Source organism: Streptomyces sp. ISL-96 (assembly GCF_018614035.1).
Lineage (GTDB): Bacteria > Actinomycetota > Actinomycetes > Streptomycetales > Streptomycetaceae > Streptomyces.
Genome location: NZ_JAGGPA010000073.1, coordinates 1 through 47,340, shown reverse-complemented (window position 1 = coordinate 47,340; position 47,340 = coordinate 1). Strand labels below are relative to the sequence as shown.

Annotated in this window: 40 protein-coding genes and 4 pseudogenes; 23 read left to right on the top strand and 21 right to left on the bottom strand. The window is 70.4% G+C overall.

Annotated features, from left to right (window positions below; genetic code table 11):
• Positions 1-20 precede the first annotated feature (20 nt).
• Together J7E96_RS33200 and J7E96_RS33195 are read right to left on the bottom strand one after the other, a co-directional pair.
• Positions 21-347, bottom strand: a complete 327-nt coding sequence (locus J7E96_RS33200) for a putative quinol monooxygenase (protein ID WP_215136973.1) — start codon at positions 345-347, stop codon at positions 21-23.
• A gap of 98 nt (positions 348-445) precedes the next feature.
• On the bottom strand, positions 446-907 hold the full coding sequence (locus tag J7E96_RS33195; RefSeq protein ID WP_215136971.1) for an NUDIX domain-containing protein: 462 nt from the start codon (positions 905-907) through the stop codon (positions 446-448).
• 460 nt (positions 908-1,367) lie between these two features.
• Here J7E96_RS33195 and J7E96_RS33190 point away from each other — a divergent pair, with 460 nt between their 5' ends.
• The 6 genes from J7E96_RS33190 (at position 1,368) to J7E96_RS33165 (ending at position 7,517) form a co-directional block, all read left to right on the top strand.
• Positions 1,368-1,508 (top strand): hypothetical protein, encoded by a 141-nt coding sequence (locus J7E96_RS33190; RefSeq protein ID WP_215136969.1) that lies wholly within the window; start codon positions 1,368-1,370, stop codon positions 1,506-1,508.
• A 135-nt stretch (positions 1,509-1,643) separates the two neighbouring features.
• Positions 1,644-3,191: an MFS transporter gene (locus J7E96_RS33185; protein ID WP_215136967.1), complete on the top strand. Its 1,548-nt coding sequence runs from the start codon at positions 1,644-1,646 to the stop codon at positions 3,189-3,191.
• A 137-nt stretch (positions 3,192-3,328) separates the two neighbouring features.
• A complete protein-coding gene (locus J7E96_RS33180) occupies positions 3,329-4,324 on the top strand; it encodes an alpha/beta hydrolase (RefSeq protein WP_215136965.1) in 996 nt (331 codons plus the stop codon).
• On the top strand, positions 4,317-5,480 hold the full coding sequence (locus J7E96_RS33175) for an acyltransferase (protein WP_215136963.1): 1,164 nt from the start codon (positions 4,317-4,319) through the stop codon (positions 5,478-5,480). The genes J7E96_RS33180 and J7E96_RS33175 overlap by 8 nt, the downstream gene beginning before the upstream one ends.
• A complete protein-coding gene (locus J7E96_RS33170; protein WP_215136961.1) occupies positions 5,473-6,852 on the top strand; it encodes a sensor histidine kinase in 1,380 nt (459 codons plus the stop codon). Before J7E96_RS33175 ends, J7E96_RS33170 begins: the two co-directional genes overlap by 8 nt.
• Positions 6,849-7,517, top strand: a complete 669-nt coding sequence (locus J7E96_RS33165) for a response regulator transcription factor (RefSeq protein ID WP_215136959.1) — start codon at positions 6,849-6,851, stop codon at positions 7,515-7,517. Before J7E96_RS33170 ends, J7E96_RS33165 begins: the two co-directional genes overlap by 4 nt.
• A gap of 9 nt (positions 7,518-7,526) precedes the next feature.
• On the opposite strand, the gene J7E96_RS33160 is transcribed toward J7E96_RS33165, so the two are convergent.
• Positions 7,527-8,132, bottom strand: a complete 606-nt coding sequence (locus J7E96_RS33160; protein WP_215136957.1) for a TetR/AcrR family transcriptional regulator — start codon at positions 8,130-8,132, stop codon at positions 7,527-7,529.
• A gap of 145 nt (positions 8,133-8,277) precedes the next feature.
• Here J7E96_RS33160 and J7E96_RS33155 point away from each other — a divergent pair, with 145 nt between their 5' ends.
• Complete coding sequence (locus J7E96_RS33155; protein ID WP_215136955.1) at positions 8,278-9,669, top strand: cytosine permease; 1,392 nt, start codon at positions 8,278-8,280, stop codon at positions 9,667-9,669.
• Positions 9,670-9,851: 182 nt separating this feature from the next.
• Positions 9,852-11,531, top strand: a complete 1,680-nt coding sequence (locus J7E96_RS33150) for an amidohydrolase (RefSeq protein ID WP_215136953.1) — start codon at positions 9,852-9,854, stop codon at positions 11,529-11,531.
• Here the strand turns inward: J7E96_RS33150 and J7E96_RS33145 are convergent.
• Positions 11,491-12,579, bottom strand: a complete 1,089-nt coding sequence (locus tag J7E96_RS33145; RefSeq protein ID WP_215136951.1) for a magnesium and cobalt transport protein CorA — start codon at positions 12,577-12,579, stop codon at positions 11,491-11,493. The two genes, J7E96_RS33150 and J7E96_RS33145, sit on opposite strands and share 41 nt — an antisense overlap.
• Positions 12,580-12,955: 376 nt before the next feature.
• Between J7E96_RS33145 and J7E96_RS33140 the strand changes: the two genes are divergently transcribed.
• Complete coding sequence (locus J7E96_RS33140; RefSeq protein ID WP_215136949.1) at positions 12,956-14,431, top strand: UDP-N-acetylmuramoyl-L-alanyl-D-glutamate--2,6-diaminopimelate ligase; 1,476 nt, start codon at positions 12,956-12,958, stop codon at positions 14,429-14,431.
• Between the two features lie 378 nt (positions 14,432-14,809).
• Positions 14,810-15,766 (top strand): DUF4331 family protein, encoded by a 957-nt coding sequence (locus tag J7E96_RS33135; protein WP_251070788.1) that lies wholly within the window; start codon positions 14,810-14,812, stop codon positions 15,764-15,766.
• On the opposite strand, the gene J7E96_RS33130 is transcribed toward J7E96_RS33135, so the two are convergent.
• A complete protein-coding gene (locus J7E96_RS33130; protein WP_215136947.1) occupies positions 15,763-17,577 on the bottom strand; it encodes a bifunctional sugar phosphate isomerase/epimerase/4-hydroxyphenylpyruvate dioxygenase family protein in 1,815 nt (604 codons plus the stop codon). The genes J7E96_RS33135 and J7E96_RS33130 overlap by 4 nt on opposite strands.
• 587 nt (positions 17,578-18,164) lie before the next feature.
• On the opposite strand from J7E96_RS33130, the gene J7E96_RS33125 reads away from it, so the two are divergent.
• Positions 18,165-21,668, top strand: a complete 3,504-nt coding sequence (locus J7E96_RS33125; RefSeq protein ID WP_308296251.1) for a phosphodiester glycosidase family protein — start codon at positions 18,165-18,167, stop codon at positions 21,666-21,668.
• 80 nt (positions 21,669-21,748) lie between these two features.
• Here the strand turns inward: J7E96_RS33125 and dhaM are convergent, their stop codons facing one another.
• The 10 genes from dhaM to rhaI form a co-directional block, all read right to left on the bottom strand.
• A complete protein-coding gene (gene dhaM / locus J7E96_RS33120; protein WP_215136943.1) occupies positions 21,749-22,159 on the bottom strand; it encodes a dihydroxyacetone kinase phosphoryl donor subunit DhaM in 411 nt (136 codons plus the stop codon).
• Entirely contained in the window at positions 22,156-22,803 is a 648-nt protein-coding gene (gene dhaL / locus J7E96_RS33115) for a dihydroxyacetone kinase subunit DhaL (protein ID WP_215136941.1), read from the bottom strand. Before dhaL ends, dhaM begins: the two co-directional genes overlap by 4 nt.
• A gap of 36 nt (positions 22,804-22,839) precedes the next feature.
• The gene (gene dhaK / locus J7E96_RS33110) at positions 22,840-23,832 is read right to left on the bottom strand and encodes a dihydroxyacetone kinase subunit DhaK (protein WP_215136939.1); all 993 of its coding nucleotides are present in this window, start codon (positions 23,830-23,832) and stop codon (positions 22,840-22,842) included.
• A 104-nt stretch (positions 23,833-23,936) separates the two neighbouring features.
• Positions 23,937-24,482 carry a DUF488 family protein gene (locus J7E96_RS33105; RefSeq protein ID WP_215136937.1) on the bottom strand — a complete coding sequence of 182 codons (546 nt, stop codon included), beginning with the start codon at positions 24,480-24,482 and terminating at the stop codon, positions 23,937-23,939.
• Positions 24,483-24,529: 47 nt separating this feature from the next.
• Complete coding sequence (locus tag J7E96_RS33100; protein WP_215136935.1) at positions 24,530-25,195, bottom strand: lactate utilization protein C; 666 nt, start codon at positions 25,193-25,195, stop codon at positions 24,530-24,532.
• Positions 25,192-26,670: a LutB/LldF family L-lactate oxidation iron-sulfur protein gene (locus J7E96_RS33095; protein ID WP_215136933.1), complete on the bottom strand. Its 1,479-nt coding sequence runs from the start codon at positions 26,668-26,670 to the stop codon at positions 25,192-25,194. The genes J7E96_RS33100 and J7E96_RS33095 overlap by 4 nt, the downstream gene beginning before the upstream one ends.
• Positions 26,667-27,422 carry a (Fe-S)-binding protein gene (locus J7E96_RS33090; protein ID WP_215136931.1) on the bottom strand — a complete coding sequence of 252 codons (756 nt, stop codon included), beginning with the start codon at positions 27,420-27,422 and terminating at the stop codon, positions 26,667-26,669. Before J7E96_RS33090 ends, J7E96_RS33095 begins: the two co-directional genes overlap by 4 nt.
• A gap of 1 nt (position 27,423) precedes the next feature.
• Positions 27,424-28,944 (bottom strand): rhamnulokinase family protein, encoded by a 1,521-nt coding sequence (locus tag J7E96_RS33085; RefSeq protein ID WP_215136929.1) that lies wholly within the window; start codon positions 28,942-28,944, stop codon positions 27,424-27,426.
• Positions 28,945-29,027: 83 nt separating this feature from the next.
• Complete coding sequence (locus J7E96_RS33080; RefSeq protein WP_215136927.1) at positions 29,028-31,079, bottom strand: bifunctional aldolase/short-chain dehydrogenase; 2,052 nt, start codon at positions 31,077-31,079, stop codon at positions 29,028-29,030.
• A 5-nt stretch (positions 31,080-31,084) separates the two neighbouring features.
• A complete protein-coding gene (rhaI, locus tag J7E96_RS33075; protein WP_215136925.1) occupies positions 31,085-32,269 on the bottom strand; it encodes an L-rhamnose isomerase in 1,185 nt (394 codons plus the stop codon).
• A 244-nt stretch (positions 32,270-32,513) separates the two neighbouring features.
• Between rhaI and J7E96_RS33070 the strand changes: the two are divergent.
• The 5 genes and pseudogenes from J7E96_RS33070 to J7E96_RS33050 form a co-directional block, all read left to right on the top strand.
• A pseudogene (locus tag J7E96_RS33070) lies at positions 32,514-32,711 on the top strand (ATP-binding cassette domain-containing protein); the annotation flags it as partial.
• Positions 32,712-32,723: 12 nt separating this feature from the next.
• Positions 32,724-33,314: pseudogene (locus tag J7E96_RS33065) on the top strand (substrate-binding domain-containing protein); the annotation flags it as partial.
• A gap of 23 nt (positions 33,315-33,337) precedes the next feature.
• Positions 33,338-33,658: an L-rhamnose mutarotase gene (locus J7E96_RS33060; protein WP_215136923.1), complete on the top strand. Its 321-nt coding sequence runs from the start codon at positions 33,338-33,340 to the stop codon at positions 33,656-33,658.
• A 28-nt stretch (positions 33,659-33,686) separates the two neighbouring features.
• Positions 33,687-34,103 carry a hypothetical protein gene (locus J7E96_RS33055; RefSeq protein ID WP_374196743.1) on the top strand — a complete coding sequence of 139 codons (417 nt, stop codon included), beginning with the start codon at positions 33,687-33,689 and terminating at the stop codon, positions 34,101-34,103.
• Entirely contained in the window at positions 34,103-35,158 is a 1,056-nt protein-coding gene (locus tag J7E96_RS33050) for a LacI family DNA-binding transcriptional regulator (protein WP_215136921.1), read from the top strand. The genes J7E96_RS33055 and J7E96_RS33050 overlap by 1 nt, the downstream gene beginning before the upstream one ends.
• 40 nt (positions 35,159-35,198) lie before the next feature.
• Here J7E96_RS33050 and nhaA read toward each other — a convergent pair whose 3' ends face one another.
• Positions 35,199-36,503, bottom strand: a complete 1,305-nt coding sequence (gene nhaA / locus J7E96_RS33045) for a Na+/H+ antiporter NhaA (RefSeq protein ID WP_215136920.1) — start codon at positions 36,501-36,503, stop codon at positions 35,199-35,201.
• 495 nt (positions 36,504-36,998) lie between these two features.
• On the opposite strand from nhaA, the gene J7E96_RS33040 reads away from it, so the two are divergent.
• The 4 genes and pseudogenes from J7E96_RS33040 (at position 36,999) to trxA (ending at position 41,446) form a co-directional block, all read left to right on the top strand.
• Positions 36,999-38,537 (top strand): sodium:alanine symporter family protein, encoded by a 1,539-nt coding sequence (locus J7E96_RS33040; RefSeq protein ID WP_215136918.1) that lies wholly within the window; start codon positions 36,999-37,001, stop codon positions 38,535-38,537.
• Positions 38,538-38,798: 261 nt separating this feature from the next.
• A complete protein-coding gene (locus J7E96_RS33035) occupies positions 38,799-39,191 on the top strand; it encodes a DUF2267 domain-containing protein (protein ID WP_215136916.1) in 393 nt (130 codons plus the stop codon).
• Between the two features lie 192 nt (positions 39,192-39,383).
• A pseudogene (locus tag J7E96_RS33030) lies at positions 39,384-41,009 on the top strand (ATP-dependent Clp protease ATP-binding subunit); the annotation flags it as partial.
• Positions 41,006-41,446, top strand: a complete 441-nt coding sequence (gene trxA, locus J7E96_RS33025; protein ID WP_215136912.1) for a thioredoxin — start codon at positions 41,006-41,008, stop codon at positions 41,444-41,446. The pseudogene J7E96_RS33030 and the gene trxA, both read left to right, overlap by 4 nt.
• Before the next feature lie 12 nt (positions 41,447-41,458).
• Here the strand turns inward: trxA and J7E96_RS33020 are convergent, their stop codons facing one another.
• From J7E96_RS33020 to J7E96_RS33000, 5 genes are all read right to left on the bottom strand, one after another.
• Complete coding sequence (locus J7E96_RS33020) at positions 41,459-41,836, bottom strand: Hsp20/alpha crystallin family protein (protein ID WP_215136910.1); 378 nt, start codon at positions 41,834-41,836, stop codon at positions 41,459-41,461.
• Between the two features lie 150 nt (positions 41,837-41,986).
• On the bottom strand, positions 41,987-43,450 hold the full coding sequence (locus J7E96_RS33015; protein ID WP_215136908.1) for a lipase maturation factor family protein: 1,464 nt from the start codon (positions 43,448-43,450) through the stop codon (positions 41,987-41,989).
• 51 nt (positions 43,451-43,501) lie between these two features.
• Positions 43,502-44,287: an alpha/beta fold hydrolase gene (locus J7E96_RS33010; protein ID WP_308296249.1), complete on the bottom strand. Its 786-nt coding sequence runs from the start codon at positions 44,285-44,287 to the stop codon at positions 43,502-43,504.
• A 238-nt stretch (positions 44,288-44,525) separates the two neighbouring features.
• Positions 44,526-45,683 carry a cation:proton antiporter gene (locus tag J7E96_RS33005; protein WP_215136904.1) on the bottom strand — a complete coding sequence of 386 codons (1,158 nt, stop codon included), beginning with the start codon at positions 45,681-45,683 and terminating at the stop codon, positions 44,526-44,528.
• 2 nt (positions 45,684-45,685) lie between these two features.
• Positions 45,686-46,165 (bottom strand): cation:proton antiporter regulatory subunit, encoded by a 480-nt coding sequence (locus tag J7E96_RS33000; RefSeq protein ID WP_215136902.1) that lies wholly within the window; start codon positions 46,163-46,165, stop codon positions 45,686-45,688.
• Between the two features lie 252 nt (positions 46,166-46,417).
• Between J7E96_RS33000 and J7E96_RS32995 the strand changes: the two genes are divergently transcribed.
• The 3 genes and pseudogenes from J7E96_RS32995 to J7E96_RS32985 form a co-directional block, all read left to right on the top strand.
• Positions 46,418-46,624 (top strand): hypothetical protein, encoded by a 207-nt coding sequence (locus J7E96_RS32995; RefSeq protein ID WP_215136900.1) that lies wholly within the window; start codon positions 46,418-46,420, stop codon positions 46,622-46,624.
• Between the two features lie 132 nt (positions 46,625-46,756).
• Positions 46,757-47,152: a VOC family protein gene (locus J7E96_RS32990; RefSeq protein ID WP_215136899.1), complete on the top strand. Its 396-nt coding sequence runs from the start codon at positions 46,757-46,759 to the stop codon at positions 47,150-47,152.
• Positions 47,122-47,340: pseudogene (locus J7E96_RS32985) on the top strand (stage II sporulation protein E); the annotation flags it as partial. The gene J7E96_RS32990 and the pseudogene J7E96_RS32985, both read left to right, overlap by 31 nt.

Sequence of the window (47,340 nt, the reverse complement as noted above, 5' to 3'; positions counted from 1 at the left end):
GGTAAATCATCTGCAAGCCCTTAGTCGTCGATCTTGAGTTCACCCATCGCGCTCCACCCGTCGGCGCCCTCGACGGTCGTGCTGACGATTTCGGGCGTACGGCGAACCAGCGGGCGCATCGTGTCCAACGCGGCCTTGAAGTGGTCGGAGTTGACGTGCGCCGCGGCCGCGTCGTCCTGGAACGCCTCGACAAGCACGTAGGTATTCGGGTCCTCGACGCTGCGCGACCATTCGAACCACAGGTTGCCCGGCTCGCCCCTGGTGGCCTTGGTGAAGGCCGCGACGTGCTCCGGCCACTCCTCGGCGTACTCGGGCTTTACGGGGAACTTGACGACAATGAAGATCATCCGGTCATTCTATGCCGCACCCCTCCAAGCCGCTGCGCGGGACTGAACCGGGGCGCTGCCCCAGACCGCCCCCGCGTCGGTGCTGCTTCCCGTCCTGCTCAACGCGGCCTCCTCGGGTGGGCGATGTTGGCGTACAACGAGCCGCCGACGACGAACTGGCGGAGCACGGCGGTCGAGTACGCGTGGCAGTCGGGCGGCGGATTGCCGGGCTCCGCCCACACCAGGGCCGTGTGTTTGTGAGGCTCCCGGTTGTACGGTTCGCCGCGCCAGCGCTGGGCGGTGAAGGCGAAGCAGATACGTCGCTCGCCCTCGGGCCCCCAGTAGTGGGCCGCGCCGCAGAACTCCGTGTCCGCCGGGTCGATTTCGACGCCGACCTCCTCGTGGGCCTCACGCCGTGCCCCGTCGTCGGCGAACTCGCCGCGCTCCAAGTGGCCCCCGACGATGCTGAGCAGCCCGCCGGCGTACTCGGTCTCGGCGCGGCGCACGAGCAGAACGCGGCCGTCCGCACGCTGGAGCAGAATGAGGACATCGACGACGCTCGTGTAGCGCGTCGCGGTCATGCGAGGGCGTCCGTCGCGTCAACCAGGCGCACGAGGCGGGTGAGCACGGCGGGGCCGCACTCGAACGCGGAATGTCCGCCGACGTCACGAACGGGAGCGGGTACGGGATACATGGTTCCTCCTGGATCGCAGTGCACGCGGACTGGCGGTCGGACAACGCGCCTGATCAAAGGCGCGTAACGGGAGGCGCCGGGCGAACTCTCGGCCAGAGATTCGATTCCGGCGTGCCCGCCGGTGCGCACCGGGACGCCCGGCTGTTATCCGGCGTTCGATCACCCGGAAGAGGTCCGGCACCCGATCAGGCGATTGCTTTGCAATCGGGAGCACCCGGCTTCTGTACGTCGTGTCAGCGGGCCCGGGGGTTCCAGGGCTTCCCCGGGCCGCCCGGGACACCCGAGGCCTCCCGGACTTCGCAGATGCTTCCCCACAGCACCGCACGCACCGCACCGACCCTCATGACGTGTCCACCGCAGCCGGCTCTAGCCGGTGCTCGGTGGCGGGTTCCTCCTGCTCACGTGTCGGGCTGATGCCGCGGATGGGGCTGGGCAACCACCATCCCGAAGGCCTGCTCGACGCGCTCCGGGACGCGGCGGCGACGTAAGAGCGTAAAAGCGACATAAGGTCGCGCCGGGGGAATGGATGTGCGCATCGCCGTCTTGTTTGAGACACTGACGTCTCAAGCGAGACCGTGCGGTGTCAGCAGGCACCCTCCGGCACGACCCCGAACAGGAACCCAATGCACCCCGCCCCCGCCCGGCCAGACTCCCGGGCCCAGCTCGATCCCCGGCGCTGGGCCGTCCTCACGATCCTCTCCGGCAGCCTGCTGCTGATCGCGATGGACACCACGATCCTCAACGTCGCCTTCCCCTCCCTCGTCGCCGATCTGCAGCCCAGCTCCGTGCAGCAGTTGTGGATCATCGACGTGTACGCGCTCGCGCTGTCCGGTGTGCTGGTCACCGCCGGTGCGCTCGGCGACCGCTGGGGACGCAAGCGCATGCTGCTCATCGGCTTCAGCGTCTTCGCGCTCGCCTCGCTGATCGCCGTCTTCGCCACCGCGCCGTGGCAGGTCATCGCCTCCCGCGCGCTGCTCGGAGTCGGCGGCGCGGCCATCATGCCGACGACCCTGTCGATCCTGCGGCACGTCTTCATCGACGCCCGCGAGCGCGCCTTCGCGTACGCCGTCTGGGCCGCGGTCTTCGGCGGCGGCATGGCGCTCGGCCCGGTGGTGGGCGGTCTGCTCGTCGAGAAGAACGGCTGGCAGTCCGCGTTCCTGCTCAATATCCCGGTCGCGCTGGCCGTCATCGGGTTCGGCCTGTGGCTGCTGCCCGAATCGCGTCAGCCGAGGGAGGGACGCTGGGACTGGTGGGGCGTCGGGCAGTCGATCGTCGGCATGCTCGCCCTCGCGGGCGGCATCAAGCAGCTCGGCAAGGGCGGCCCGGCGGACCCGGTCGCCTGGACGCTGCTGGTCCTGGCCGCGGTCGCGCTGACCGTGTTCGTACGCCGCCAATTGACGCTGAGCCAGCCGCTGTTGCAGGTACGGCTGTTCGCGAGCCGGTCGTTCAGCATCGCCGCCGCCGCCATCTTCCTCGGGATGATCGCGCTCGGTTCGGCGCTGTTCCTGATCACCCAGTGGTTCCAGTACGGCGAGGGCTACACCCCGCTGGAGGCCGGCATCCGGCTGCTCCCCGCGCCCCTCGGACTGGTCGTCACCTCCCTGGTGACGCCCGCCCTGATGCACCGGCTCCCGATCCGCCACGTCCTGGGCAGCGGCCTGCTGCTGATGACCGCGGGCCTCGCACTGCCCTGGATCCTCCAGCGGACCGGCACCCTCGGCTACCCGTCGATAGCCTTCGCGCTGGCCGTACTCGGCTGCGGTGTGGGCATCGCGACCACGGTCGCCTCGGTGACCCTGATGGCCTCGGCCCCCGCACACGACGTCAGTGGCGCCGCCGCCATCGAGGAGACGTGTTACGAGCTCGGTGCGGCGATGGGCGTGGCCATCCTGGGCAGTATCGCGTCCGCCCTGTACCGGGCGCATCTGCCCGAGCTCGGCCTGGACGGCACGGCGACGGCGTCCGTACGCGACTCCGTGGGCGAAGCCGCGCACCTGGCCGGACAGGCCGGCGGTCCGGCGGGCGCCGCACTGCTCGAAAAGGTCTCCGCGGCCTTCACCGCCGGCATGACCCCGACCTTCCTGCTCGCCGCCGTACTGCCGCTCGCGGCGGCGGCGCTGACGTGGGCGAAGATCCCCAAGGACCTCCGCCCGACGGAGAACGCGCACTGAGGAACCTGCGGCCCCCTACCCGTAGTACTGGAGAGCTACGCGCAAGGTGCGCTCCCCGGCGGGACGCCGACCACGAGGTGTGATCCATAACTTCCTTACCGGAAGCACGAAAGACATCCGGTAAGGAAGGACCCCCCATGGCGTCCCGCCCACGCAGCAGCACCAGCGGCGGCGGCAGCCGTCCGCGCCGCGCCCTGCTCGCCGCCCTCGTCGCCGCCTCGGTGGCCGTGCCGGTGTCGGGTGCGGCCCGCCCCTCCGCTGTCCCGGCGCCCGCCCCGGCCGTCCTGGCCCCGCTGCGCGCCGCCACCCCCGGCGCCCTCGCCGAGCGGTACGCCGCCAACCGCGCCGGCATCCGCGCCGCCGAGCGAGCGGCCGCCGGCCACGGGGATCACCGGCGGGCCGCCGCGCTGCGCGCCATGGCGGAGCCGGCGCGCCACTTCCTGTCCTTTGACGGCCGCGACGGCGGCCGCGCCGCCGAAGTCTTCGGTGACCTGTCGCGCGCCGTGCGGATCGCCGTAGTGGTCCCGGGCTCGGACACCAGCCTCGACCGGTACGGACGACTGCGGGCCGGCGCCGAGGCGCTCCAGCAGGAGCTGGGCGGCAGGTCCGCCGTCGTCGCCTGGCTCGGGTACAAGACGCCGGGCACGGTGAGCCCCGAGGTGCTGACACCCGGCCGCGCGGACGAAGCCGCCCCCGCACTGCGGCGGTTCATGGCGGAATTGCGCGCGGCCGGACCGGCCGCCCGTACCTCTCTCCTCTGCCACTCCTACGGCTCCGTGGTCTGCGGCCGGGCCGCCTCCGGGACGGAAATGGCGAACGTCGAGAACATAGTCCTGTACGGCAGCCCCGGCACCGGCAGAGACAACACCGCCGCACTGCGCACCCGCGCCACCGTCTGGGCCGGCCTGGGCACCGACGACTGGATCGCCGCGTTACCGCACGGGCGCCTACAACTAACCTCCCTGCAAGTGGGATTGGGGGCCGACCCGATGTCGCCGGAGTTCGGCGCCAGGGTCTTCGCGGCAGGCGACGGCGGCCACAGCGACTACCTCAAGCCCGGTTCCGTGCCGCTGGAGAACATGGCCCGGATTGTCTCCGGACAGCTTCCTTCCCAGGAGGCCCGTCATGCGTGACCTCGTCCGGCGGATCGACTCCGCGACTGAGCCCGACCGTGACCGCGCTGTCGACGCGCTGCGCGCCCTTGCCATCCTGGGCGTGGTGCTGGGCCACTGGCTGGTCACCGCCCTGATCTCCGACAGTGGCACGGTGCGCGCCGCGAGCCCTCTGCGGTACATGCCCCAACTCACTGCCGTCTCATGGGTGTTTCAGACCCTGGCGGTCTTCTTCCTGGTGGGCGGGCTGGTGGGTGCGAAGAGTTACGCCGCCGCCCGCGCCCGGGGCGCGACGTACGGGCAATGGCTCGCCGCCCGGACGTCCCGGCTGAGCCGGCCGGTCGCCGCCGTGCTGGTGGTGTGGGCCGTGGCGGCGGGCGTGATGCTCGTGTCCGGGGCCGGCGTGGAGACCGTACGCACGTTGTGCAAGCTCGTGCTGTCGCCGCTCTGGTTCCTGCTGGTTTTCGCGGCGCTTACGGCGGTGACCCCGCTGGTGGCGAAGCTGCATCCGCTGTGGCCGATCGCGGTCGTGCTGCATGTCGACCTGGTGCGGTTCGGCCTGGGTGGCCCGTCGTGGCTCGGCTGGATCAATGTGGCCGCCGGATGGCTGGTCCCGTACTGCGTAGGCACGGCCTGGGCCCGGGGCGGCCTGAGTGGCCGCACGACCGGCTGGGTGCTGCTGGGCGGGGGCGCGATCGCGACCGCGCTGCTCGTGGCTTTCGCGGGCTACCCCGCTGCCATGGTCGGGGTGCCCGGCGCCGGAATCTCCAACCTCGACCCGCCCACCCTCGCCGCCGTGACCTTCGGCCTCGCCCAGTGCGGCGCGGCGATGCTGCTGCTCGGTCCGCTGCGGCGGATGCTCGTGCGGCCGGCCGCCTGGGCGGCGGTGGCGCTGGTCAATCTGTCCGCGATGACGGTGTTCCTCTGGCACCAGACCGCGATGATGGCGGTCACCGCGACCGGCCTCCTCGCGGGCGACGCCCTGCCCGGCCTGCACACCGTCCCCGACGGCCCCGGCTGGGTCCTCGCCCGGCTGCTCTGGCTGCCGGTGTTCGCGGGGGCGTTGGGGGTGTGCTGGGCCGCGTTTCACACGTACGAACAAGGGCGGCCGCGAAAGACCAGCCGGGTCGTGTACGAGGGGCGTCCCGCCCGAGAGACGGCGGTGCGGAATGCCTAGGGTGGATCTTGCGAGGGGGGAGAGCACGGTGGTGGAGCGGCTGGTGAAGGCTGTGCGGGCGGTGCCGCGCAACCTGCGCGATGACCTGTGGACCGGGGCAGCCGCCCCGCTGCCGCCCAGCGGACGGCCCGGCTGGTTGGTGTGGCAGCCGGTCATCGTGTTGCTGCTGCTGATCTGCGCGGCACTCCTCGGAGTGGTAAGCGTGAACGATCTCGCCTTCGACTGGGGCCACGGGCTGGGCACCAGGTACGCCCTGCTGCTGGGCGGGGCCCAGTCGGTGGCGCTCGTCATCGCGGCGTTCCGGCCGCTGCCGGCGTGGTGGACGGTGACGGTCGCCATGGTCGTCATCGCGGGGCTCTCGGGCTCCCGGTATCCCCGGGACGAGGTGTTCCCCTGGACCGCCCCCGGGATCGCCGCGGGCCTCCCGGGCTCACAGTTCCCCTGGGACCCGTTGTTCCCCTGGACCGGCCCCGGGATCGCCGCGCAGGCCGGCGTGCTCTTCATGCTGGCGTTGCGGGTCCGCCCCCGCATCGCGGTCGAGGCCCTGACGATCAGTCTGCTGGCGGGCCTGGTCTGCAGCACGCTCATTCTCCAGGGTCACCTCACCGGCGTCGCCCGCGCCGCCGGAATTCTCACCGCCGCGGTGGTGGTCGGCGGCTCGCTGCGCGGTCGCCAGGTGGCCCGCACGGAGCTGGTCGTGCAGGAAGAGATGACCGCCGAGGAGCGGGGCCGGCGCACCCTCCTGGAGGAGCGCAACCGGATCGCCCGCGAGCTGCACGACGTCGTCGCCCACCACATGTCGGTCATCTCCATCCAGGCGCAGGTTGCCCCCCACCTGGTCGAGAACCCGTCCGACGAGCTCAAGGAAAACCTCGTCGGCATACGGGAGAACGCCGTCGGGGCGCTCACCGAACTGCGCCGCGTACTCGGCGTACTGCGCTCCGAGGACGCCGTGTCGCAGGAGGTACGGCACGCCCCGCAGCCCACCCTCGACCAGCTGGACGAGATGGTCGGCAATGTGCGCGGCGCCGGGCTCACGGTCTTGGTCCGGACCACCGGAGAGCCGCAACCGCTCCCGCCGGGCGTCGAGCTCTCGGCGTTCCGTATCGTGCAGGAGGCGCTCAGCAACGTGATGCGGCACGCGCCGGGAGCCGACGCGCGGGTGGAGATCGGATACCACGCGACCGGTCTCACCGTACGGGTCACCAACACCGCGCCGGACGCGTCGGCCGAGCCCTCGCAGGGCGCCGGCCACGGCCTGCTCGGCATGCGGGAACGCACCGCCATGCTGGGCGGTGAGTTCGCCAACGGGCCGCTTCCCGGCGGCGGTTACGAAGTACTGGCGACGCTTCCCCTGGAGGGCAGTCCATGACCATCCGCGTGCTGATCGCCGACGACCAGATGATGGTCCGTCAGGGCTTCACGGTGCTGCTCAACGCCGAACCCGGCATCGAGGTCGTAGGCCAGGCCGTGGACGGCCTCGATGCCGTCGCCAAGGTCGCCGAACTCGCCCCCGACGTCGTCCTGATGGACATCCGCATGCCCCAGCTCGGCGGCATCGAGGCGACCCGCCGCATCACCGACCCGCCCGGCGCCACCGTCAAGGTCCTGGTCCTGACCACCTTCGACCTCGACGAGTACGTGTACGAGGCGCTGCGCGCCGGCGCGTCCGGGTTCCTCCTCAAGGACGCCTCCGCCGCCGAACTCGCCCAGGCCGTAAGGGTGGTGGCGGCCGGCGACGCCCTGCTCGCCCCCAGCATCACCAAGCGCGTGATAGCCGAGTTCTCCCGGCTGACCGACGCGCCCCGGGTCCCGCTCAAGGACCGCGTCGGCGGCCTGACGGAGCGCGAGACCGAGGTGCTGTCCCTGATCGCGCAGGGCATGTCGAACGCGGAGATCGCCGGTCGGCTGGTGCTGGCGGAACAGACCGTGAAGACCCACGTGAGCCGGATCCTGGTCAAGCTGGGCCTGCGCGACCGGACCCAGGCCGCGGTCTTCGCGTACGAGACGGGCCTGGTACGCCCGGCCGGCTACTGAGCTCCCCGGCTAACCAACCCGGGGGATGAGCCGGCCCGCCGCCGATCTCGCCGCCGTCAGAGCCCGGCGGCGGTCGCTGCCCGGCTGGCCCAGCACGACGCGCGTGCTCAGGCCGTCCAGCAGCGCCAGCAGCTCGGAGGCGTGCGCCGGTATGTCCATCGGCGCGAAGCGCGAGCGCGCCACGCCCTTGGCGAGCAGCGCCTCCAGGTCCTCCTGCCAGCCCCGGTCCATCTCCTCCTGGGCCTGGCGCAGGGTCTCGTTCGCGGGCGTACGGGCCCAGAGTTCGATCCACAGCATCCAGCGCGGGTCGCGCGGTCCGCGTGGCAGGTACAGCTCCAGGAACTGGTCGAGCTTGCGCTCCGCCGTCGTCCGCCGGGCCAGCAGGAGGCGGCGTTCCCCCGCCAGGTCGGTCTCACTCCAGCGCAGCGCCTCCAGCAGCAGCCGGTCCTTGCTGCCGAAGTAGTACAGGATGTGGCCGCCGCTGGTGTCCAGCCGCTCCGCCAGCGCCGACATGGTGAGCGCGGCCAGGCCGTGCTCGGCGATCAACGCCATGGCCTCTTCGAGCATCCGCTCCTGGGCGATGTGCCCGTCCCGCCGTCGCGCCGCTCCTGCCACCGGTTTCGCCTCCACCGTTCGTACCCGATGCCACGACCTTAGCGGCGGATTCGCGCCGAGGTCTTGACGGGTGGGGGACCGGCACCGCATCTTGAATGCCGTTCTAACTCTTAGAACGGCATTCAAGGTCTGGCTGGGGAGTGGCATGGCAACGCACACGGCGGAGCAGCAACCAAAGAGCGACGAGGTCTTCCACGTCGAGACCCATGGCATCGATCCCATCCCCGACGAGGAGCGGCACGGCAGCGCCAAGGACCTCTTCTGGCTCTGGTTCGGCTCGAACCTCACCTTCACCTACGTCATCAACGGCGCGCTCGCCGTCGCCTTCGGCCTGTCCTTCTGGCAGGCGACCACCGTCGTAGTAGTCGGCGGCCTGGCCTTTTTCGTCATCAGCGCCGCGGGCCTCAGCGGAATCCGTACCGGAACCGCCACCCTCGTGATCTCACGGGCCGCTTTCGGTACGCGCGGCAACTGGCCCGCCGGAGTGCTCAACTGGATCGTCAGCATCGGCTACACCATCGTCAACACGGTGGTCGGCACCCTCGCCCTGGAAGTCTTCTTCGCCGAAATCGGCTGGCAGGGAGGCGACACAGCCCGCGCCCTGGCGCTCGCGATCACCCTCACCCTGACCTTCGCGGTAGCCATGTGGGGTCATGCCACAGTCCAGTTCGCCGAACGCTGGATGGCGTACGCCCTGGCCGCCGGCTTCGCCGCGCTGCTCGTCTTCGTCCTGCCCGGCGCCGACACCACAGTCCCCGCCATCGGCCCCGGCGCAGCCGGCTGGAGCCTGGCCTTCGTCATCATGCTGTCCAGCCCCTTCTCGTACGTACCGATGCCCGCCGACTACACCCGCTACCTCCCCAAGACCACCACCCTGCGCTCCATCACCTGGAGCGGAGCCCTCGGCGGCTTCCTCTCCTCGGTCGCGCTCGGTGTCGCCGGTGTCGCCGCCGCGACCCAGACCGACATGACCGACGCCGTGGCGGGCACCGAGAAGCTCCTGCCCGGCTGGTTCCAGCCGGTCTTCCTGGCCCTGGTCCTCCTCGGCTCCGTCACCAACTCGATCATCACGCTCTACTCGTCCAGCCTGAACCTCCAGGTGCTGGGCATCCCGTGGAGCCGGTCGCGGGCCATCCTCATCAGCGCCGCCGTCACCGCCGCCGGCTCCCTCTGGGCCCTCTTCTTCGCCGACTTCACCGAGTCGCTGCTGTCCTTCCTCTCCCTCCTGATCATCGTCTTCGCCCCCTGGAGCGGCGTCTTCCTCACCGACATGGTGCTGCGCCGCTGCCGTTACGACGCCGAGGCCCTGCACGCCGGACCGGGCGGCGCGTACTGGTACCGGGCCGGCTACCACCCGGCGGGCATGGCCGCCCTCCTCACCGGCATCGTCTTCGCCGGTCTCACCGCCGACTCGGAGCTGTGGACCGGCCCCCTGGTCGCACCGCTGGGCGGCGCCGACCTCACCCTCCTCGGCTCCGTCGTCTCCGCGCTCACCTACTGGGCGCTGGCCGCCCGCAGGCCCGTGCGTACCGCCTGACCCCGCCTCACGAGTCACGGTGCCGGGAGGGGACGTGCCGGGGCGCTCCCCGCAGGGCGTTGAACGCAACGCGCCCGAATACAAAAACGAGTACCCGAACGTTCGACGCCCGAGGAGACGCCCCGGCGCGGCACCGACCCCACGCCCCCGCAAAACGCACCGCACCCCAGGAGTTCACCCTCATGACCCGCACCACCCCGGCCGATCTGGTCCTCCTCAACGCCCGCATCCACACCGTCGACCCCCTTCTGCCCGAAGCCGAGGCACTAGCCGTACGCGACGGGCGCATCGCCTGGCTCGGCGCGGACTCCGACGCCGCACAGTGGACCGGACCGGACACCGAGATCGTCGACGCGGGCGGCCGCCTCGTACTCCCCGGCTTCATCGACGCCCACAACCACGTCCGGCTCGGCTCCGACGACGCCTGCGTCCAGCTCGCCGGAGTCCGTACGCTCGCCGGCATCCACGAGCGCATCCGCGCCTGGCACACCGCCCACCCCGACGCCGAGTGGATCGAGGCCGAGGCCTTCGACTACTCGGCGATCCCCGTCGGCCGGATGCCACGCGCCTGCGACCTCGACCCCGTCACCGGCGACACCCCCGCCTTCGTCCTCAGCTACGACGTACACACGGCCTGGCTGAACACCGCGGCTCTCCGCCGCCTCGGCATCGACCGCGACCGTACGAGCCTGCCCTTCGGCGAGGCCGAGACCGACCCCGCGACCGGCGAACCCACCGGATTCATCAAGGACTTCGCCGTCAAGGGCCTCTCCCGCGACGGCCACCGAGCCCTGCGCGCGCTCGGCGTACCCTGGGCGTCGCCCGACCGCCGGTACGGACGCCTGGCCCAGAGCCTCGACGACGCGATCTCGTACGGCATCACCACCGTCGTCGAACCGCAGAACTCCCTCGACGACCTGGCCCTGTACGAGCGGGCCCGCACCGAGGGCCGGCTCCGCTCCCGGATCGTCGCGGCCCTCTTCCACCCGCGCGGCACCACCGAAGCCGACCTCGACGACTTCGCGGCGGCCGCCCGCACCTTCGACGACGACCGGCTGAACGTAGGCCCGCTCAAGCTCTACATCGACGATGTGGTCGAGCCCCGCACCGCCGCCCTCCTCGCCCCCTACACAGGCTGCGGCCACCACCGGGGCGAGACCTTCTACCCGCCCGAGGAGTTCGCCGACCTCCTGACCCGGCTGGACGCGCGCGGCTTCCAGTGCTTCGTCCACGCCACCGGCGACCGCGGCATCCGTACCGTCCTCGACGCGGTCGAGCGGGCCCGCACCGCGAACGGCCCGCGCGACGCCCGCCACCAGGTCGTCCACGTCGAATGCCTCGACCCCGAGGACACCCCGCGCTTCAGCCAACTCGGCGTGGTCGCGTGCATGCAGCCGCGCCACTGCGCCCCCGAGATCGCCGGCCCCGGCAAGGACTGGGCGCGGAACGTAGGTGAGGAGCGCTGGCACAAGGCGTGGCCGATGCGCAGCCTGCACGAGGCCGGCGCCGTGCTCGCCTTCTCCAGCGACTGGAACGTCGCCGAGATGGACCCGATGGTCGGCATCTACACCGCCGTGACCCGGCGGCCCCTCGACGGCGGCGAGCCGTGGATGCCCGGCGAGACGGTCGACGTGGCGACCGCCGTACACGGCTACACCATGGGCTCGGCGTACGCCAACTTCCTTGAGCACGAACGCGGTTCGCTGACCGTCGGCAAGCTCGCCGACTTCGTCGTCCTCTCCCGCGACATCCTTCGGATCGCGCCCGAGGACATCCCCGGCACCGTCGCCGAGACCGTCGTCGTGGGCGGCGAAGTGGTGGTCACAGCCAGCCGTTCCGCCGGAACGCCCGGTGGATCGTGAAGCAGGCGACCGCCATGACGGCGAGGGCGAGCGGATAGCCGTACGTCCAGCGGAGCTCGGGCATGTGGTCGAAGTTCATGCCGTAGACACCGCAGATCATGGTCGGTACGGCGATGATCGCCGCCCATGAGGTGATCTTGCGCATGTCCTCGTTCTGGGTGATCGTCACCTGCGCCAGATGGGCCTGGAGGATCGAGTCGAGCAGTCCCTCGAAGGCGGTGATCTGCTCGGCCGTCCTGGTCAGGTGACCGGCGACGTCGCGGAAGTACGCCCGGATCTCCGGGCCGACGCTCGGCATGGGCTCGGTGGCCAGCACGTTCAGCGGCCGGGCCAGCGGCGCCACCGCCCGCTTCAGCTCCAGCAGTTCACGCTTGAGCTGGTAGATGCGGCCGGCGTCGCCGCGCCCCGCCGGCTCGCTGAACACGGCGCTCTCCACCGCGTCTATGTCGTGCTGCACGGCCTCGGTGACCACGAGGTAGTCGTCGACGACGTGGTCGGCGACGGCGTGCAGCACGGCGGCGGGGCCCATGGAGAGCTGATCGGGCGCCGACTCCAGGGCCTCACGGAGCGGTCCGAGGGAGCCGCGGCCGCCGTGCCGGACGGTGATGACGAAATCGGGGCCGGTGAAGACCATCAGGTCGCCGGTGTCCACGATCTCGCTGGTGGCGGTCAGCTCGGCGTGCTCGACGTAGTGGACGGTCTTGAAGACAGCGAACAGCACGTCGTCGTACCGCTCCACCTTCGGGCGCTGATGTGCCTGTACGGCGTCCTCCACGGCCAGCGGATGGAGCCCGAACAGGGCGGCAAGCCCGGCGAATTCCTCCTGGGACGGCTCGTGCAGACCGATCCAGACGAAGCCCTGGCCCGTCTTGCGGACCCGGGCAAGGGCCTCCTGCGCCGGACAGTCGCCGGGCCGCCGCGCACCGTCCTCGTACACCACGCAGTTGACGACCGCACTGCCGAGCGGGGACCGGGTGGGGTGGCTGAGATCCACGCTCGGGCGGTAGGCGCGGCGTACCGCCCGGCTGAGCGTGCGGATCAACGGCATGGAGTGCTCCTTCGGCGAATCGGCGGCCAGTGTGCCACCGGCCCGCCGGCCGCCTCTCACAGGGGTGCTCCGGGCCCCCTTCGGGGCCGTACACTCCAGAGTATGAGTCGCAGCACACGTGGAGCCGGGGAGTGCCTGAGCCGGCTTCCTCATGCCCTGTGCCGGGCCCTGCACGGCCACGGCTAGCGACATCTCCTCCCGGCAGAGTCCGGGTGCTTACCACCGGTTTCTGATCCGGCTTCTCCACCTGTGGCGCTTTCCCCCACCCACCCCTTGCCGGGGTGGGTGCCGCTTTGCCGCACCGCACCGCACTGCACGACCTGGCCGTTGCCGTGCCCCGCATACCCCGCATACCCCGCCCCCCGAGAGGACCCCTGTGAAGTTGAGCGAGTTGCTGGCCGGCCATGACCACGAGGTCCTTCAGGGGAATCCGGACACGGTGATCACCGCAGGCACCTGCTTCGACGCCCACCGGGCATCACCGGGCACGCTCTTCATCGCCGTACCCGGGCACGTCGGTGGGGGCCCCGAGGCGGTCGGGCCGGCGCTCGCGCGCGGCGCGGTGGCGGTGCTCGTCGACGGTGACAGCGGGGACAGGATTTCCCCGGCGCCCGCGGGCGTCTGCGTCGTGCGCGTACCGGACACCAGGAAGGCCGCGGCGGCCGTCGCATCCCGCTACTACGGCGAGCCGGGGCGGGGCATGGACATGGTGGCCGTCACGGGCACCAACGGGAAGACCTCGGTCTCGTACATGGTCGAGTCCCTGCTGCGGATCGCCGAGGGCGCCGAGGTGGGCGTCATCGGGACGGGCGGCAGCCGCATCGGGGACGAGATGATCCCCATGCCGAGGTCGGTCCTGACGACGCCGGAGTCGCCGGACTTCCAGTACCTGCTGGGGCGCATGCGCGACCGCGAGGTCTCCACCGTGGTCCTGGAAGCCACCTCGATGGGGCTGCTGACGCACCGGGTGGACAACGCGTTCATCGACGTAGGGGTCTTCACCAACCTCTCCCAGGACCACCTGGACGACCACGGCACCATGGAGAACTACCGGGACGCCAAACTGCGCCTCTTCCAGGGGCTCTGCCGGCGCGCGGTCGTCAACGTGGACGACGAGGTGGGTGCCTCGATCGTGGCCATGATGCCGGGCGCGGTGACGACGTACGCCATCGACGCGGAGGCGGACTACCGGGCCACCGACCTCAGCATGGACGGCCACGGCACGCGGTTCACCCTCCACCACGACGGCCGCAAGTACCCGGCGGCGATCCCCGTGCCCGGCCGCTTCTCCGTCGCCAACGCGCTCGCCACCGTGGCCGCCTGCCATGTGCTGGGGCACGATCTGGCCCGCCTGGTCGCGGCCCTGGACCGGATGCCGACGGCCCCCGGGCGCTTCGAGCGCTTCGAGACGCCGGGCGGCACGTCCGTGATCGTGGACTACGCGCACTCCCCGGACTCGCTCGAAAAGGTCCTGACCACCATCCGCGGCTTCGCCAAGGGGCGGGTCGTCACCGTCTTCGGCTGCGGCGGCGACCGTGACATCACCAAGCGCGCGGAGATGGGCGAGATCGCCGGGACGCATTCCGACCTGTGCGTCCTGACCTCGGACAACCCGAGGAACGAGAACCCCGAGGAGATCCTGGACCAGATCACCCCGGGTCTCGCGGGTACGGGCACGCCCTTCGAGCGGTTCGCCGACCGGCGCAGCGCCATTGAGTACGCGCTGTCCGCCGCCGGGCCGGACGACATCGTGCTGGTGGCGGGGAAGGGCAGCGAGCCGTACCAGATCGTCGGTGAGCAGCTGATCCCGTTCAGCGACATGGCGACGGTCCGCGAGCTCAGCGGCCTGTAGCCGAATTCGCGGGCTCCGCAGCGTGGTGCCGCCGTGCCGGATCTCACCGCCCTCGCGCTCCCCGTCGTAGTCGCACGGGTGCGTGAAGGCGGTGATCGTGTCGGTCCGGTTCTGTTCCGGATAGTCGATCTCGCACCCGTCGCCGTACCAGAGGTGCGCCGACTTGTAGCCGGGCGCCGCCCGCACCACGCGGATCAGCTTCTTCGGTACGACCGCCGCCGCATGGACGGGCCCGCCATCCAGTGCGGCCGGCGTCAGACGGCGCCGTGGGCGCCGGTGCGTGTGTACGGCGACGGGCCCGCGCCGTACGCAGACAGGGGTCCACGTATGGCGGGCGCCACCGTGCGCGGATGGGGCCGGGGGCCGAGGGTGGGTGACATGTCTCATCACCTCAGCGGGCCGAATCTGCGGTCGCCCATGGACGACGCGCGGCTGGACCTGACGGACCTGTTCGCGTTCACGGTGCCGGGCGGGCGCACCGTGCTGATCATGAACGTCCACCCGGTCGCCCCGGCCGTGGGCGCGGCGTTCCACCCGGACGCGGTCTACCGCATCAATGTCGACATCGACGGTGACGAGCACGCCGACGCGGCGTTCAGTTTCGTCTTCTCCCCGCCCGTCGACGGCCGGCAGACGGCGACCGTGTACTGGGCGACGGGGGCGCAGGCCCGCAGCGAGGAGCCCGGCGGGCAGGAGATCTTCACCGACGCGCCGGTTGCCCTCGGAGCGCAGGCCCAAGTGGTCGAGGCCGGACCGTACCTCTTCTCGGCCGGTCTGCGCAGCGACCCGTTCTTCGCCGACCTGGACGGCATCGTCAAGGACTTCCAGTGGACCGGCGTGGACTGGGGAGCCGACAAGAACGTTCTGGGCATCGTGCTGGAGGTTCCGAGTGACGAGCTCTGCCCGGACCCGGTCATCGGGGTGTGGGCGCGGGTGAGCCTGCGCCAGGACGGCCGGCTGAAGTCCGTCGACCGCGGGGCCCACCCGTCGCTGACGGCGTACTTCAACCCCGAGGAGGCGAAGGAGGCCTACAACGAAGGCGATCCCGCCGAGGACTGGGCGACGTACAGCGGGCCGTGGACCGAGGTGCTCCGCCACACCGGCGGCTACGACGCACACGCCGCCGAAGAGGTCCTGCGTACGGTCCTGCCGGACATCCTGGTCTACGACCGCAACCGCCCCGCCGCCTACCCGAACGGCCGGACTCTCACCGACGACGTCACCTCTGCCCGGCTGGCCATGATCTCGGGCGGGAAAGTCGCCAGCGACCACATCGGCCCGCACACCGACCTGCTCCTCGACTTCCCCTATCTGGGCGCACCTCACCCGGGCTAATCACGCTCCGGGGCCGGGGCCGGGGCGTGCGCGTGCTGGGCGGCGAGCCGTACCGGGGTGTTGGCCATGCCGAAGCCGCGGTAGCCGCCGACGCGCCGCACGATCTCGAAGAAGACCCGGCCGACGGTGACCGTATAGAGGTGCAGCAACTCGCCGCCCTCCTCATCCCGGTCGTAAAGCAGCCCGAGCTCCCGCAGCTCCCGGTGGCGCGCCTCGCCCAGGTCGAAGCGGGCCCGCAGATCGTCGTAGTAGTTGTCGGGAATCGGCAGCAGTACGTCGTCGGGCAGGGCCCGCAGCCGGCGCGCGGTCGCGACGATGTCGTCGTCGGCGAGGGCGATGTGCTGCCCGGGCTGCTCCCGCGACGCCGCGCCGACGTGCGCCATGTCGAGGGCGAGGCGGACGGTACCGGAGGCGTTGGACATGGCGCGGCTGCGCAACAGGCCGTACGGATCCGCCACTTCGACGCTCTCGTGCGGCCGCAGCCCGAGGACCGACCGGTAGAACAGGGCCGCCTCGTCGAAGCGGTCCCAGGGATGCCCGAGCGCCACGTGGTCGATGTGGCCGATGTGGCCACGGGGCGGTTCGGTGGGATCGAAGTCGTCGCGCCAGCGCGGCTGTGCGGAGTCGCAGAAGAACAGCTCCGTGCCGTCCGGAGCCGCGACGGCGGCGAGCCGCGCCTCGTCGGCGGCGCGGTGACGGGGGAGTACGGGCGACAGCAGGGACTTGGCACGCGCGGCGGAGAGTGCCGGGTCCGGTGACTCCAGGCCGATGGCCACCAGCGAGGTGTCGGTCGGGCTGTCGGGGTGGATGCGGCTGAGGAGGATCCTGGCCCGGCCCTGTTCCCACAGTTCGACCGGCTTGGTCTCATGCTGGCCCGTACGGGCGAATCCCAGCGCACCGAGCAGCCCGCCCAGACGCCTGTGGTCCCGCGTGGCCAGCTCGGCGAAGGCGAACCCCTCGGGCTGCGCGGGCCGCGGGAGGGGCGAACCGGTGCCGAGCACGTCGGCGACGGACTCCTCCAGCGCGATCAGGGACCGCATCGCGTCGACGGCCGTACGCCCGGCGTCCGCCTGCCGGAAGCTGTCGTTGAAGATCTCCAGCGACAGGGGGCCCGCGTAACCGGTACGCAGGACGTGAGCGAGCAGCCCGGCGAGGTCGAAGCCGCCCTGGCCCGGGAAACAGCGGTAGTGGCGGCTCCACTGGAGTACGTCCATGGCGAGCAGCGGGGCGTCGGCGAGCTGGAGAAAGAAGATCTTGTCGCCGGGGATGGCCTCGATGCCGCCGGGGTCCGAACCGCGCGACAGGATGTGAAAGCTGTCCAGGCACGTACCGAGATTGGGATGGTCCGCCATCCGTACGATCCGCCAGCCACGCAGATACGTGTCGACGTGCCGGCCCCAGGCCAGCGCCTCGTACGCGATCTTGATGCCGTGCTCCGCGGCCCGCTCGGCGAGCAGGCGCAACTGCTCGGCGGCGAGCGCGTCGTCGTCGACGGCGCCGGGGGAGACGTTCGAGCAGACCATCAGCATGTCGGCGCCGAGCCGCTCCATCACCCGGAACTTGTGCTCGGCCCGCCGCAGATTGTCCGCGAGCCGGTCCGGTGTGACCGCCTCGAAGTCGCGGAACGGCTGATAGAGGTCGATCCGCAGCCCCAGCTCCTCCGCTCGCTCGCGGATCTGCTCAGGCGGCAGCGGACAGCCCAGCAGATCGTTCTCGAAGATCTCCACGCCGTCGAACCCGGCTCGGGCGACGGCCTCCAGCTTCTCGGTCAGGGATCCGCTGACGGAGACGGTGGCGATGGACTTGCGCATTTTGGGCTCCTGCCTGGGCGGCCGACGGGGGCGGCCATGTGGGCGAGCGTCCTGACCGGGTCGGGCGCTCCGCGTCCGGTGGAACACGGCCATGCCGCCGCCGTCCAGCGTGCGGCAGCCCAGGGCGTGCGCCCGGCGCAGCAGCGCCGTGTCGAGCGGGGAGACCCGGATGGTGGGCCATGCCCATGGGTGTCCGGGTCTGGGGCGGAGCCCCAGTTCGGGAAGGGGCGGGTAGGGGAACAGCCCCGCAGGGCAGCCCCACCCGACGGGGAGTCAGGTACCGGCGCACCGCAAGGCCGAACGGATGGGTGACGCGTCGGTCGACCAGTCGCTGCCCGCGCCAAACCCGCACCGCGCCCTAACGTAGGCCCGTGCGCTCCGCGCAACCCGCGGCGCGGACCCGCCCCCCTGTCACCTCACCGGCGCCGCGGGTTTCCCCCGAGGCCTCCGCCAACCCCTGGTGCGTTGGTGCGCGCGCGGCAATGCTGTGGCGACAGCGCTTACTGCCCGCTGCCCGCTCAACCAGCCGTTTCCCAGGAGGACTTGTGGGCCTTGGCACAGTTGGTGGCACCCTCAGGCGGCCCGTCGTGCTTCTCGCGACGGTCACCGCGCTGACGGCTGGGGCGATCGCCCCCGCGACCGCCGATACGACCCCCGATCCCCGTCCCCGTAACGCGGCGGAAATCCTCAGACCCGTCGCGCCACCACCCGCGAGCGCCCCGGCGGGCAGCCCCAGATCCGTCGTCGACGGCGACGGCATCGAGACCGCCCGCAGCGCCCGCCCGGTCGCCCCGGGCGTCCGCCTCAGCTCGTACGACCGCCTCGAATCCGACAAGTGGCTTCGCGTGGACGCGCTCTCCGTCGACCTGGACCACGACGGCAGCGGCGGCAGCGGCGGCGGCGGTGTGCAAGCCGACTACCTTCACTCAGGCAAGGTCTCCGACCGCCGCTCCGTCTCCGATCTCGCCGCCGCGCACGACCCCGGCCCTGGCCGCCGTACCGTCGCCGCCATCAACGCCGACTTCTTCGACATCAACCAGACCGGCGCCCCCCAAGGCCCCGGCGTCAAGGACGGCAAGCCCGTCCATTCTCCGGCCGCCGGCCTCAACCGGGCCATCGGCATCGGCCCCGGCAGCGCCGGCCGCGTACTCCAGCTGTACTTCGAAGGCACGCTCACGCTCCCCACCGGGACGCACCCCCTGGCGTCGTACAACGCGGCCAATGTGCCGGCCGGGGGAGTGGGGGCGTACAACTCCGGCTGGGGCGTGGCCGACCGAGCCCTGACGGTGGACGCCGCGACTCCCGTCGCCGAAGCGGCCGTACGGGACGGAAAGGTCGTCGAGGTCAGCGACCGGCCCGGCACCGGACCCATCCCCGAGGGCACAACGGTCCTCGTCGGCCGCGAGGCAGGCGCAGCCGTCCTCACCTCGCTCAAGCCCGGCGACCCGGTAGCGATGGAGTACAAGGTCCGCACCGACGACGGCGGACCCCTGCCGCGCACCGCCGTCGGCGGTCGCGAACTGCTGGTCGTGGACGGCATACCGCAGAATCACGACGGCCAGAGCAACAACACGGCCGCGCCCCGCACCGCCGTCGGCTTCTCCAAGGACGGCGGCGAGATGCAGGTGCTCACCGTCGACGGCCGCCAGGCCGACAGCGGCGGCGTAACCCTCACCGAGCTCGCCGTGATGATGAAGCGCGCCGGATCGCACAGCGCGCTGAATCTCGACGGCGGCGGCTCGTCGACCCTGATCGCGCGCGAACCCGGCAGCGACGCGCTCCAGGTGGAGAACAGCCCGTCCGACGGCAGCGAACGCACCGTACCCAACGGCCTCGCCCTCACCGCCCCCGACGGCAGCGGCGAACTGCGCGGCTACTGGGTAGTGACGCGTACGCCCGCCGGTGGCGCACCCACCGCGGACCCGGTCAGGGGCGGCCACCCCGAACGGGTATTCCCCGGCCTGACGCGGCAGCTCACGGCCGCCGGTTACGACGAGACCTACGGTCCGGCGCGGGGCGACCCGCACTGGCGGAGCGCCCGCGCGTCCGTGGGCCGCGTCGACGGCGACGGGCTGTTCACGGCGCGCGGCAGCGGCACCGTGAAGGTACGCGCCCACCGCGGTCCCGCCGAGGGGGCCACGCGGCTGACCGTGCTCGACGAGCTCGCCCGCGTCGAACCCACCACGCGGCGCGTGGGGCTCGCGGACGCGGCGGCGAGCGGCACGTTCGGCATCGTCGGGTACGACGCGCACGGCACCAGCGCCCCCGTGGAACCGCGCGACGTGCGGCTCGACTACGACCGTTCGCTGTTCGGCATCCGTGACGACGGCCGGGGCAACTTCACCGTCACCTCCCTCACGGGCGGCGGCGGCGCCGGCCAGGTCAAGGCCACCGTAAACGGCGCGGTCACCGCGCTCGCCGTCAGCGTCGGACTGACCGAACAGGCGGTTTCGGCCTTCGACGACGCCGCGTCCTGGACCTTCACCCAGGCCCGCGCGAGCGGCTCGGTCGCGGCGACGCCCGAAGGCCACACCGGCACCGGGCTGAAACTCACGTACGACTTCACGCAGTCGACGGCGACCCGCGCCGCCTACGCCAACCCGCCGCGGCCACCGGTCGCCGTGGCCGGGCAGCCCCAGTCGTTCAAGCTGTGGATCAAGGGTGACGGCAAGGGCGCCTGGCCGACCCTGCACCTGAAGGACGCGGCAGGCTCCGACCAGCTCCTGCGCGGCCCGTTCGTCACCTGGACCGGCTGGCGGCAGGTCACCTTCGCCGTACCGCCGGGCGCGGCGATGCCGCTCGCCGTCCACCGCTTCTACCTGGCCGAGACGGCGGCCGCCAAGCAGTACACGGGCGAGATCGTCATCGACACGCTGACCGCCCAGGTCCCACCCACCGTCGTACTCCCCGACCGGCCCGCGCCCGTCGACCCGCTCATCGATCCGGCGGCCGAAACGGAGGGCAGGGACTGGCAGTTCGCGGTGATGTCCGACGCCCAGTTCGTCGCCCGCGAGCCGGACAGCGCGATTGTGGCGCAGGCGCGCCGTACGCTGCGCGAGATCAAGGCGGCGAAGCCGGACTTCCTCGTCATCAACGGCGACCTCGTCGACGAGGGATCACCGGCCGATCTCGCCTTCGCCCGCCGCATACTGACGGAGGAGCTGGGGGACGCCCTGCCCTGGTACTACGTGCCGGGCAACCACGAGGTGATGGGCGGCAGGATCGACAACTTCGTCGCCGAATTCGGTCCCGCACACCGGACGTTCGACCACGAAGGCACCCGCTTCATCACCCTCGACACATCGAGCCTGAGCCTGCGCGGCGGCGGCTTCGCGCAGATCAGGAACCTGCGCGCACAACTGGAAGCGGCGTCCGAGGACGACCGTATCGGCTCGGTCATGCTGATCGAACACGTCCCGCCGCGCGACCCGACCGCACAGAAGGGCAGCCAGCTCGGCGACCGCAAGGAGGCCGCGCTGATCGAGGGGTGGCTGGCCGATTTCCGGCGTACGACCGGGAAGGGCGCCGGTCTCATCGGCAGCCACGTAGGGGTCTTCCACGCCGCGCACGTGGACGGTGTTCCGTACCTGATCAACGGAAACTCCGGGAAGACTCCGGCGGGCCCGGCGGCCGAAGGAGGCTTCACGGGCTGGTCACTGGTGGGCGTCGACAAGGTCTCACTCACCGAACAGGCGGCGGCTCGCCGACGCCCGTGGGCCGGCCACCCGGACTGGGTGTCGGTCCAGACGCGCGCCCACGTGGACGCCCTGGCGCTCGACGCCCCGTCAGCACTGCCTCCCGGCGGCCACGCGGCGGTGGCGGCGACCGTCACCCAGGGCGCGCGACGGATCCCGGTCGCCTTCCCGCTGAGCGCGGACTGGACGGGCTCCCCGAACCTCCACATCGGCCCGGCGAAGGACGCCCGGCCACGGCACACGGCAGCCTTCGACCCGGCGACGCGAATCCTGACGGCACTACGACCGGGGACGATCACGCTCGCGGTGACGGTCAACGGCACGACACAGCGGACGGAAGTGCGCATCGCGGCGGAGGGGGACGGCGACACGGCGAAAGTCACGCAAAGCGCATAGATCTCATGGCCCTTGCCTGCCGCGCACCCTGCGGGCAAGGGCCATGAGCCGCACGCTCACACGCCCGCGACGCCCGCTCCTCACACCTTGCGGTAGTCGTACGCCTCCTTGGCCGCGGCTTCCACCGCGTCCAGGTCCGCGCCCGCCGACGCGGTGACCACCGCGGCCACCGCACCCTCCACTAAGGGCGCGTCCACCAGCCGCGCCCCGTCCGGCAGTTCGTCGCCCTCGGCCAGCAGCGCCTTCACCGTGAGCACCGCGCTGCCGAGGTCGACCAGGACAGCGACCCCCGCGCCCCCGTCGACCGACCTGGCGGCCTCCGAGATCAGCTCCGAACTGGTGCCCAGCCCACCGTCGGGCGTGCCGCCCGCGGCGGCCACCGGAGCGGTCTCCTTGCCACCCGCGAGGCCCTTGGCCAGCTCGGCGACGGAGGCCGCGACCGACGCGCTGTGCGAGACGAGGACGATCCCGACGAGCTTGTCCCCGCTCACGCGCCCGCCTCCCCGGCGTCCCCTGTGTCCGCTGCGCCTGCTGTGCCTGCCGTGTCGGCGAGCGCACCGATGAGCAGGGCCGACGACGTCGCCCCGGGGTCCTGGTGCCCGATGCTCCGTTCGCCCAGATAGCTGGCCCTGCCCTTGCGCGCCTGCAGCGGTACGGTGGCGAGCGCCCCCTCGTCGGCCGCCGCCCGCGCCGCACCGAACGACAGCGACTCGGCGAGCGCGCCCGCCGCCGGGATCAGCGCGTCCAGCATCGTCTTGTCCCCGGCCTTCGCCCCGCCCAGCTGCGCCACCGCGTCGACGCCCGCACGCAGCGCCTCGGCGAGCTGCTCGGGCGTAACCTCGCCCTCGTCGCCGAGCGCCTTGCCCGTACGCCGCAACAGCGTCCCGTACAGCGGCCCGGACGCACCGCCCACGGTCGAGATCAGCTGCCGCCCCGCGAGCGCCAGTACGGCGCCGGGCGTGCCGGGCGGCTCCTTCTCCAGCGTGGCGGCGACGGCCGCGAAACCGCGTTGCAGGTTGCTGCCGTGGTCGGCGTCGCCGATGGCCGAGTCCAGCTCGGTGAGGCGGTCGGCCTCGCGGTCCACGGCGGCTGCCATGGCCGACATCCAGCGACGGAAGAATTCGGCGTCGAGCACAAGATCCCCTTCACACGGTCGTTACGGATGTGAGTCTCAACGTCCCCAGCGGAGCGCGGGAGTCTCGACCGGTGCGTCCCACAGGCGCAGCAATTCCTCGTCCACCTGGCAGAGCGTCACCGAGCAGCCCGCCATGTCCAGCGAGGTGACGTAGTTACCGACGAGCGTACGGGCGACGGCGACCCCCCGCTCGGACAGCACGCGCTGCACCTCGGCGTTGAAGCCGTACAGCTCCAGCAGCGGGGTGGCGCCCATCCCATTGACGAGTACGAGCACGGGCCGCGTCGGCCGCAGGTCCTCCAGTACGGCGTCGACCGCGAAGTCCGCGATCTCGCCCGAGGTCATCATCGGCCGCCGCTCCCGCCCCGGCTCGCCGTGGATACCGATGCCCAACTCCAGCTCGCCAGGCGGCAGATCGAAGGTCGGCGTACCCTTCGCGGGCGTGGTGACGGCGCTGAGGGCGACGCCGAAGCTCCGGGACGACTCGTTGACCTGCCGCGCGACGGCCTCCACCCGCTCCAGCGGCGCCCCCTCCTCGGCGGCGGCGCCCGCGATCTTCTCGACGAAGAGCGTCGCACCCGTACCGCGCCGGCCGGCGGTGAAGAGACTGTCGGTCACGGCGACATCGTCATTGACGAGGACCTTGGCGACCTGGATGCCCTCGTCCTCGGCGAGCTCGGCGGCCATGTCGAAGTTGAGTACGTCGCCGGTGTAGTTCTTGACGACGAACAGGACCCCCTGCCCACTGTCGACCGCGGCCGCCGCCCGCACCATCTGGTCGGGTACGGGCGACGTGAACACCTCGCCGGGACAAGCGGCGGACAACATTCCGGGCCCGACGAACCCAGCGTGCAGCGGCTCGTGTCCACTGCCCCCACCCGACACGAGCCCCACATGGCCCGCTACGGGCGCGTCGGACCGTACGACGACACGATTGTCGACATCGACCGTGAGCCGCGGATGCGCGGCGGCCATCCCGCGCAACGCGTCCGCGACGACCGTCTCCGCCACGTTGATGAGCATCCTCATGGGTACCTCCTGGTGAGCGTCCTGGGACGGGCCGGCTGAGCCCAGTATCGGGGGAACGTCGTCGGGAGGCACGTATCGCGGTGTACGGGCTGCTCGTTGCCCGTTCATGGCGGGGGCGAAGCTTCGTCGTCGTAGATGAGGAGGCCGTCGGTCCGCAGGCGCACGCCAGGCGTCGGGGAATGCGCCGCCAGGCGTCCGTCGTGCATCAGGTGACAGACGGGCACGCCACGGGCGAGGACAGCGAAATCGGCGATGAGGCGACGGTGGCATCGCCACCACACCGCTTCGCTGTACATGACTGCTGTGCGCTCTTGCGCCGCCTGCCGCATCAGAGCGTCCATCGCGGCGATGAACTGCGGGGTACGGGTGTGAGCGGCGTAGCCGCGGAAGGACGTATTGCGCCATACCGTGTCGGGTGAGTCCGGCGACGGCTTACGGAACCCGCCCAGGCGCTGTTCCCATCGGTAGGCGATGCCTTCCTCGGGCATCCACTGGGCAAGCCGCTGCCGCGACAGGTCCGGGTCGCGACGGCTCCCAGGAGCGGTCCGCACATCCACCACGGCCACGACATCAGCCCGGCGCAGCAGCTCTGTCAGTGCCGTCCGACCGGCGGTGCTGTGACCAAAGGTGATCAACTCGAACTGGGGCATCGGGCACCCTACCGGGGTTCCGCTGTCGCCGCCGGCTTCCGCAAACGTCAGCCCTGCCCGCCGACCCCGCCGCCGACCAGGATCACCTCAAGCGTACGCGGGCCGTGGACGCCCTCGACCCGGTTCAGCTCGATGTCGCTGGTGGCCGACGGACCCGAGATCCACGTCTGCGGCTTCCCGGGCTCCAGCCGTTCGAGCGCTTCCGGTACGGAGCCGACGACCTGGTCCGGCACCCGTACGACGCAGATGTGGTGGTCGGGCACCAGAGTGATCCGGCGCCTGCCCTGGTCGGGGCCGCCGTCCAGGACGATCGTGCCGGTCTCGGCGATCGCGACCGCGCAGCCGGTCACCACGCTGTCCACGGCGTCGAGTTCGTACGCCGTGTTCGCCTCCCGGTCGTGCACCAGGGCCGGGCCGTCCGCGGCCAGCCACCGGGGCGGGAGGCCCGGCGGTACGAGCACCGACTGCGAGCCGTGTGCGGCCAGGAGCCGCTTCAGCAGCTGGGGGAGCCCTGCGGCGTCCACCCGGTGCACGAGAGCGCGGTAGTCCGCCAGGTTCTCCGCGAGCAGGTCGACCGTCTGCTCACTCGTCCGGTCGCCGTGCACGCGAAGATAGCCGCGCTCCACCCGCACATCCTGCGGCCGCTCGTCGCGCGGCACATCCGCCAGCGCCCGGCGCACCCGTGCCAGCACCCGTTCCCTGCCACTGTTCATCGGGCTCCTCCACGGGTGCGCTGCCACCAGTCCCTGAACGACTCCGCCGGCATCTCGGGCAGCGTGCGCGTGTCGCTCCACGCGCGCCCCGGCCCCGGCAGCCGCTTCGGATGAAGGCGGCGGGTACGGGACGCCAGCCGCTGCCCGGCCCGCAGCGCGCCCGGGTGGTCCAGCGCCCAGCGTGCCGCGCGCATCGCCGCACGCTCGCCCGCGTGCCCCTTCGCGGGCTTGATGGTGACCCGCTCACCGTTCCTGGTCACCTCGCCGCCCTCCACCACCCGCTCCCGCAGATGCACCAGCACCTCCGGGATGTCGATGGCGACAGGACACACGTCGTAGCAGGCCCCGCACAGCGAGGACGCGTACGGCAGTGAGGCGTCGACCGCGCTCCCGGTCCCGCGCAGCTGCGGGCTGAGGATCGCGCCGATGGGCCCCGGGTAGACAGAGCCGTACGCGTGGCCGCCCGCCCGCTCGTACACCGGGCACACATTCAGGCAGGCCGAGCAGCGGATGCAGCGCAGCGCCTGGCGCCCCACCTCGTCGGCGAGCGTGTCCGTACGGCCGTTGTCGAGCAGCACCAGATGGAAGGTGCTCGGCCCGTCGCCGTCCGTCGTACCCGTCCACATGCTCGTGTACGGGTTCATCCGCTCCGCCGTCGAGGAGCGCGGGAGGGTCTGCAGGAACACTTCGAGGTCCTGCCAGGTCGGAACGACCTTCTCGATGCCCACGACAGAGATCAGCGTCTCGGGGAGGGTCAGGCACATCCGCCCGTTGCCCTCGGACTCGACCACGACCAGGGTGCCGGTCTCCGCCACCATGAAGTTGGCGCCACAGACGCCGACCTTGGCGCGCAGGAACTTCTCCCGCAGATGCACGCGGGCCGCCTCGGCCAGTTCGGCCGGGTCGTCGGTCAGCCCGGCCGGGGCAGCCCTGCCCCAACTCCCCATCTTCTCCTCGAAGATGTCGCGGATCTCGCCCCGGTTGCGGTGGATGGCGGGCACCAGGATGTGCGACGGCCGGTCGTCGCCGAGCTGCACGATGAGCTCCGCGAGGTCGGTCTCGTAGGCGCGGATGCCTTCGGCCTCCAGTGCCTCGTTGAGCCCGATCTCCTGCGTGGCCATCGACTTGACCTTGACGACCTCGCTCTCACCGGTCGACTTCACCAGAGAGGTGACGATCCGGTTGGCCTCCTCGGCGTCGGCGGCCCAGTGCACGGTCCCGCCGGCCGCCGTGACCGACTCCTCCAACTGGACGAGATAGTGGTCGAGATGGCGCAGCGTCCGGTCCTTCACGTCCTTGCCGGCCGCACGCAGCTGCGCCCAGTCGTCCAGCTCCGCCACGGCCTTCGCGCGCTTGTCGCGGATGGTGTGCGTGGCGTGGCGGAGGTTTCCGCGCAGCGTCTCGTTCCGTACGGCGTCCCGCGCCGCTGCGGGGAACGCCGGCATCCCCAGATACGTGTCGCTCGTACCGCTCATGTGTAGGGATCCTCCTCGGTCGCGGCGAGAATCTCCGCGATGTGCACGGGCCGTACCGTGGACCCCTTCTTGGCGAGCGTGCCGCCGATGTGCATGAGGCAGGAGTTGTCGACCGTGCACACCGCCCCGGCGCCCGTGGACTCGATGTCGCGCGCCTTGTCCGCGCCCATGGCCGCCGACACCGCGGCGTTCTTCACGGCGAAGGTGCCGCCGAAACCGCAGCACTCCTGCGCGCCGGGCAGTTCGCGCAGCTCCAGGCCCTTGACCTGCTCCAGCAGTCTGCGCGGCCGCTCTCCCAGGCCCAGCATGCGCAGTCCGTGGCAGGTGGGGTGGTAGGTGACGGCGTACGGGAACCAGGCACCGACATCGGTCACCCCCAGGACGTCGACCAGGAACTCCGTCAGCTCGTACGTCTTCGGCACGGCCCGCGCCGCAGCCTCGGCCAGCGCCTGGCCGCGCCCCTCGGCGGCCGCCTTCGCGCCGATGCGCGGGTAGTTGTCCCGGACCATCGCGGCGCAGGAACCGGACGGCGTGACGACGTATTCGTAGTCGGCGAAGGCGGTGTCGAAGCGCCGTACCAGCGGCTCCGTCTCGTGGCGGTAGCCGGTGTTGAACTGCGGCTGCCCGCAACACGTCTGGGCCTGTGGGAAGTCCACCTCCACACCCAGCCGCTCCAGCAGCCGCACTACGGCTTGTCCGGTGCGCGGATAGAGCGTGTCGTTCACGCACGTGACGAAGAGAGCTACGCGCACGTCACGCCCTCCTTCCTGTACGTGTGCCTGTGCCTGTGTCTTTGCCGATACGGGCCGCGGCCTCGTCCCACGCCGTACGATCGCCCGCCGGATCGTAGTACCGCAAGGGCTGCGTGGCGCGCAGCAGCGCCCGCAGGTCGGCGAGTCCCCCGCCGACCACACCGGCCGCGCGCGCCTGGACCAGAACATTGCCGAGGGCCGCCGCCTCGGCGGGGCCCGCGACGACCGGCAGGCCGGTCGCGTCCGCGGTCAGCCGGCACAGCAGTGTGTTGTGCGCGCCGCCGCCGACGATGTGCACCGTGTTCGCCGCCCGGCCGGACAGTGTCTGGGCCTCTTCCACGGCCCTGCGGTGGGCCAGGGCGAGCGAGTCCAGCACACAGCGGGTGATGGCGGCCGGTGTGCGGGGCTCCGGCTGTCCGGTGCGGACACAGGCCTGCGCGATACGCCGTGGCATGTCGTCCGGCGCGAGGAAGGCGGGGTCGCCGGCGTCCACGACCGAGCGCAGCGGCGTCGCGTGCGCTGCGGCTTCGAGGAGGGTGTCGAGGTCCTGCGGATCGCCTTGTGCCTCCCAGGTCCGCAGGCACTCCTGGAGCAGCCACAAACCCATGATGTTGCGGAGGTAGCGGACGGTGCCGTCCACGCCCAGCTCGTTGGTGAAGTTCGCAGCCCTGGACGCCTCGGTGAGCACGGGGCGGCCGAGTTCGAGCCCCGCCAGGGACCAGGTGCCGGTCGCGATGTACGCGAAGTCGTCACCGTTCGCGGGAACACCTGCCACCGCCGACGCCGTGTCGTGCGATCCCACGGCGGTCACCGGGACGCGGCCGCCGGCGGCAAGTCCTGTCTCGGCCAGCACCTCGGGCCGCAGAAACCCCGCCGGGTCTCCGGGGCTGCGCAGGGGCGGGAAGAGGCCGAGGTCGATACCGAGACGTGCGGCGACGACGGGGGACCAGGCGCGGGTGCGCGGATCGACGAGCTGGGTGGTGGAGGCGTTGGTGATCTCGGTACCGGCCTCGCCCGTCAGCCAGTACGAGATCAGGTCGGGGATCAGCAAGAGCTGCTTCGCCGCGGCGAGTTGCGGCGTGCCGTGGGCCGCGACGAGCTGGAAGACGGTGTTGAACGGCAGATGCTGGAGCCCCGTCGCGGCGTACAGCTCTTCGGGCGGCAGTAGGGCCGCGACCTTCTCCGGGGCGCCGTCGGTGCGGGTGTCCCGGTAGTGCACGGGGTTCCCGAGCAGGGTCCCGTGGGCGTCGAGCAGCCCGTAGTCCACCGCCCAGCTGTCGATCCCGACCCCTGCGAGCCGCCCGCCCGCCACTGCTCCGGCCGCCCGCAGGCCGTCGAGTACGCCCCGGTAGAGGGCGAGGATGTCCCAGTGCAGGGTGCCGCCGACCCGGACCGGCCTGTTCGGGAACCGGTGCACCTCTTTCAGGTGCAGGGACTCGGGTCCGACCGTGGCCACCATGACGCGCCCGCTGGACGCGCCGAGATCGACGGCGGCGAAGGTGTGGGTGGGGGTGGGTGGCATGAGTTCCTCGTGAAGTGCGGGTGGGGTGGGGTCTGGGGCGGAGCCCCGGCTTCGGCAGGGCCCCGCCGCAGGCGGCCGCGTCGTTACCTCAAGAACGCCGCCGCGACCCCCGCGTCCACCGGGATGTGCAGCCCCGTCGTATGTGTGAGCTCACCACCCGTCAGAGCGAAGACAGCGTTCGCCACATGCTCCGGCAGCACTTCCCGCTTCAGCAGCGTCCGCTGAGCGTAGAACTCGCCGAGCTTCGCCTCCTCCACGCCGTACACGGCGGCCCGCTGCGCACCCCAGCCAGACGCGAAGATCCCGGACCCGCGCACCACCCCGTCCGGGTTGACGCCGTTGACCCGAATGCCGTGTTCACCCAACTCGGCAGCCAGCAGCCGCACTTGGTGCGCCTGGTCGGCCTTGGTCGCGGAGTAGGCGATGTTGTTCGGGCCCGCGAAGACGGCGTTCTTCGAGGCGATGTAGACGATGTCGCCGCCCAGACCCTGCGCGATCATCACCCGGGCCGCCTCCCGCGAGACCAGGAAGGAGCCGCGCGCCATGATGTCGTGCTGGAGGTCCCAGTCCCGTGCCGAAGTTTCCAGCAGCGGCTTGGAGATGGAGATTCCGGCGTTGTTGACCACCAGGTCGACCCCGCCGAACGCGAGCAGCGCCTCCCGGAAGGCCGCGGCGATCTGCTCCTCGTCCGTCACATCCACCGCGACCGCGACCGCCTTGTCCGGCCCGCCCAGCTCCTCGGTGACCGCCGCCGCGTTCGCCGCGTTCAGGTCGGCGACCACGACGCACGCGCCCGCCGCCACGAGCCGGTGCGCGATCGCCTTTCCGATGCCGGATCCGGCGCCCGTGACCAGCGCGATCCGCGTGGCCAGGGGCTTCGGTTCCGGCATCCGCCGCAGCTTGGCCTCCTCCAGCTCCCAGTACTCGATGCGGAACTTCTCGCGCTCCTCGATCGGCGCGTACGTCGAAACCGACTCCGCGCCCCGCATGACATTGATCGCGTTGACGTAGAACTCGCCCGCCACCCGCGCGGTCTGCTTGTCCTTGCCGAACGAGAACATGCCGACACCGGGAATCAGTACGATCGCCGGGTCCGCGCCCCGCATCGCGGGCGAGCCGGGCTCCGCGTGCCGCTCGTAGTACGCGCGGTACTCCTCGCGGTATGCGGTGTGGAGTTCCTTCAGCCGGGCGATCGCCTCTTCCTGGGGTGCGGACGCCGGTACGTCGAGCACCAGCGGCCTGACCTTCGTACGAAGGAAGTGGTCCGGGCAGCTGGTACCCAGCGCGGCCAGCCGTCCGTGCTCGGCGCGGGAGAGGAAGTCCAGGACGGTGTCGGAGTCGTTGAAGTGGCCGACCTGCGGCCGGTCGGCGGACGCGATGGCCCGAACGTGCGGGGCGAGCGCGGCCGCCCGCTCGCGGCGTTCGGTGGCGCCCAGCGGCTCGTACCCCGCCGACACCGGGCCGAAGGGCTCGGGCCGGCCCCGCTCGGCGAGGAATGCCTCGGCGGTGCGGATGATGTGCAGCGAGTTCGCCTCGCACTCCTCGGACGTCGCACCCCAGGCCGTGATGCCGTGCCCGCCGAGGACGCAGCCAATGGCCCGGGGACTGGCCTCCTTGACCGCGGCGATGTCCAGGCCGAGCTGGAAGCCGGGCCGCCGCCAGGGCACCCACACCACCTGCTCGCCGAAGCACTCGGCGGTGAGCTTCTCGCCGTCGGCGGCGCAGGCCAGGGCGATGCCGGAGTCGGGGTGGAGGTGGTCCACATGGGCGGCGTCGACGAGCCCGTGCATCGCGGTGTCGATCGAGGGGGCCGCGCCGCCCTTGCCGTGCAGGCAGTAGTCGAAGGCGGCGACCATTTCGTCCTCGCGGTCGACGCCCGGATACACCCCCGTCAGCGCGCGCAGCCGGTCGAGGCGCAGCGCGGCGAGCCCTTCCGCCTTGAGCGTGCCCAGGTCGCCGCCCGAACCCTTGACCCACATCAGCTCGATGCCGGTACCGGTCACGGGATCGACGGCGGTGCCCTTGGCCGACGTATTGCCGCCGGCGTAGTTGGTGTTGCGCGGATCGGCTCCCAGCCGGTGCGAGCGCTCCAGCAGCCCATCGACCGCTGCCTGCGCTTCATGGTGCTGTGCCATACGGATCACGCTCCCCATCCGGCCTGGGTCCCACCCACGCGCTCGTCGATGATCTTCTGGGCCCAGCCCGAGCGATGGTACGCCGCCATCGGATCGGCATCGATGCCGATTTCCTCGCGCACCTCGGCGAGCAGCGGCCGGACATCGGTGTTGTACGCGTCCATCAGCACCGCGTTGGCGGCCAGCACGTCTCGCGCCGCCTGAGCTTCGCCGAGCGCGCCGGCGTCCACCAGCAGGGCCTTGGCGGTGGCCTCCTGGACGTTCATCACGGAGCGGATGATCGCGGGGATCTTCGCCTCGATGTTGTGGCACTGGTCGAGCATGAAGGCCACGCCGGAGCCGGAGTCGAAGCCGCCGCCCCGCACCACCTCGTACATGATCCGGAAGAGCTGGAACGGGTCCGCCGCCCCGGCCATCAGATCGTCGTCGGCGTAGAAGCGCGAGTTGAAGTCGAAACCGCCGAGCTTTCCCTCCCGCAGCAGCAGGGCGACGATGAATTCGATGTTCGTGCCGGGCGCGTGGTGCCCGGTGTCGACCACCACCTGCGCCTTCTCGCCCAGCTTCAGGCAGTGGGCGTACGCCGTGCCCCAGTCCGGCACGTCCATGGTGTAGAAGGCGGGCTCGAAGAACTTGTACTCGATCAGCATCCGCTGGTTCTCGCCCAGCCGTTCGCAGACGGCGGCCAGCGCCTCCGCGAGCCGGTCCTGACGGGCCCGGATGTCGTCCTGACCCGGGTAGTTCGTGCCGTCGGAGAACCACAGCTTCAGATCGCGGGATCCGGTGGCGTCCATGATGTCGACGCATTCGAGCAGATGGTCCAGGGCCTTGCGGCGCACGGCCGGGTCCGGGTTGCAGACGCTGCCGAGTTTGTAGTCGTCGTCCTGGAAGACATTGGAGTTGATCGCCCCGAGCCGCAGGCCGCGCTCCTCGGCGTACTTGGCGAGCTCCGTGTATCCGTCGGAGGAGTCGCACTTGTCCCAGGGGATGTGCAGGGCGACGGTCGGGGCCACTCCGGTGTGTTCATGGACGCGGGCGGCGTCGTCCAGTTTCTCCCGCGGGGTACGGGGGACGCCGGGCTGCGCGAACACCTTGAAGCGGGTGCCCGAGTTCCCATAGGCCCAGGACGGCGTCTCGATGGCCTGTGTCTTGAGGGCTGCCTTCACGGTGGAGACGTCCGGTCGGGTCGTCATCGTCAGCGCTCCTGTGTGCCGCACGGATGTGTGAATCGTTTCATTGAGCGAGAAGTTATGGGGAGTGGCATTGCCTGTCAAGGGCCTGAAATGGGATAACGGCGCTCACATTACAAATTGAGCAAGCGGGGATGCTTTCCGGTGCAGACCCATTGACGGAGTCCGCACGGCACGTCTAGCTTCCGAGAACCTCGTTGAAACCTTTCACGGCCTGGCCGCTGTAGCCGCCGTTGAGGAGCTCCCCATGAACCAGCCCGACAAGGGCGCAGTGCCCGTCCTGGCACTGAAGGACGTCTCCAAGTCCTTCGGTGCGGTGCGGGCCCTGCAGGACGTGTCCCTCCAGCTCTTCGCCGGAGAGGCTCACGCGCTCGCCGGAGAGAACGGCGCCGGCAAGTCCACCCTCATCAAGACCCTCGCCGGAGTGCACCGGCCCGATGCCGGCGCAGGACCCTGCCGCAGCCAGGTCCGCAACCTCGCCAAGCAGCTCGGCCACAAGGGCGAGTTCGCGATCCTCTCGGCCACGCAGAACGCGACCAACCAGAACGCCTGGATCGACTTCATGAAGGACGAGCTGAAGAAGCCCGAGTACAAGGACATGAAGCTGGTCAAGGTCGCGTACGGCGACGACGACGACCAGAAGTCCTTCCAGGAGACCCAGGGCCTGCTCAAGGCGCACCCGAAGCTGAAGGGCATCATCTCGCCCACCACCGTCGGCATCGCGGCCGCCGCCCGCTACATCAGCTCCTCCTCCTACAAGGGCAAGGTCGTCGTCAACGGCCTCGGCACGCCCAACCAGATGCGCAAGTACGTCAAGGACGGCACGGTCGAGCAGTTCGCGCTGTGGAACCCGAAGGACCTCGGCTACCTCGGCTACCTCGGCGCGTACGCGGCGGCGGCGCTGGCCTCCGGGCAGATCACCGGCGCCGAGGGCGAGAAGTTCAAGGCCGGCAGGCTCGGCGAGTACGAGGTCGGCAAGGACGGCGAGGTCATCCTCGGTTCGCCGGCCGTCTTCGACAAGAAGAACATCGACGAGTTCGACTTCTAGACGGGACAGGAAGGTACGAGCACATGCAGCGCGTCTGCTTCCTGCTGAAGGTCCGTCAGGACCGCATCGACGAGTACCGCGAACGGCACGCGGCCGTCTGGCCCGGCATGCTCGAAGCTCTCTCGGCCACCGGCTGGCACAACTACTCGCTCTTCCTGCGCGACGACGGTCTGCTCGTCGGTTACCTGGAGACCGAGGACTTCGCCAGGGCCCGGGCCGCCATGGCCGCCACGGACGTCAACGCCCGCTGGCAGGCGGAGATGGGTGAGTTCTTCGAGGCGCTCGACGGCGACCGGCCCGATGAGGCCATGACACCGCTCACCGAAGTGTTCCACCTCGCCTGACGGACCCCTCGAAGAACCGGAGAGACCGATGAGACGACCCCTGACCGTCGCGGCAGCCGACGCCGTGTTCACCGCCGTATCCCTGCCCGGTACGACAGCGCAGGCGGCCGGTCCCGCCCCGGCGGTCAGTGCGGACCGTCTCGGCGCCGGCGGCTCCTTCCCCGAGCTGCAGGCGCTGAACTTCCGGGACGGCGGTCCCGGCCGGACCAGGGACGGAAAGTACCGGCTCATCGCCTCCGAAGGTAAAGTGGTCGGCGGCCCGCTGCTGAAGACCGGCAACACGACGTCACGCGTCGAATTCGGCTGCGACCCCGGTGAACGGACCGACGCGTGGAGCGCGAGCGGTGTCGCCCACCACTGGGCGCTCGCCAGGGGCGGTCTTCTGCCCGACCTGCGCGCGCTGGCCGGTCTGACCGGACTGGAGCTCGTGGAGGTCTCTGCCTGATGGCACAGTCGGTGGGTATCAAGGACGTCGCCCGGCTCGCCGGGGTGTCCGTCGGCACGGTATCGAACGTCATCAACCGGCCGGAGTCGGTGACAGAGGAGACGCGGGCGCGTGTCCTGGCCACCATCGACCAGCTGGGCTACGTACGCAGCGAGTCCGCCCGCCAGTTGCGGGCGGGGCGCAGCCGGATCATCTCCCTGCTGGTGCTCGACATGGCCAACCCGTTCTTCGTGGACGTGGCCGCCGGCGCCGAACGCGCCGCCCGGGAGGCCGGGCTCGGGGTGATGCTGTGCAACAGCGGCCAGAGCGCCGCTGAGGAGAGTGAGTACCTCGGCCTCTTCAGTGAGCAGCGGGTGCGGGGCGTACTGATCACTCCCGTGGACCCCACCGGCCGTAATCTGCGGGCCTTCAAACGGCACGGCATCCCGTACGTGCTCGTCGACCGGGTGGCCCCCAGCACCGAGGGGTGCTCCGTCTCCGTCGACGACGTCACGGGCGGAGCCCTGGCCGTACGCCATCTCATCGCCGAGGGCCACACCGAGATCGCGTACGTCAGCGGGCCCCTGCACCTGGGCCAGTGCCAGGACCGGCAAGCCGGCGCACTTCAGGCGCTGGCCGAGGCCGGTCTGCCGGCCGGCCGGCTGCGGGTGATCGAGGCCGAGCGGCTCGACGTGGCGGCGGGGCGCGACTCGGGCGCCCGGCTGCTGGGCATGGCGTCCCGCCCGACCGCGGTGTTCTGTGCGAACGATCTGCTCGCGCTGGGGGTGCTTCAGGCGCTGTACGGGGCCGGGGTGAGCGTTCCCGACGACGTGGCCCTGGTCGGCTATGACGACATCGAGTTCGCCTCGGCGGCCGCTGTGCCGCTGACCTCCGTACGCCAGCCGGCCTTCCAGATGGGGCGGATGGCCAGCGACCTGCTCATCGAGGAGACCGGCGACGCGGCGGACACGCACCAGCACCAGCGGATCGTGCTCCAGCCCGAGCTGGTGGTGCGGGATTCGTCGTTGTCACGCCGCCGCGGGAACCGGGCGTCCGGCGGGATCCGGCGGGGCTGATGCCAGGCCGTCGGCGTGATCCCTACCACCCTCAGGGTTGTCAGGTGGTCGTCGCGCGGGCCTTTTGGTAGATGTCCGGGATGCCGTCGTGGTCGTCGTCGCGGTTCTCCTCTTCGTACAGGCGCCGGTAGAGGGCGTTGCGGCGTATGACGAGGAGGGCGGCGAGGCCGGCTGCGACGAGTGAGCCGATGAGTACGGCGGCCTTGATGCGTTCGGCTTCGGCGGGATCCGGGAAGGCCAGTTCGCCGACGAGCAGGGCGACGGTGAAGCCGATCCCTGCCAGCACGGCGACCGCGAAGACGTCCGCCCAGGCAAGGTCTGGATTCAGGCGGGCCCGGGTGAAGCGTGCGGCCAGGTAGGTACCGGCGAAGACGCCGACGGTTTTTCCGACGACCAGGCCCAGGACGACACCGAGTGGTTCCGGCTGGGTGAAGACCTCGCCGACCGATGCGGTCGACAGGCCCACTCCCGCGGCGAACAGCGCGAACAGCGGCACGGCGACACCTGCGGAAACGGGGCGCAGGAGATGGGCTGTGCGTTCCCCGGGGGAAGTCTTCTCCCGCTGACCCGGGTCGTGGGTGGCTCGCAGGATGAGGCCCATGGCGACGCCGGCGACGGTGGCGTGCACGCCGCCGTTGTACATCAGGGCCCAGATGACGATGCCGAGCGGTACGTACCACCACCAGCCCGTGACGCGGTTGCGCTGGAGCAGGTAGAAGACCAGCAGGCCCGCGAAGGCACCGGCGAGTGCGGTCAGGTTGAGGTCGCTGGTGAAGAAGACGGCGATGATCAGGATGGCGCCGAGGTCGTCGACGACGGCCAGGGTCAGCAGGAATGCCCTCAGCGACGCGGGCAGGTGGGTGCTGAGTACGGCGAGTACGGCGAGGGCGAAGGCGATGTCGGTGGCCATGGGCACCGCCCAGCCGTTGAGGCTGCCGCCGCCCGCGGCTGCGGTGACGGCGTAGAAGGCGGCGGGTACTGCCATGCCGCACGCGGCGGCGACCACGGGAAGGATCGCGGTCGCCGGTTTCTTGAGCTCGCCCACCACGAGCTCGCGCTTGAGCTCGATACCGGCGACCAGGAAGAAGATGGTGAGCAGTCCGTCAGCGGTCCAGTGCTGGATGGACAGGTCCAGCCCGAGGGCGGGGATGCCGAAATGGAGGTGGCGTATGTGCTCGTAGGCGTCGCTCCACGGCGTATTCGCCCAGACGAGCGCTACCAGGGCGGCGGCGAGCAGTACGAGCCCGCCCACGGTCTCTGTCCGCAGGGCCGCGGTGACCGCCATGCGCTCCGGCAGGGGGAGCAGGCCGAGGAAGGGGGAACGGTCGCGCGGGGCATCAGCCATGGGAAAGGGGCCTCCGGTGCATCGGCTTTTGGGCATAGGGCCCCTAATCGCCGACCAGACTTCCCGGCACACCCCGCGTCGTGTCGACGCGTCCTCGGCACCCTAACCGCAGACATCGGGTTCCGGCCAGACCGGCCGATTGCCGTCGACCTGCCGCGTCGGCGCGGCACCGTTCTGTTCGTTCAGCGGAGGCTCAATTCCAGATAACGGTCTTGTTTCGTTCGCTGGGACTTTCGACTGCTACTCACTGTTATGTGATTTGAGTCACTAAAGATCTTGTAAAGGCGTGGTAGAACTGCGCAACTCCGCAGGTGGCACCCCCCTCGCCGCGCTGCGGAGTGCCGGCACGCACCGGCAGCATGACCAGGGTGATCACCGTCCGGGTCCGCGGACGTCTCATCCAGGGTCGCCGATCGGACAACGGCGTTCGCTCAAGCCAGCACCAACCGGTGCACTCCTCCCGTGCTCCGGCCCTGCGCCATCGAGGTAGCCACTGTGTCACTCGACTCCATCACCAAGTCCGTCGACGAAGCCGTCAGCGGCTTTTTCGAGCCCATAGCCAACTGGCTCGTGGAAGTCGTCTTCTACGCCACCCCTGTCGGCGGCACCGATCTGCCCCTCATCGTCGCCTGGCTCGTAGTCGCCGGTCTGGTCTTCACCGGCTGGTTCGGGTTCGTCCAGGTGCGCAAGTTCCGCCTCGCCGTGGATGTGGTGCGCGGGAAGTACGACGAGAAGGGGTCGGCCGGTGAGGTCAACCACTTCCAGGCCCTGACCGCCGCCGTCTCCGGCACGGTCGGTCTCGGCAACATCGCCGGTGTCGCCGTCGCCGTGTCCATCGGCGGCGCCGGCGCCACCTTCTGGATGATCCTGTGCGGCCTGCTCGGCATGGCCACCAAGTTCGTCGAGGTCACCCTCGGTGTGAAGTACCGCGAGGTGCACGCCGACGGAACTGTCTCCGGCGGCCCCATGCACTACCTGCCCAAGGGCCTCGCCGAACGCTTCGGCAAGAACGGCAAGACCCTCGGCAAGGTCCTCGCGGTCCTCGCCTCCTTCATGATCTTGTTCTTCGGCCTCTTCGGCGGCAACCTCTTCCAGGTCAACCAGAGCTACGCGCAGCTCGTCTCCGTCACCGGCGGCGATGAGGGCCTCATGGGCTCGTCCGCGGGCGCGCTGTTCTTCGGCATTCTGGTCGCCGCGCTCGTCGGCATCGTGCTCCTCGGCGGCATCCGATCCATCGCCTCGGTCACCAGCAGGCTCGTCCCGGCCATGGCCGGCCTCTACATCGCCGCCTGCCTGGTCGTCATCCTGGTCAACGTCACCGCGCTGCCCGCCGCCATCAGCACCATCATCGAAGGCGCCTTCAACCCGCAGGGTGTGGCCGGTGGTGTGCTCGGCGCCCTGATCGTCGGCTTCAAGCGGGCCGCGTTCTCCAACGAGGCCGGTCTCGGCTCCGCGCCGATCGCCCACTCCGCGGTCAAGACCAAGCACCCCGCCAGCGAGGGCCTGGTCGCCCTGCTGGAGCCGTTCATCGACACCGTCGTCATCTGCACGATGACCGCGCTGACGATCGTCATCGCCGACCCGGCCAGCTGGGCCGAGGCCCGCAAGCCGGGTGCGACCATCGAAGGCGTCACCATCACCTCCGACGCCTTCGGCACGGTGATGCCCTGGTTCCCGTACGTCCTCACCGTCGCGGTGATGCTCTTCGCCATCTCCACCGTGCTCACCTGGGGCTACTACGGCCTCAAGGCCTGGACGTACCTCTTCGGCCGCAGCAAGGCCAGCGAACTCACCTACAAGGTGATCTACACCCTGTTCGCCGTAGCCGGTTCCCTGCTGACGCTGCAGACCCTGATCGACATGGCCGACGCGGTGCTGTTCATGCTCGCGGTCATCAACATCATCGGCCTGTACCTGCTCGCCCCGGTCGTCAAGCGCGAACTGAACTCCTTCCTGGAGTTCGTCCGCGCCCGCAAGGCAGGCGAGATCAGCGACGCCGACGAAGACGAGGAGCCGGTGAAGACCACCGTCTGACCGCCCCGGCGGCCCGGCTCCTGAGCGGGCCCGTACACACCTCGCGCCTTGGTGTGTACGGGCCCGCTCACCTTTGTGTCAGCCGACCCGGCCACCTTCCGAGCGAAGCTGTGTGTCGGCCCACGTGTCCGGGCCAGTACCCGAGCGCCTCGTGCGTCACCTGGCATCCGGCCCGGAGGGAGAAAAGGGCACAAAGGGGGGCAATGTGTGCGTGCGCACTGGCGCGGCACGGTCGTGGGTCCTGCGATGAGGGAGAGATCAGTGAGGCATGACGAATTCCTGGCTCGGGTGCGCGAGCGTGGCGAGTACGCGAATCAGGGCGAGGCCGCACAGGTTACGACGGCCGTACTGGAGGTTCTCGCCCACCGCATCACGCCCGGTGAGGTCAAGGATTTGGCCGCCCAGCTGCCGGCGCCGCTGAAGGGGGCGCTGCAGACCGACGGGGAGAGGCGAGCCGAGTCCTACGGTGTCGAGGAGTTCTACCGACGTGTGGCAGAGCGGACCGGGGCTCGTCCTCGCACCGCTCAGTGGGACGCCAGCGCGCTGCTGAGCACGCTCGCCGAAGCGGTTTCACCCGGCGAGCTCAACCAGATCATCAGCCAGCTTCCCTCCGGCTACGCAGTCCTGTTCGGGAAGCCCGATCTGAGCGACTAGAGCATGCGTGAGCCCTGCGGCCTGGCGTCAGCCGCAGGGCCGCCCGATGCTCATCGCCAGACCGACCCGTCCTCGCGCCAATCGTCCATGGGCATCGCCGCGGGACGCCGCGCGCCGTTGATCAACTTTGTTCCTGATAGAAGGAAACGCGATGGCACGGGTCGTGCTGGAGGGCGGCGATATCGTCGTCCGCTGATCGACGAGCCGAGCGAGGAGGACGCCGTCTCCATCCTCCGCGGCCTGCGCGAACGCCTGGAGATCTTCCACGGCGTGAAGATCCGGGACAGCGCCCTGGTCGCCGCGGTCACGCTCTCCCACCGCTACATCTCCGACCGCTTCCTGCCCGACAAGGCCATCGACCTCGTCGACGAGGCGTGCGCCATGCTGCGTACCGAGATCGACTCGATGCCCGCCGAACTCGACGAACTCACACGGCGAGTACGGCGCCTGGAGATCGAGGAGGCCGCCCTGGCCAAAGAGGAGGACCACCCCGCCAGGCAGGCCCGCCTCGGGGAGCTGCGCAAGGAGCTCGCCGACGCCCGCGCCGGGGCGGACGCGCTGCGCGCCCAGTGGGAGGCCGAGCGCCAGGCCCTGCGCAAGGTCCAGGCGCTGCGGAAGGAACTCGAACGCGTACGGTACGAGGCCGAGGAGGCCGAGCGCTCCTACGACCTCAACCGCGCGGCCGAGCTGCGGCACGGCCGGCTGCCCGAACTGGAGCGGCGGCTGCAGGCCGAGGAGGAGCAGCTGGCCACCAAGCAGGGCGGTCACCGGCTGCTGCGCGAGGTGGTCACGGAGGACGAGATCGCCTCCATCGTGGCCCGCTGGACCGGCATCCCCGTCAGCCGCCTGCTGGAGGGTGAGCGGCAGAAGCTGCTGCGGCTGGACGAGATCCTCCACGAGCGGGTCATCGGCCAGGACGAGGCCGTCCAGCTGGTGGCGGACGCCGTCATCCGCGCCCGGTCCGGCGTCAAGGACCCGCGCAGGCCGATCGGGTCGTTCCTGTTCCTGGGGCCCACCGGAGTCGGCAAGACCGAGCTGGCCCGCACGCTGGCGGCGGCGTTGTTCGACACCGAGGACAACATGATCCGCCTCGACATGAGCGAGTACCAGGAACGTCACACGGTCAGCCGCCTCATGGGCGCCCCACCCGGATACGTCGGCTACGAGGAAGGCGGGCAGCTCACGGAGGCGGTACGCCGCAAGCCGTACTCCGTGGTGCTGCTGGACGAGGTGGAAAAGGCCCACGCGGACGTGTTCAACACCCTGTTGCAGCTGCTCGACGATGGCCGCCTCACCGACGCCCAGGGCCACACCGTCGACTTCCGTAACACCGTGGTGGTGATGACGAGCAACATCGGCTCTCAGCACCTGCTGGAGGGAGTGACGCCGGACGGCGAGGTCAAGCAAGAGGCGCGTGCCGCGGTCATGGGGGAACTGCGCCGGCACTTCCGGCCGGAGTTCCTCAACCGCGTCGACGACGTGGTCCTCTTCAAGCCACTGACGCTCCCGGAGATCGAACGCGTCGTCGACCTGCTGACCGAAGACGTGCGTCACCGGCTGGCCGACCGCCGCCTCAGCCTGCACCTCACCGAAGCGGCCCGCCGTCACATCGCGGCCGAAGGATTCGACCCGGTGTACGGGGCCCGGCCGCTGCGCCGGTTCATCCAGCGCGAAGTCGAAACCCGCATCGGACGCGCCCTGCTCTCGGGTGACATCGCCGACGGGTCGACGGTCACCGGTGACGTCACAGACGACCACCTGACCGTCATGTGGAGCGCCGAGGAACCGGTACCCGAGACTCCGGTGGAGGCGGCATGAGCGCAGCCGGTCAGAGCGGTGACATCGTCGGCTGCCCGGAATGCGGGCGCCGCAACAGGGTGCCCGCTGCCGCCGATGGACGCCCCAGGTGTGGCAACTGCGAGGCGCCGCTGCCCTGGATCGCCGAAGCCACCGACGACGATTTCGCCGAAATAGCGGAGAAGGGCCCGCCCTACGTCCTGGTCGACCTGTGGGCCGCCTGGTGCGGGCCCTGTCGCATGGTCAGCCCCGCTCTGGAGCAGATCGCCACGGAAATGGCCGGCCGTATCAAACTCGTCAAGGTCGACATCGACCGCAGCCCAGGGCTCAGCGCCCGCTTCGGCGTCCAGGCCGTACCCACGCTTCTCATTCTCGACCGGGGAAAGGTCATTGCCCGAAGGACAGGCGCGGCGCCCGCCCCCGCCCTGAGAGCCTGGGTGGAACAGACCGTGCGCTGAAGGCCCGTTGGGTCAGCTCGTGATTTCGATACGGCGCGGCTTCGCCTTCTCGGCCCTGGGGACGTGCACGGTGAGTACGCCGTTGGTCAGCTCGGCGCTGATGCGTTCGGCGTCGGCGTCGGCAGGCAGGCTCATCCGGTAGTCGAACTGTCCGACCCTACGGGTCTGCCGGCGAACAACGCCGGTGCGTTCTTTCTCCTTGACCTCGCCGTGGACGGCCAGCTCCGAGTCGAGAACCTCCACGCTCACCTGATCCTTGCGCAGGCCAGGCAGGTCGAGTTCGAGTACGTAGGCGTCGTCGGTTTCCTCGATGTCGCCGGCCGGCTCCCATGGAACGTCCGGGACCAGCCCACCGCCCCCGGGAACGGCGGAGGCCCACAGCCGCCCCATCCGCTCGGAAAGATCCTGGAACTCCCGGAGCAGATCCCACCGCGTGGCGGATGACTCACGGCGTGCAGCATCATGTCGATCACCCCTCCTTGTTCCGGGACCGCCAGTCCTTGACGTCACAGCTCCGGCCGACCGGAACTCTCCATCCCATTATCCGGGCCCCTCCCCGCCGGACCAGTTCTGAGCCGGAGGCGCCTTCATGACCGCGGGGACGTATTCCCCCACGAGCGTGCGCTGCCACCACGCGCGGCTGCGCCGCAGCTCGTGGCGGTCGGTGAAGCGGTAGCGGTAGAGGCGGGCACGCAGGAAAGTGGGCGGGGCGGTGGGGAACGGGTTGCCGCGCACCAGCTTGAGGGCGACCGGGTCGTTGTCGAGCAGCTTGACGAGGAACGCCGCGAACCAGGGCACCGCGTACGCGGGTGAGATCGCGGCGAACCACATCATCCAGTCGAACCGCAGGTGATAGGGAGCCACTTGCGGCGGGAGGCGGCGCACGTCACCGGGTTTGCCCCTGAATTCGTATTCCTTCCACACGGTGTCGTCGCTGATCTCCGGCTCGTCGGTGCCTTCGATGACGATTTCGTGGCGGACCCGTTCGATGCTGCCGAAGGCTCCGTAGGTATTGACCAGGTGGAGGGGGTTGAAGGAGTAGTTCATTACCTGGTGGCGGGAGAGGAGGTTGCGGACCGGCCAGTAGCTGAGCACGGCCACCAGTACCGTGACGGAAATGACCACGCCCTGGTACCAGGCCGGTGGGGCGGCGAAGGCCCGAGGTTCGGGAAGCGGCAGGACCGCGGCGGCCCGCGCGCCGTCGATCGCGGTCACCGCGAGCAGGACGGCCAGCCAGTTGAGCCACGCGAAGTTGCCCGAAGCGATGAGCCACAGCTGCGTGACGATGATGAACCCGGCGGCCACGCTCGCGACCGGTTGGGGGGCGAACAGCAACACCGGGGCGCCGAGCTGGGCGACGTGGTTGGCCGCCACCTCCACCCGGTGCAGCGGTTTGGGCAGGTGGTGGAAGAACCAGGTGAACGGACCCGGCATCGGCTGGGTCTCGTGGTGGTAGTACAGGCAGGTCAGGTCGCGCCAGCAGGGATCGCCGCGCACTTTGATCAGCCCGGCGCCGAACTCGAGGCGGAACAGCAGCCAGCTCAGCAGGAACAGCACCAGGACCGGCGGCGCCGTGTCCTCGTTGCCCAGGAAGATCGCCAGGAAGCCCGCTTCGACCAGCAGCGACTCCCACATGAAGCCGTACCAGGTCTGCCCGACGTTGACGATCGACAGATACAGCACCCAGAGCACTGCCCACATCAGCATCGATGCCCACAGAGGCACGCTGTCCGCCGCTCCTGCCGCGACAGTGGCGGAGAGCGCCACACCCGTCCACGCCACGCTCGCGAAAAAACGGTCGGAGTAATGGAGGTGGAAGATGCTGGGCGATCGCCGGAATGGCACGGCGGCCACGAAACGCGGCACCGGGAGGAGGCCGTGCTCGCCGATGAGCGCCCGGAACTGATTGACCGAACTCAAGAAGGCGACGAAGTACACCAGGGCCAGGCCCCGCTGGAACACCATCCGGCCCAGCCAGTAATCGCCGTCCGAGAACCACTCCACAGCTCCTCCTGCGGTGGTGCTGTTCCTAGTTCATTTTCTGCCTTGCCGCAGTCACTCGTGAGCCCGTTGCCTCCGCAGGACGCGAGCGACGAGGTCAGGTGCGTCAGCCATGGGTACGTGGCCGCAACCAGGCAGCGGTACGAGCCTCGCACCGGGGATCATTGCCTTGGCCCGCTCCGCCTGCCTGGGCGGCAGGAGGCGGTCCCGGGTACCCCAGGCGATGGTGACCGGCACACCGGGGATGTCCCCGCTGAACAAGCCAGGCGCCCGGCCGGCCCGCAGTATGGCCTTGAACGGCGCCGCGTCCCGCGGCATGCGCAGATCCGCCGCGGACACCTCCGGCAGCCACGGTGTGGGCCGGACGTCGAGGCCGTCGGCAGGGGCCTCCCGCTTGGAGATGTTCAACGCCGGCCATGCCACGGGCGCCTCCGGCAGCAGCCGTGCACCCTGCCGGGCTATGTTCAGCACCGCGTACGCGTACCGCCGTTCGGCGTCGCTCCAGAACCCCGTCGGCGCCAGCGCGGTCACACTGCGCGCGAGTCCGGCCTGGGCCAGGCGCAGCGCGATCAGCCCGCCCAGCGAATGTCCCGCCACGTGAGGCCGCTCCACCCCCAGGGCGTCGAACACCGCGCCCATCCAGGCAACTGTCGTCTCCAGATCACGAGGCACCGCCGGATCGAGATCGGGCGACTCCCCGAAGCCCGGAAGGTCCAGGGCGATCGTCTCGTGTCCGGTCAGCGACGGCACCACCGCATCCCATGCCTGACGGTGGTGTCCCACACCGTGCAGCAGCACCAGTGGCTCCCCGTCGCCGAGCCGCTCGTAGGCCACGGTCACCGGCACAAGACCTGTGGCGCGGCCCTCCACGAAAAACGCGTGCGGCCTGGCGGCCCGCGCCGAGGCAGGGCGCTGTCTTCGGCTGACAGCCGAGATGAGGGAAGAGGCAACAGGGATCATTCGACACCTCCACTCGCACTTCAGTCTGGCCACATGAGAAAACCTGCTACGGGTCGTGTCAATTCCCACCAGATCGCTTCTGTGCCGGAACTTGATCACGCCCGATCGGGCGGGTTCTTCAGTGCCCGCCGTTGTCCAAGCGGCGCGGAAGGGCTCCCGCCAGGCGCGCGAGGAGCGGCCCGGCGAGGGCGAGGACGAAGACGTAGGCCGTGACCAGGGGGGCGAGATCGTCGTTCATGGTGCCGACCAGGCCGATGATGACGATGGAGAACTCACCGCGCACGATGAGTGCCGTTCCGGCGCGCAGCTGACCGCGGCGTCCGACCTGGTCACGGGCAGCGGCGTACCAGCCGGTGACCACTTTGGTCGTGGCCGTGACCGCGGCCAGCGCAAAGGCCGCAGGGAGGAGCGGCACGAGATCGTCGGGGCCGACCGACAGACCGATGGCGAGGAAGAAGACCGCGGAGAAGAGGTCCCGCAGGGGACTGAGTACGGCCCGGGCCCGGTCAGCGGTCTCGCCGGTGAGGGCGAGCCCGACGATGAACGCCGCAACCGCTGCGGTGGCGTGGATGAGTTCGGCGAGTGCCGCAACGATCAGGGTCAGCCCGAGCACCCTCAGCATGAGCTGTTCGTCGTCAGGGTGGGACAGCAGCCGGCCGAGGTGATGGCCCCACCGGTAGGAGGCGGTGAAGGCTGCCAGCACTGCTCCCACCGCCGCCAGGACACCCAGTACGGCCTGCCACCAGGGGCCGCCGACGGCAAGGACGGCCAGCAGGGGCAGGTAGGCGGCCATGGCGACGTCCTCGATCACGAGCACCGAGAGGATGGCGTGAGTCTCGCGGTTTCCCAGTCGCCGCAGGTCGCCGAGGATCCGGGCGACCATGCCCGAGGAGGAGACGTACGTCGCGCCGGCCAGGGCCAGGACACCCACGCCGTTCAGACCGAGAATCCATCCGCACACCGCGCCCGGCACCGCGTTGAGCACCAGGTCGACCACGGCGGAGGGCACGTGCCGACGCAGGCTGACGGTGAACTCGGTCAGGGAGAACTGCAAGCCGAGAATGAGCAGGAGCAGCACCACACCGATGGCAGCCCCGGTCTCGACGAACTCACCGGCGGCCGGAACGGGAGCGACACCCCCCTCGCCCAGGGCCAGCCCCGCGAGCAGATAGAGCGGGACCGGCGAGAGCGTGAGACGCCGCGCCACGGCGCCGAGCACGCTGAGGGCGGCGAAAATGAGCCCGAGCTCCAACAGCAGCGTGACAGGGGTGCGCACCCTCAGCCCTGAATGATCCGGTCCACGCCGGCGATTCCCTCACGCGTTCCGATTACGACCAGGACATCACCCGCCTGGAGTGTCTCGTCCGGCGTGGGTGATGCGATCACTTGCTCACCCCGGACGATCGCCACGACCGAAGCGCCCGTCCGGGATCTTGCCTTGGTGTGGCCCAGCGGTCGACCCGCGTAGGGGCTGGCAGAGCGGACCTCGACCTGCCCGGACACCAGGCCGGGGACCTCCTTGGTCAGGTCGGCGAACCGTTCGGCGATCCGCGGCGCCCCCAGGATGTCCGCGACCGCGTCGGCCTCCGCGCTGTTCAGACGAACCAGAGGCCGACCCTCGTCGGGGTCACCACGCAGGTAGACGACCAGCTCGAAATCACCGGTCCGCTCCGCGACGATGCCCACGCGGTGCCCCTCATGATTGGTGAACTCGTACCGGATCCCCACCCCGGGCAGGAGTACCTCGGTGACATCCATGCGCTCATCATCACCGCACCGCTCTGCACAGCTCAGAATGCGCGCCTTGGCGTGTCAACGAGGGGCGAAGCGCCGCACCGCGTCCGTACGCGTCATGACGTGGTGAGGCTTACCGCGGTTGGGTCAAGCGTGTGTTCGCGGCCTTCGTGCCGGTGTCGTTGCGCCTGATCCCGCGTTGGACGTGCTGTGGAACTGAATGATGACGTTGCTGTGCCGTATGCGGATCTGCTCGGGGCACCCTGTTGAGGCGGCATGTGTGATGCGGAGAGGACGTCCTCGGCCGCGGCGGCGACCGAATCCCGTATCTGTCAGATGCTGCGCGAGCACCTGGTCGAGGTGATCGCCTCAATCCGCTCGCAGGCTGAAATGGTGCAAGTGCTGGCCCTTGATCCCCAGGGCGGAAGCCGGGCCCATGAGGCAACCGTGGGCATGGGCGATACGTGCTCGAGCGAGCCCTGAAGCGCGAACACCGCCTCCGGGTTGCCGCAGGTCATGGGGCACTCAATGCTGGGACTGTGTGTCCAGGGTCTCCATGGCTGACCGGTTCCCACTTGCTCGGCACATGCTGATGGCGCGGAGGGGAGAGGAGGGATGGCCGTGGTGATGGCGGAGGACTCACTGGGCGGGCCGTGCTGGCTGAGTCTCATGGCACGCGACCTTTCGGCCGCCGAGCGCTTCTACGGCGCCGTACTGGGCTGGACGTTTCGGCGGGGCGGTTTCGGGCGGGCGTTTTGCGTGGCCGAGGTGGATGGCGTCGCAGTGGCCGGCATCGGAGCCATGGCAGGGGAGCTTGCCGTGCCGGTGGCGTGGACGGTGTATTTCTCGGTCGCCGACGCCGATGTGGCAGTCGCCCGTACCAGGGAGCGCGGAGGCACGGTCGGAGTCGGACCCGTCTCCTTTCCGCCGCGCGGGCGGGCGGCTCTGGTCTCGGACCCAGAGGGTGCCTCCTTCGGTAGTCGGTCTCCGCCGAGATGCAGTGGACGCTGATGCCGCCACGCACGTTCGCCAACAAACGGGTGACCATCGCCGCGGCGATGGAACCCGCCTACGCCACCGCCGGCGACGCCTTCGACTACGCCCTGGCCGGCGACACCGCCCACCTGGCCGTCTTCGACGCCATGGGCCACGACACCTCCGCCGGACTGACCGCCAATGCGACGCCATCGAAGCCACCT

Excerpts from the sequence above, each read along its gene's own strand:
- J7E96_RS33055 (WP_374196743.1), top strand. The coding sequence starts at position 33,687 with ATGAGACGACCCCTGACCGTCGCGGCAGCCGACGCCGTGTTCACCGCC.
- J7E96_RS33080 (WP_215136927.1), bottom strand. The coding sequence starts at position 31,079 with ATGGCACAGCACCATGAAGCGCAGGCAGCGGTCGATGGGCTGCTGGAG.
- J7E96_RS33180 (WP_215136965.1), top strand. The coding sequence starts at position 3,329 with ATGGCGTCCCGCCCACGCAGCAGCACCAGCGGCGGCGGCAGCCGTCCG.
- J7E96_RS33130 (WP_215136947.1), bottom strand. The coding sequence starts at position 17,577 with ATGCGCAAGTCCATCGCCACCGTCTCCGTCAGCGGATCCCTGACCGAG.
- trxA (WP_215136912.1), top strand. The coding sequence starts at position 41,006 with ATGAGCGCAGCCGGTCAGAGCGGTGACATCGTCGGCTGCCCGGAATGC.
- J7E96_RS33105 (WP_215136937.1), bottom strand. The coding sequence starts at position 24,482 with ATGCCCCAGTTCGAGTTGATCACCTTTGGTCACAGCACCGCCGGTCGG.
- J7E96_RS32995 (WP_215136900.1), top strand. The coding sequence starts at position 46,418 with ATGTGTGATGCGGAGAGGACGTCCTCGGCCGCGGCGGCGACCGAATCC.
- J7E96_RS33170 (WP_215136961.1), top strand. The coding sequence starts at position 5,473 with ATGCCTAGGGTGGATCTTGCGAGGGGGGAGAGCACGGTGGTGGAGCGG.
- dhaK (WP_215136939.1), bottom strand. The coding sequence starts at position 23,832 with ATGAGGATGCTCATCAACGTGGCGGAGACGGTCGTCGCGGACGCGTTG.
- J7E96_RS33195 (WP_215136971.1), bottom strand. The coding sequence starts at position 907 with ATGACCGCGACGCGCTACACGAGCGTCGTCGATGTCCTCATTCTGCTC.
- J7E96_RS33145 (WP_215136951.1), bottom strand. The coding sequence starts at position 12,579 with ATGCCGTTGATCCGCACGCTCAGCCGGGCGGTACGCCGCGCCTACCGC.
- J7E96_RS33050 (WP_215136921.1), top strand. The coding sequence starts at position 34,103 with ATGGCACAGTCGGTGGGTATCAAGGACGTCGCCCGGCTCGCCGGGGTG.
- J7E96_RS32990 (WP_215136899.1), top strand. The coding sequence starts at position 46,757 with ATGGCCGTGGTGATGGCGGAGGACTCACTGGGCGGGCCGTGCTGGCTG.
- rhaI (WP_215136925.1), bottom strand. The coding sequence starts at position 32,269 with ATGACGACCCGACCGGACGTCTCCACCGTGAAGGCAGCCCTCAAGACA.
- J7E96_RS33165 (WP_215136959.1), top strand. The coding sequence starts at position 6,849 with ATGACCATCCGCGTGCTGATCGCCGACGACCAGATGATGGTCCGTCAG.
- J7E96_RS33085 (WP_215136929.1), bottom strand. The coding sequence starts at position 28,944 with ATGCCACCCACCCCCACCCACACCTTCGCCGCCGTCGATCTCGGCGCG.
- J7E96_RS33185 (WP_215136967.1), top strand. The coding sequence starts at position 1,644 with ATGCACCCCGCCCCCGCCCGGCCAGACTCCCGGGCCCAGCTCGATCCC.
- J7E96_RS33200 (WP_215136973.1), bottom strand. The coding sequence starts at position 347 with ATGATCTTCATTGTCGTCAAGTTCCCCGTAAAGCCCGAGTACGCCGAG.
- J7E96_RS33175 (WP_215136963.1), top strand. The coding sequence starts at position 4,317 with ATGCGTGACCTCGTCCGGCGGATCGACTCCGCGACTGAGCCCGACCGT.
- J7E96_RS33150 (WP_215136953.1), top strand. The coding sequence starts at position 9,852 with ATGACCCGCACCACCCCGGCCGATCTGGTCCTCCTCAACGCCCGCATC.
- J7E96_RS33095 (WP_215136933.1), bottom strand. The coding sequence starts at position 26,670 with ATGAGCGGTACGAGCGACACGTATCTGGGGATGCCGGCGTTCCCCGCA.
- J7E96_RS33100 (WP_215136935.1), bottom strand. The coding sequence starts at position 25,195 with ATGAACAGTGGCAGGGAACGGGTGCTGGCACGGGTGCGCCGGGCGCTG.
- nhaA (WP_215136920.1), bottom strand. The coding sequence starts at position 36,503 with ATGGCTGATGCCCCGCGCGACCGTTCCCCCTTCCTCGGCCTGCTCCCC.
- J7E96_RS33155 (WP_215136955.1), top strand. The coding sequence starts at position 8,278 with ATGGCAACGCACACGGCGGAGCAGCAACCAAAGAGCGACGAGGTCTTC.
- J7E96_RS33135 (WP_251070788.1), top strand. The coding sequence starts at position 14,810 with ATGTCTCATCACCTCAGCGGGCCGAATCTGCGGTCGCCCATGGACGAC.
- J7E96_RS33000 (WP_215136902.1), bottom strand. The coding sequence starts at position 46,165 with ATGGATGTCACCGAGGTACTCCTGCCCGGGGTGGGGATCCGGTACGAG.
- J7E96_RS33060 (WP_215136923.1), top strand. The coding sequence starts at position 33,338 with ATGCAGCGCGTCTGCTTCCTGCTGAAGGTCCGTCAGGACCGCATCGAC.
- J7E96_RS33020 (WP_215136910.1), bottom strand. The coding sequence starts at position 41,836 with ATGGGGCGGCTGTGGGCCTCCGCCGTTCCCGGGGGCGGTGGGCTGGTC.